Annotated in this window: 53 protein-coding genes (1 of these 53 only partly in view); 40 read left to right on the forward strand and 13 right to left on the reverse strand. The window is 68.1% G+C overall.

Annotated elements, in window-relative coordinates:
* Positions 1-121: 121 nt before the first annotated feature.
* Positions 122-625: a flavin reductase gene (locus EJ105_RS14365; protein ID WP_250166860.1), complete on the forward strand. Its 504-nt coding sequence runs from the start codon at positions 122-124 to the stop codon at positions 623-625.
* A 6-nt stretch (positions 626-631) separates the two neighbouring features.
* On the opposite strand, the gene EJ105_RS14370 is transcribed toward EJ105_RS14365, so the two are convergent.
* Positions 632-853 carry an acyl-CoA carboxylase biotin carboxyl carrier protein subunit gene (locus EJ105_RS14370; RefSeq protein ID WP_250166861.1) on the reverse strand — a complete coding sequence of 74 codons (222 nt, stop codon included), beginning with the start codon at positions 851-853 and terminating at the stop codon, positions 632-634.
* Between the two features lie 173 nt (positions 854-1,026).
* On the opposite strand from EJ105_RS14370, the gene EJ105_RS14375 reads away from it, so the two are divergent.
* From EJ105_RS14375 to EJ105_RS14405, 7 genes are all read left to right on the forward strand, one after another.
* Positions 1,027-2,565, forward strand: coding sequence for an acyl-CoA carboxylase subunit beta (locus EJ105_RS14375; RefSeq protein WP_250166862.1), 1,539 nt, complete (start codon positions 1,027-1,029; stop codon positions 2,563-2,565).
* A gap of 11 nt (positions 2,566-2,576) precedes the next feature.
* A complete protein-coding gene (locus tag EJ105_RS14380; protein WP_250166863.1) occupies positions 2,577-4,184 on the forward strand; it encodes an FAD-dependent oxidoreductase in 1,608 nt (535 codons plus the stop codon).
* Between the two features lie 448 nt (positions 4,185-4,632).
* Entirely contained in the window at positions 4,633-5,937 is a 1,305-nt protein-coding gene (locus EJ105_RS14385; protein WP_250166864.1) for an MFS transporter, read from the forward strand.
* Between the two features lie 50 nt (positions 5,938-5,987).
* Positions 5,988-6,956, forward strand: coding sequence for a VOC family protein (locus EJ105_RS14390; protein ID WP_250166920.1), 969 nt, complete (start codon positions 5,988-5,990; stop codon positions 6,954-6,956).
* Positions 6,957-7,114: 158 nt separating this feature from the next.
* A complete protein-coding gene (gene mhpA, locus EJ105_RS14395; protein ID WP_250166865.1) occupies positions 7,115-8,644 on the forward strand; it encodes a bifunctional 3-(3-hydroxy-phenyl)propionate/3-hydroxycinnamic acid hydroxylase MhpA in 1,530 nt (509 codons plus the stop codon).
* A gap of 43 nt (positions 8,645-8,687) precedes the next feature.
* Complete coding sequence (locus tag EJ105_RS14400) at positions 8,688-9,533, forward strand: fumarylacetoacetate hydrolase family protein (RefSeq protein ID WP_250166866.1); 846 nt, start codon at positions 8,688-8,690, stop codon at positions 9,531-9,533.
* A gap of 128 nt (positions 9,534-9,661) precedes the next feature.
* Positions 9,662-10,486, forward strand: coding sequence for a DNA-binding transcriptional regulator (locus EJ105_RS14405; protein ID WP_250166867.1), 825 nt, complete (start codon positions 9,662-9,664; stop codon positions 10,484-10,486).
* A gap of 255 nt (positions 10,487-10,741) precedes the next feature.
* On the opposite strand, the gene EJ105_RS14410 is transcribed toward EJ105_RS14405, so the two are convergent.
* A complete protein-coding gene (locus EJ105_RS14410; protein ID WP_250166868.1) occupies positions 10,742-11,137 on the reverse strand; it encodes a Rid family hydrolase in 396 nt (131 codons plus the stop codon).
* A 10-nt stretch (positions 11,138-11,147) separates the two neighbouring features.
* Positions 11,148-12,497 (reverse strand): NAD(P)/FAD-dependent oxidoreductase, encoded by a 1,350-nt coding sequence (locus EJ105_RS14415; protein WP_250166869.1) that lies wholly within the window; start codon positions 12,495-12,497, stop codon positions 11,148-11,150.
* Positions 12,498-12,698: 201 nt separating this feature from the next.
* Between EJ105_RS14415 and glnT the strand changes: the two genes are divergently transcribed.
* The 4 genes from glnT to EJ105_RS14435 are packed head-to-tail and all read left to right on the forward strand — an operon-like array spanning position 12,699 to position 17,037.
* Positions 12,699-14,084, forward strand: a complete 1,386-nt coding sequence (gene glnT, locus EJ105_RS14420) for a type III glutamate--ammonia ligase (protein ID WP_250166870.1) — start codon at positions 12,699-12,701, stop codon at positions 14,082-14,084.
* 37 nt (positions 14,085-14,121) lie between these two features.
* Positions 14,122-15,018 carry a class II glutamine amidotransferase gene (locus EJ105_RS14425; RefSeq protein WP_250166871.1) on the forward strand — a complete coding sequence of 299 codons (897 nt, stop codon included), beginning with the start codon at positions 14,122-14,124 and terminating at the stop codon, positions 15,016-15,018.
* 1 nt (position 15,019) lies between these two features.
* Positions 15,020-15,709 (forward strand): GltB/FmdC/FwdC-like GXGXG domain-containing protein, encoded by a 690-nt coding sequence (locus EJ105_RS14430; protein WP_250166872.1) that lies wholly within the window; start codon positions 15,020-15,022, stop codon positions 15,707-15,709.
* Complete coding sequence (locus EJ105_RS14435) at positions 15,709-17,037, forward strand: FMN-binding glutamate synthase family protein (RefSeq protein ID WP_250166873.1); 1,329 nt, start codon at positions 15,709-15,711, stop codon at positions 17,035-17,037. Before EJ105_RS14430 ends, EJ105_RS14435 begins: the two co-directional genes overlap by 1 nt.
* A gap of 53 nt (positions 17,038-17,090) precedes the next feature.
* Here EJ105_RS14435 and EJ105_RS14440 read toward each other — a convergent pair whose 3' ends face one another.
* A complete protein-coding gene (locus tag EJ105_RS14440; RefSeq protein WP_245279349.1) occupies positions 17,091-17,834 on the reverse strand; it encodes a helix-turn-helix domain-containing protein in 744 nt (247 codons plus the stop codon).
* A gap of 211 nt (positions 17,835-18,045) precedes the next feature.
* Between EJ105_RS14440 and EJ105_RS14445 the strand changes: the two genes are divergently transcribed.
* The 16 genes from EJ105_RS14445 to EJ105_RS14520 all read left to right on the forward strand — a co-directional run bounded on the left by EJ105_RS14445 (position 18,046) and on the right by EJ105_RS14520 (position 34,921).
* Complete coding sequence (locus EJ105_RS14445) at positions 18,046-19,794, forward strand: trimethylamine N-oxide permease (RefSeq protein WP_250166874.1); 1,749 nt, start codon at positions 18,046-18,048, stop codon at positions 19,792-19,794.
* Between the two features lie 451 nt (positions 19,795-20,245).
* Complete coding sequence (crcB, locus tag EJ105_RS14450) at positions 20,246-20,650, forward strand: fluoride efflux transporter CrcB (protein WP_250166875.1); 405 nt, start codon at positions 20,246-20,248, stop codon at positions 20,648-20,650.
* A 186-nt stretch (positions 20,651-20,836) separates the two neighbouring features.
* On the forward strand, positions 20,837-22,030 hold the full coding sequence (locus EJ105_RS14455; protein ID WP_250166876.1) for a cupin domain-containing protein: 1,194 nt from the start codon (positions 20,837-20,839) through the stop codon (positions 22,028-22,030).
* Between the two features lie 211 nt (positions 22,031-22,241).
* Entirely contained in the window at positions 22,242-22,892 is a 651-nt protein-coding gene (locus tag EJ105_RS14460; protein WP_250166877.1) for a DUF1275 family protein, read from the forward strand.
* Positions 22,893-23,047: 155 nt separating this feature from the next.
* Positions 23,048-24,274 carry an ABC transporter substrate-binding protein gene (locus EJ105_RS14465; protein WP_250166878.1) on the forward strand — a complete coding sequence of 409 codons (1,227 nt, stop codon included), beginning with the start codon at positions 23,048-23,050 and terminating at the stop codon, positions 24,272-24,274.
* 50 nt (positions 24,275-24,324) lie between these two features.
* Complete coding sequence (locus EJ105_RS14470; protein WP_250166879.1) at positions 24,325-25,308, forward strand: amidohydrolase family protein; 984 nt, start codon at positions 24,325-24,327, stop codon at positions 25,306-25,308.
* A gap of 30 nt (positions 25,309-25,338) precedes the next feature.
* Positions 25,339-26,880: an aldehyde dehydrogenase gene (locus EJ105_RS14475; protein WP_250166880.1), complete on the forward strand. Its 1,542-nt coding sequence runs from the start codon at positions 25,339-25,341 to the stop codon at positions 26,878-26,880.
* A gap of 39 nt (positions 26,881-26,919) precedes the next feature.
* A complete protein-coding gene (locus tag EJ105_RS14480) occupies positions 26,920-27,771 on the forward strand; it encodes a branched-chain amino acid ABC transporter permease (RefSeq protein ID WP_250166881.1) in 852 nt (283 codons plus the stop codon).
* Entirely contained in the window at positions 27,768-28,757 is a 990-nt protein-coding gene (locus EJ105_RS14485) for a branched-chain amino acid ABC transporter permease (RefSeq protein WP_250166882.1), read from the forward strand. Before EJ105_RS14480 ends, EJ105_RS14485 begins: the two co-directional genes overlap by 4 nt.
* Positions 28,754-29,491: an ABC transporter ATP-binding protein gene (locus EJ105_RS14490; RefSeq protein ID WP_250166883.1), complete on the forward strand. Its 738-nt coding sequence runs from the start codon at positions 28,754-28,756 to the stop codon at positions 29,489-29,491. Before EJ105_RS14485 ends, EJ105_RS14490 begins: the two co-directional genes overlap by 4 nt.
* The gene (locus EJ105_RS14495; protein ID WP_250166884.1) at positions 29,481-30,203 is read left to right on the forward strand and encodes an ABC transporter ATP-binding protein; all 723 of its coding nucleotides are present in this window, start codon (positions 29,481-29,483) and stop codon (positions 30,201-30,203) included. The genes EJ105_RS14490 and EJ105_RS14495 overlap by 11 nt, the downstream gene beginning before the upstream one ends.
* Before the next feature lie 176 nt (positions 30,204-30,379).
* Positions 30,380-30,997: a TetR/AcrR family transcriptional regulator gene (locus EJ105_RS14500; RefSeq protein WP_347881320.1), complete on the forward strand. Its 618-nt coding sequence runs from the start codon at positions 30,380-30,382 to the stop codon at positions 30,995-30,997.
* 239 nt (positions 30,998-31,236) lie between these two features.
* The gene (locus EJ105_RS14505) at positions 31,237-32,469 is read left to right on the forward strand and encodes an FAD binding domain-containing protein (protein WP_250166921.1); all 1,233 of its coding nucleotides are present in this window, start codon (positions 31,237-31,239) and stop codon (positions 32,467-32,469) included.
* The gene (locus EJ105_RS14510; RefSeq protein WP_081837628.1) at positions 32,466-32,822 is read left to right on the forward strand and encodes a DUF485 domain-containing protein; all 357 of its coding nucleotides are present in this window, start codon (positions 32,466-32,468) and stop codon (positions 32,820-32,822) included. The genes EJ105_RS14505 and EJ105_RS14510 overlap by 4 nt, the downstream gene beginning before the upstream one ends.
* Complete coding sequence (actP, locus tag EJ105_RS14515; protein ID WP_250166886.1) at positions 32,819-34,477, forward strand: cation/acetate symporter ActP; 1,659 nt, start codon at positions 32,819-32,821, stop codon at positions 34,475-34,477. The genes EJ105_RS14510 and actP overlap by 4 nt, the downstream gene beginning before the upstream one ends.
* Before the next feature lie 27 nt (positions 34,478-34,504).
* The gene (locus EJ105_RS14520; RefSeq protein WP_250166887.1) at positions 34,505-34,921 is read left to right on the forward strand and encodes a cupin domain-containing protein; all 417 of its coding nucleotides are present in this window, start codon (positions 34,505-34,507) and stop codon (positions 34,919-34,921) included.
* A gap of 98 nt (positions 34,922-35,019) precedes the next feature.
* Here the strand turns inward: EJ105_RS14520 and EJ105_RS14525 are convergent, their stop codons facing one another.
* Together EJ105_RS14525 and EJ105_RS14530 are read right to left on the reverse strand one after the other, a co-directional pair.
* Complete coding sequence (locus EJ105_RS14525; protein ID WP_250166888.1) at positions 35,020-35,307, reverse strand: hypothetical protein; 288 nt, start codon at positions 35,305-35,307, stop codon at positions 35,020-35,022.
* A gap of 254 nt (positions 35,308-35,561) precedes the next feature.
* Positions 35,562-36,113 carry a helix-turn-helix domain-containing protein gene (locus EJ105_RS14530; RefSeq protein ID WP_250166889.1) on the reverse strand — a complete coding sequence of 184 codons (552 nt, stop codon included), beginning with the start codon at positions 36,111-36,113 and terminating at the stop codon, positions 35,562-35,564.
* Between the two features lie 434 nt (positions 36,114-36,547).
* Between EJ105_RS14530 and EJ105_RS14535 the strand changes: the two genes are divergently transcribed.
* From EJ105_RS14535 to EJ105_RS14550, 4 genes are all read left to right on the forward strand, one after another.
* Positions 36,548-38,047 (forward strand): sensor histidine kinase, encoded by a 1,500-nt coding sequence (locus EJ105_RS14535; RefSeq protein WP_250166890.1) that lies wholly within the window; start codon positions 36,548-36,550, stop codon positions 38,045-38,047.
* 11 nt (positions 38,048-38,058) lie between these two features.
* Positions 38,059-38,697: a response regulator transcription factor gene (locus EJ105_RS14540; protein ID WP_250166922.1), complete on the forward strand. Its 639-nt coding sequence runs from the start codon at positions 38,059-38,061 to the stop codon at positions 38,695-38,697.
* 84 nt (positions 38,698-38,781) lie between these two features.
* Positions 38,782-39,183: a response regulator transcription factor gene (locus EJ105_RS14545; protein ID WP_210257914.1), complete on the forward strand. Its 402-nt coding sequence runs from the start codon at positions 38,782-38,784 to the stop codon at positions 39,181-39,183.
* A 285-nt stretch (positions 39,184-39,468) separates the two neighbouring features.
* A complete protein-coding gene (locus tag EJ105_RS14550; protein WP_250166891.1) occupies positions 39,469-39,984 on the forward strand; it encodes a Dps family protein in 516 nt (171 codons plus the stop codon).
* Positions 39,985-40,160: 176 nt separating this feature from the next.
* On the opposite strand, the gene EJ105_RS14555 is transcribed toward EJ105_RS14550, so the two are convergent.
* The 7 genes from EJ105_RS14555 to EJ105_RS14585 all read right to left on the reverse strand — a co-directional run bounded on the left by EJ105_RS14555 (position 40,161) and on the right by EJ105_RS14585 (position 46,594).
* The gene (locus tag EJ105_RS14555; protein ID WP_250166892.1) at positions 40,161-40,448 is read right to left on the reverse strand and encodes a hypothetical protein; all 288 of its coding nucleotides are present in this window, start codon (positions 40,446-40,448) and stop codon (positions 40,161-40,163) included.
* Positions 40,449-40,581: 133 nt separating this feature from the next.
* Positions 40,582-42,222 (reverse strand): Na+/H+ antiporter, encoded by a 1,641-nt coding sequence (locus EJ105_RS14560; RefSeq protein ID WP_250166893.1) that lies wholly within the window; start codon positions 42,220-42,222, stop codon positions 40,582-40,584.
* Between the two features lie 154 nt (positions 42,223-42,376).
* Positions 42,377-43,213 (reverse strand): alpha/beta fold hydrolase, encoded by an 837-nt coding sequence (locus tag EJ105_RS14565; RefSeq protein ID WP_250166894.1) that lies wholly within the window; start codon positions 43,211-43,213, stop codon positions 42,377-42,379.
* Positions 43,214-43,401: 188 nt separating this feature from the next.
* A complete protein-coding gene (locus EJ105_RS14570; protein ID WP_250166895.1) occupies positions 43,402-43,881 on the reverse strand; it encodes a lipase family protein in 480 nt (159 codons plus the stop codon).
* Between the two features lie 341 nt (positions 43,882-44,222).
* A complete protein-coding gene (locus EJ105_RS14575; RefSeq protein ID WP_394042249.1) occupies positions 44,223-45,458 on the reverse strand; it encodes an MFS transporter in 1,236 nt (411 codons plus the stop codon).
* 30 nt (positions 45,459-45,488) lie between these two features.
* On the reverse strand, positions 45,489-46,034 hold the full coding sequence (locus tag EJ105_RS14580) for a DsbA family protein (RefSeq protein WP_250166896.1): 546 nt from the start codon (positions 46,032-46,034) through the stop codon (positions 45,489-45,491).
* Positions 46,031-46,594: a peroxiredoxin gene (locus EJ105_RS14585; RefSeq protein ID WP_250166897.1), complete on the reverse strand. Its 564-nt coding sequence runs from the start codon at positions 46,592-46,594 to the stop codon at positions 46,031-46,033. The genes EJ105_RS14580 and EJ105_RS14585 overlap by 4 nt, the downstream gene beginning before the upstream one ends.
* Positions 46,595-46,785: 191 nt before the next feature.
* On the opposite strand from EJ105_RS14585, the gene EJ105_RS14590 reads away from it, so the two are divergent.
* The 8 genes from EJ105_RS14590 to EJ105_RS14625 all read left to right on the forward strand — a co-directional run.
* Positions 46,786-48,135, forward strand: a complete 1,350-nt coding sequence (locus tag EJ105_RS14590) for a cytochrome c (protein WP_250166898.1) — start codon at positions 46,786-46,788, stop codon at positions 48,133-48,135.
* On the forward strand, positions 48,132-48,611 hold the full coding sequence (locus tag EJ105_RS14595) for a (2Fe-2S)-binding protein (RefSeq protein ID WP_250166899.1): 480 nt from the start codon (positions 48,132-48,134) through the stop codon (positions 48,609-48,611). The genes EJ105_RS14590 and EJ105_RS14595 overlap by 4 nt, the downstream gene beginning before the upstream one ends.
* Positions 48,608-50,851, forward strand: coding sequence for a xanthine dehydrogenase family protein molybdopterin-binding subunit (locus EJ105_RS14600; protein ID WP_250166900.1), 2,244 nt, complete (start codon positions 48,608-48,610; stop codon positions 50,849-50,851). Before EJ105_RS14595 ends, EJ105_RS14600 begins: the two co-directional genes overlap by 4 nt.
* Positions 50,852-50,905: 54 nt before the next feature.
* Positions 50,906-51,682, forward strand: a complete 777-nt coding sequence (locus EJ105_RS14605) for an SDR family NAD(P)-dependent oxidoreductase (RefSeq protein ID WP_250166901.1) — start codon at positions 50,906-50,908, stop codon at positions 51,680-51,682.
* A 19-nt stretch (positions 51,683-51,701) separates the two neighbouring features.
* Positions 51,702-52,817: an FAD binding domain-containing protein gene (locus EJ105_RS14610; RefSeq protein ID WP_250166902.1), complete on the forward strand. Its 1,116-nt coding sequence runs from the start codon at positions 51,702-51,704 to the stop codon at positions 52,815-52,817.
* A gap of 115 nt (positions 52,818-52,932) precedes the next feature.
* Positions 52,933-54,969: an FUSC family protein gene (locus EJ105_RS14615; protein WP_250166903.1), complete on the forward strand. Its 2,037-nt coding sequence runs from the start codon at positions 52,933-52,935 to the stop codon at positions 54,967-54,969.
* A 24-nt stretch (positions 54,970-54,993) separates the two neighbouring features.
* Positions 54,994-55,200 (forward strand): DUF1656 domain-containing protein, encoded by a 207-nt coding sequence (locus EJ105_RS14620; protein ID WP_029557446.1) that lies wholly within the window; start codon positions 54,994-54,996, stop codon positions 55,198-55,200.
* Positions 55,197-55,913 carry the 5' portion of an efflux RND transporter periplasmic adaptor subunit gene (locus EJ105_RS14625; protein WP_250166904.1) on the forward strand. The gene runs 183 nt beyond the window's last position, so 717 of the gene's 900 nt are visible here — the first part of the coding sequence; the start codon lies at positions 55,197-55,199; its stop codon lies beyond the right edge, outside the window. The genes EJ105_RS14620 and EJ105_RS14625 overlap by 4 nt, the downstream gene beginning before the upstream one ends.

Genomic DNA, 55,913 nt, shown 5'->3' on the forward strand with positions numbered 1-55,913 from the left:
CACAATGTATCTATTTTTATAGCTACATTGTGTCTTGAACGTTACCCTATATCAAGGCAATTTTGTACGGATTGCGGGATTGTACCCGCCGCATCTCGTCCACAAACAGAGGAAATGCCCCATGCCGCGCTTTGACGCCGTGTCGGAGGATGACTTCAAGCGCGGCATGCGCCGTCTGGCGGCCGCTGTGAACGTGGTCTCGACCCTTGAGCAGGGACGCCCGGCCGGGCTCATCGCCACCTCGGTGTGTTCGGTCAGCGCCGGGCCGCCCAGCATTCTGGTGTGCGTCAACCGCGGCACGCGCACCCACGGCCTCATCATCGAGGCGGGCGTGTTCTGCGTGAATGTGCTCGCTGCGGACCAGATGCCTTTCGCCCGCCAGTTCCTCTCGCGCGACCCGGCCGAACGGTTCTCCAGCTGTCGCTGGTCGACCCTGGCCACAGGCTCGCCCGCGCTCGACGAGGCGATGACCAATTTCGACTGCGAGGTGTCGTCCCAGTTCAGCTCCGGAACCCATGACATCCTGGTGGGCCAAGTGGTGGCGATGCGGCAGCGCGAGAGCACCAATCCCCTGCTCTATTTCGAGGGAGACTACAGGCACATCGCCCATGGCGAGACGGCCTGAGCGCAGTCACTCCTCAATGATCGCCACCGGCTGGCCTTCGTCCACGCCGTCGCCAGCGGCGACCAGGATGCGCGCGATCCGGCCGGCGCTGGGGGCGGTAACCGGAATCTCCATCTTCATCGATTCGACCACCAGAAGGGTGTCGCCGGCTGCCACCAGGCCGCCTTCCGCCACCGCCACCTCGAACACCACGCCGGTGACGCTCGACACCACGTCATGCTGCGCCATGAACATTATCCCCCTGCCTGTGTGGATTGTGCCTGCCCGATGAATATCGACGTGCAATGGTGACAATATGCTGCAAATGCATTTACATGGGAAGAAACAATCTACAACGTCCTCACAAGAGACGACGCGGCCGTGATGGACCGCCGAGCGATACGGGAGCGAAGCCGGGCCCTATGGACGAGGACACGCTGAAGGAACTCGAATCGCGTCGCACATCCGCTCGCGCCATGGGGGGCGCGGCCGCGCTTGCCAAGCTCAAGGCCGCGGGCAAACTCGACGCACGGGAGCGGATCGAGCGGCTGCTCGATCCCGGCTCATTCCGGGAAATCGGGCTTCTCGCCCGCAGCCAGCACGGCGCGCTCAAGGCACGCACGCCGGCCGACGGCCTCGTCGCAGGATGGGGCACCATCGACGGGCGGGAGGTCTATGTGGCCTCCGAGGATGCCTCGGTGATCGCCGGAACGCGCGGCCGCGTGGCTGAAGCGAAGAGCCAGCGTGTGCGCGACCTTGCCTTGCGCCATCGCCGTCCCTTCATCGCGCTGATGGAAGCGGGTGCCGGCCGATTTCAGGAGAATAACGGCGCCATCGCGGCCGGTCTCGGGGCCCGCTTCAAGGAGCATTTCATGCTCTCCGGCCGGGTTCCGCAGGTGGCGGCGGTCATGGGCGCATGCTTCGGCGGCCCCTCCTTCACCGCGCTTCAATCCGACTTTGTCACCATCGTCGCCGGCTCCGGATATATGGGCATGTCCGGGCCGCCCGTTGTGAAGGTGGGTATCGGCAAGGTGGTCTCCGCCGAGGACATCGGCGGGGCCGAGAAGAGCGCCGCAATCACCGGCCAGGCGGATATGCTGACCCGGAGTGATGTGGAGGCGCTTGCGGCGATCCGCGCGTTTCTCTCCTTCCTACCCTCAAATTGCGATGAACTTCCGCCGACCGTGGCGCCGCGCCCGGCCGCCTGCGACACCCCGGAGGGCGCGCTGCGGCTCACGCAGATCGTCTCCGACAACCATCGCCGCGCCTACGACATGGAGGAGCTGATCCGGCTGATCGTCGACGGCGGCGAGCTGTTCCATTACCGGCAGACCTACGGGCCGAGCCTCATCACCGCCTTTGCCCGCATGGATGGCCAGTCGGTGGGCATTCTCGCGAATAACCCCATGAAGATGGCCGGGGCGATCGACGAGAAGGGCATCCAGAAGGCGCGAAAGTTCGTCGATACCTGCAACGCCTTTCATATCCCCCTGGTGTTCCTTGTGGATTGCCCCGGCTTCATGGTGGGTCCGGAGATCGAGAACCAGCGGATGGTCTCGCTCGCCTCGCGCTTCCTGAACAGCGTCATCGGCGCGAGCGTGCCGAAGGCGACCATCGTCCTGCGCAAGGCGGTGGGCCTCGCCTATCTCGCCATGGGTGGGCGCGTGATGGCGCCGGACGCCATCGTCGCCTGGCCGACCGCGCAGTTCGACGTGATGGGCCCCGCAGCCGGGGTCGAACTCACCTACGGCAAGGAGATCGCCAAGGCAGCAGATCCGGCCGCCCGGCGCCGCGAGTTGCTGGCGAGCGCGGAGGCGCAGGCCTCCGCCTATCTCGCCGCCGAGATGGCCCTGATCGACGACGTCATCGCGCCGACCGAGACCCGCGCCGTGATCCTTGACGTGCTCGCCCGCACCCGCCCGGGGCGCGAGCCCTCATTCAAGCACCGCATCGATCCATGAAAGCGCACGCGATGAGGCCGCAAACCCCGAGGCAGCCGCTGCCTGAGTCCTGGGACATTGAAACCGATGTGCTGGTCGTGGGCTTTGGCGCGGCCGGCGCCGTCGCCGCCATCGAGGCGTCTGATTGCGGGGCCCGCACGCTGCTGATCGAGAAGATGGACTTCCCCGGCGGGCTGTCCGTGGTGTCAGCCGGCGGGATCCGCGTGAGCGGCGATCGCGCGGCGGCGCTCTCCTATCTCGAAGCCACCTGCGGCGAGCGGACGCCGCAGATCCTGCTGGAGGCGCTGGCCGACGGCATGGTGGAAGTGGAAGGCTATATGCGCGGCCTCGCCCGTCTCAGCGACGCCAAGGTTCGCGTTACGTCGGCGCTCGGCAACTATCCCCTGCCGGGATACGAGGCGCTCGGCTATTGCGAAGTCGAATCGGTGCCGGCACTGGAGGACGGCACCTGCTTTCCCCAGGCGGGGCCGGTGAAGAACGGCACGCGCCTCTTCAAGGTACTTGCCGACAATGTCGCGGCACGCGCGGTCAAAGTTCTTATGTCGACCCCGGCGCGTCGGCTCCTGACGGACGCCGACGGTGCGGTGATTGGCCTTCTGGCCGAGCACGACGGCCGTCCGCTGGCAATCCGGGCGCATGGCGGTGTGGTCCTCGCCTGCGGTGGGTTCGAGGCCGATGCGGAGATGCAGCGTCAGTACTTCCAGAAGGGGGCCGTGCTGACGGGATCCTTCCGCGGCAACACCGGTGACGGCATCCGCATGGCCCAGGCTGTGGGCGCCGACCTCTGGCACATGTGGCACTATCACGGCCCTTACGGCCTCGTGCATCCCGACCCGGACTACCCGTTCGGCCTCTATCTCAAGGCGGTGCCCATGTGGACGCCGGCCCCCAGCGGGACGCAGACACTGGGCGCCGCGACCCTCGGCACCGATCCCGCGCCGGGAAGAGCCTCCGAGAAGGTCCTGCCACGCCTCGCCTGGATCCTCGTCGATCAGGCCGGCCGGCGTTTCATGGACGAGTATCCGCCCTATCCCGGCGATACCGGCGTGCGCCCGTTCGATGCCTTCGACCCGAAGCGCCAGGGGTTCCCGCGCGATCCGGCGTTCCTCGTGTTCGACGATGCCGGCCGGCGCATGTATCCGCTGGGGCGCTCGGTTCACAACGACCCGCAGCCGAACCTCGGTTGGAGCGCAGACAATGCGCGCGAGATCGAGGCTGGCATCTTCCACCGCGCCGATACCCTTGAAGAGCTTGCGGCGCTGATGGACGTGCCCGGGCCTGAGCTGCGTGCCACGGTCGAGGCCTGGAACGCCGCCGTCGCGGCGAGCCGCGACGCGGCCTTCGGCCGGCTGCCGGAGACCATGGCGCCGATCAGCGAGCCCCCCTTCTATTTCGGGCGGGTTCGCCCTGTCGTCATCAACACACAGGGTGGTCCGCGCCACGATGTGCACCAGCGCGTGCTGGACCCCTTCGGCATGCCGATCCCCGGCCTCTATGCGGCAGGCGAGCTCGGCAGCCTGTTCGGCCACATCTATATGAGCGGCGGCAACCTCGCCGAATGCGTCATCGGCGGTCGCACCGCCGGCCGGCAGGCGGCCGAGGCGAGATTTCCCGCCTGACCTCGTCCAGCGGAAATCAAGCAAGGCCCCGCCGCGTTCGATCGACGGTGTTACCCCATCTCGCATGCGGTCCGCCGGCGCGGCGACTCTTGTGCCGCAGCAAGAAAAATACGCTACGGACGGCACCGCGATGCAGCATGTCCACCACGTGGACAGCCGCGACAATTCGCTGTCGGAAGGCCCTCGCTCATCCTACCCCTCAGGCAAGAATAATATCCGGGAGGATGACATGACTGACGGCGCCCCTGCCCCACCGCGTGCCGAGCAATCCTTTGCGCTTTCCATCTCGGAACGGCCCAGGACAATCAGCCTTCATCAGTAAATCAAGACGCTGGCATCTTGGCGTCGCAGGGACTTTGTTCGCTTGCGCGCGAGTCGCGGGCGGCCCCGGCACGCCTGTATCTGCTTTCAAGAACACAGCCAAAAAACAGAGAGGCCCCGAGGATCCATGACACACGCCACTTATCCCCTTTCAGGACAAGCCGCGCCGAGTCTCAACAAGGGACAGTGGCGGATCATCTTTCTCGCGAGCCTCGGCGGGTCGCTCGAATTCTACGATTTCATCATCTACGGCATCTTCGTCCAGTATATTTCCGCCCAGTTCTTCCCGACAGATGATCCCTACGTCTCGCTGATCCTCTCCTTCTCGGTCCTGGCCCTCGGCTTCCTGGCCCGGCCGTTCGGTGGGGCAGTGCTGGGCATTCTGGGCGACCGCTATGGCCGCCGGCCGGTCTTCATCGGCTCGCTGGGCCTCACCACGCTCGCCACCATCGCCATCGGCCTGCTGCCGAACTACCAGTCCTGGGGCATTGCGGCGCCGCTGCTGCTGGTGGCCTTCCGCCTCGTGCAGGGCATCTGCCTCGGCGGCGAACTGCCGGGCGCGGTGACCTATGCGGTGGAGGCGGCCCCCGCCCGCGCGGGCCTTGCCTGCGGCTTCATCATCTTCTGCGTCAATGTGGGCGTGCTCATCGCGACCCTGGTCAATCTCGGCATCCAGTACGCGCTGCCGCCGCAGGATGTGGCGGACTACGGCTGGCGCATCGCCTTCCTCCTCGGCGGTGTCATCGGTCTCATCAGCTTCGCGCTGCGCCGCAAGCTCGAAGAGTCGCCGGAGTTCGTGAACCTCCACGGCAAGGCCACACGGCATCCCCTGCGCGAACTGATGCGCCATCACGGCCGCTCGGTGCTGGTGGCGGCTGGCGTCGCCGCCATCATCGCCGGGTTCAACGGCATGCTCTACGGCTTCGTGCCCGCATTCCTGGTGAAGACGCTGCATTATCCCGCCCCCGACGTGGCGCTGGCCATGACGGTGGCGCTGGTGGTCAGCTCCATCGGCCTCATCCTCGCCGGCTGGGCCGGGGACTTCGTGCCCGGACGCCTCATCCTGCGGGCCGGATCGCTGGGCATGGTGGTCGTGGTGGTCCCGCTGTTCGCGCTGATGGCGAACCACGGCGCCAGCATCGTCCTGGTGCTGAGCCTGCTGTCGCTGGTGTTCTCGCTGGCGAGCGGCATCTGGCCCAGCATCCTCGCCGGCTTGTTCCCGACGCAGGTGCGCTTCACCGGCATCGCCTTGTCCTACAATGTGAGCGTCACGCTGCTGTCCGGCTTCGCGCCGCTGGCCGCCACCGCGCTTATCGCACAGACCGGGATGAATGCGGCCCCCGCGCTCTACATCGCGGCGTCCGCGGCGCTGACCTTCTGGTGCAGCTTTCTCATTCCCGCCCGTTCGGCCTCGGCGCTGCCGCCGGCCTGAGGCCGGCCCCCGCCGCCACCACGACCCACCCCACCCGGAGGACCACCGTCATGGGCGTCATCGCGCTCGGTTATCTCGGCATCCGCTCGGACAGGATGGACGACTGGAACACCTTCGCCTCGGGCCTCCTTGCCATGCAGGCGATGGATGCGACGCGCGCCCAGACGACCTTCCGCATGGACGACCAGCGCCAGCGCCTGTTCGTGGTGAACGAGCCGGGCGCGGTGATCGCCGCCATCGGCTGGGAGGTGGAGGAGAAGGCGGACCTCGACCTTTTCGCAGCGCGCCTCGAGGCCGCCGGCGTCGCGGTGGCGCGGGGCACGCGGTCGCTCGCCGACCGGCGCTTCGTCGAGGACCTCATCACCTTCGCCGATCCCGACGGCAACAGTGTCGAGCTGTTCTTCAACCCCATGCGGGCGAGCGACCCGTTCGTGCCCGGCCGCCCCATCTCGGGTTTTCGCACCGGCCCGTTCGGTATGGGCCACGCCGTGCTGCACGCGGTGCGGATCGACGCGCTCCTGCCCTTCTATCGAGACCTGCTGGACTTCCACATCAGCGACTACGGGCTCACCCCCTATCCGCTCTATTTCTTCCACGTGAACGGGCGCCACCACAGCCTCGCCATGGTGGGCTCGGGGCAGACCGGCTTTCACCACTTCATGATCGAGTTCAACAATCTCGACGACGTGGGCCAGGGCTACGACCTCGCCGAACTGGACGAGGGGCGCCTCGCCTACACGCTGGGGCGCCACACCAACGATTTCATGACCTCCTTCTACGCCCACTCGCCCTCCGGCTTCTTCGTGGAGAACGGCTGGGGCGGGCGGGTGATCGATCCGGCCACATGGGAGCCGCACGAGACCTTCGCCGGGCCGAGCTTCTGGGGGCACGAGCGCCTCTATCTGCCCGAGGAGCCGCGCGCCCGCCTGCGCAACATGCGCCTCGCGGCAGCCGCGAAAGGCCTCAGGTCGCCGGACGTGGTGGATTGCCCCTGGCTCTACAGCCGGCTGGCGGGCTGACCGCCGCCCTCCCGTTCCAAGCCCCCGCGGGACCGCGCTGCCGCCCGCCCGCAGACCCTCTTCATCGCGCCGATGTCCGCCAGGCGGACGCCGGGACCGGCATCATTGCCGGCTGAGACCCGCTCTGGGATCAGTCCGGCCCAAACACGGGGAAAACCATGCCCGAGGCAAACGGCAGCACGCCGGATCCTTTCGACGTCGTCATCATCGGCCTCGGCCCCGTTGGCGCGACCCTCGCCAACCTGCTGGGCCTTCAGGGCGTCTCCACCCTCGTGCTGGAACGCGAGACAGAGGCCTATCACCTGCCGCGCGCGGTACACTTCGATGACGAGGTGATGCGCGTGTTCCAGACCATCGGCCTCGCGGACGAGATCGTCCCGTCTCTGCGGGTCAATCCGGGCATGCGCTTCGTCGACGTGAACGGCGCGCTGCTGATGGACTGGCCACGCCCACCGGAGGTGAGCGAATTCGGCTGGCACGCCAGCTACCGCTTCCACCAGCCGGACTTGGAGCGGACCCTGCGTGATGGCCTCAGGCGCTTCGCCAGCGTACGGGTGCGCACGCGCTGCGACGCCTTCGCCTTCGTTGAGGACGACGAGGGGGTGACGGTCCGTTATGAAGACCTCTCCACCGGCCGCCTGCAGCAGGCCCGCGCCCGCTATGTGGTGGGCTGCGACGGTGCCCGCTCGCTGGTGCGCCGCTTCATCGGCTCCTCCATGGACGACCTCGGCTTCCACGAACGCTGGCTGGTGGTGGACGCGGTTCTCCGGCGGCCGAAGCCCGAGCTGGGCGATCACACCATCCAGTATTGCGACCCCGCGCGCCCCGCCACCTATGTGCGCGGCCCCGGCGACCGCCGCCGCTGGGAGATCACCGTCCTGCCCGAGGAGGACGGCCGCGCCGTGGTGCATCCCGAGACCGTCTGGTCGCTGCTGGCGCCGTGGCTCCGGCCCGATGAGGCAGAGCTGGAGCGCGCGGCGGTCTACACCTTCCATTCGGCGGTGGCGCAGCGCTGGCGCGCCGGCCGGCTGCTGCTGGCGGGCGACGCCGCGCACCAGACCCCGCCCTTCATGGGCCAGGGCATGTGCTCCGGCATCCGCGACGTGGCGAACCTCGCCTGGAAGCTCGAGGCGGTGGTGAAGGGGCGGGCCGAGGACGGCCTGCTCGACACCTACCAGAGCGAGCGGGCGCCCGACGCCCATGCCTATATCGAGACGGCGGTGCGACTCGGCGGCCTCATCAACACCTGCGGCACCGAGGCGACCCTGAACGCCGCCTTCCGCGACGCCGACGGCGTGGTGCGCCTGCGCAGCCGCGTGCCCCAGCTGGGACCGGGCGTCGCCATCGGCCGCGTGGACATCGCCGGCAGCCGCTTCGCCCAGCCCCGCCTCGCCGACGGGCGCCGGCTGGACGACGCCGTGGGCTTCGGCTTCGCCCTGCTGTGCCGCGATGCGCTTTGGCGCAGCGCCTCCGAGCGGGTGCGCCAGCGCTTCGAGGCGGCCGGCATCGCCGTCGTCACCGTGGCCGACTGCCCCGACCTCGGCCCGCTGCTGGACGCGGCCGGCGCGGCGGCGGTGCTCGTCCGCCCGGATCGCTACGTGGCCGGAAGCGCGGTCGACGAGACGGACCTTGCCGCCATGGCCGATGCGCTGGCCCCTGCCGCCCCCGCACAGGCCTCCGCCGCCTGATCTCGCTCACACCCCGAAACGTTCAAGGAAAAGGTTTGCCCCCATGAAGTTCGCGTCCTTCACCCACGCCGGCAAGGCCGGCTACGGCCTCGTGACCGATGGCGGTATCGTCGATCTCGCCCGCCGCTTCCCCGAGGCGCCGACGCTGCGCGCCTTCATCGCCGGCGGTCTCGACCGCGCAGCCGCTTATGCCGGCGCGCCGGCGGATTTCGCCCTCGCCGACGTGACGCTGGCGCCGGTCATTCCCGACCCGGACAAGATCGTCTGCGTCGGCCTCAACTATCACGACCATGTGGTGGAGACGGGCCGCACGGTGACCCCCAATCCCATGCTGTTCGCGCGCTATGCGGGCAGCCAGGTGGGAGACGGCGAAGCGCTGGTGAAGCCGCTGGAATCCGACGAGTTCGACTATGAGGGCGAGCTTGCCGTCATCATCGGCAAAGGCGGGCGACGCATCTCGGAGGCCGACGCGCTGTCCCATGTGGCGGGCTATGCCTGCTACAACGATGCCAGCGTGCGCGACTGGCAGCGCCACACCTCGCAGTTCATGCCCGGCAAGACCTTTGCCGCCACCGGCGGCTTCGGCCCGTGGATGGTGAGCGCCGACGAGATCGGCGATCCGACCCGCCTCACCCTAGCCACCCGTCTCAACGGCACTGAGGTGCAGCGCACCACCGTGGACCTGATGATCACGCCCATCCCCACCTTGATCGCCTACGCCTCCACCATCCTGCCCCTGCTGCCCGGCGACGTGATCGTCTCCGGCACGCCCGGCGGGGTCGGTGCGCGGCGCACCCCCAAGCTGTTCATGAAGGACGGCGACGTGGTGGAGGTGGAAGTGAGCGGCATCGGCGTGCTGCGCAACCCCGTCGTCGCCGAGAAGGCCTGAGACCACACCCGGCCGGCCCGGTGCCCACCGGGCCGGCACAGGCTGGGCAGCGCCCGTCCATCGCGTGTAGTCTGGCGGGAAGACCGGTTCGTCCGGCCAAGGGGGAGCGCCGAGGATGGGGCCGGACCATGGGACAACGACCGGCTGATGATGGCGCGGGGACGCAGGACCGCACCGACAGCGTGCGCGCGCTGCGCCGCGGACTCGCCGTGCTGCGCCACATCAATGCGGTGGGCAGCACCAGTGCCGCCGCCATCGCCCGTGCCCTCGACATCCCGCGCCCCACCGTCTACCGCCTGCTGCAGACGCTGGAGGAGGAGGGCTATGTGGCCTTCTCGGCCTCCTCGTCGCAGGTGCGTGTCACGCGCCTCTCCGCCAGCCTCGGCGACGGCTATGCATCGCATTCCCGCGTGTGCCAGGCGGCCGGGCCGGTGTTCGGCGAGCACGGGCCGCGCCTCGTCTGGCCTCTCGACCTGACGGTGTACGAGAACGCCGCCATGGTGATCCACGAGACCACCCACACGCGCAGCCCGCTTTCCATCGACAGGGGCATGATCGGCTATCGCCTGCCCATGCTGCGCACCTCCGCGGGCCGCGCCTATCTCGCCTTCTGCCGGGACGAGGAGCGGGCGATGATCCTCGACCATCTGCGTCGCATCCCCGACCCGGAGGATCGCCCCTTCCTTGAGGAGGCATGGCTGAAGCGCATGATCGAGGAGACGCGCCGCCGCGCCATCGGAGTGCGCGATGGGGGCGAGTTCCGGCCGAAGACCTCCAGCATCGCCGCACCCGTTATGGTGGATGATCGGGTGGAGGCGGTGGTCTCGATGATCTGGATTCGCGCCGCTCTGTCACTGGACGAGGCGATTTCTGCGCATTCGGACGCATTGCTGGGCATAGCGCGCGCCATCGCGCGAACGATCTCCGCGCAGCCGGATGGGGCAGCTCCCTAGATAGCCCCCAGAACGGAAGGAGCCCGGTCGCGCGACGCCATCGCGTGGCCGGGTGTTCTCCTCGGAGGGAGATCTGCCAGACCCGCGTTCTGACCACGGTTGTGAACCGGCGTGGAACAAGGCCCCTGTTTGAGGGGGGTATCGGCGTCCAAACGAGGCCCCTCTGACGGAGGGGTCCACAGATCGGCCACCGAACGCGGTCCCCTCTCGGGGAACAACCTTGCGAAGTGCCCCGCTTCAGGGGCCGCGCAAACCTTATGCCACCACCTTGGCATAGGTCTCGATTTCCACCTTCTGCCAGGGCCTCAGCATCGAGGTGACCTGCACCAGGGTGCTGGCGGGACGGATGGCGTCGAAGCGCTCCAGATGGCCGCGGGCGACCCCGTCCGCGTCTGCCATGTCGCGCACATAGACCACCGTGCGCACCACGTCCGACATGCGGCCGCCCGCCTCGGCAATCGCCTTCTCGACAATGGCGAGGATGGCCCGGGTCTGGGTCTCCGCGTCGCTGTCCTCATGCCCCACGGGTGCGCAGGTGCCGGACACATGGATGTCGTCCCCCACCCGCACCGCGCGGGAGTAGCCGAACACGCTTTCATAGGCACCGCCCGATGAAATATTGCGGCGGGCGCTGGTCACACTTTGGCTCATCTTTGCTCCACTAGAAGTTATAGGTATCGCGCAGCCGGTACCAGGTCTCGAAGACCGGCACGGCCCGCTTCGCCACGGGATGGACGGGAAAGGCGGGGAAGGCGAGGTCGTCGAAGGCGGTCTGTCCCTCCGGCGCCTCCAGAAGCTGCAGGGCCACCTTGTGGCCGAAATAGGTGGCGCGGGAAACGCCGGTGCCGCAATAGCCGAGGGCATAATGCACCCCTGCCCGCGTGCGGCCGAGATGGGGCACCTCGTCATAGGTATAGCCGATGAGACCGTCCCACCCATGGGTCACGGGCACCTCGGACAGCGTCGGGAAAGTCTGGAGCAGATCGCGTGCGAGATGGGCATAGGCGGCCGGCGCGCGGGCGGAGGCCAGCCGGCCGACCCGTCCGCCCCAGACGATCCGCCGCGCGCCCGGCGCCGCGCGGAAATAGGAAAAGACGCGGTTCGTGTTGCCATAGACGCGGCCCCTCGGCATCAGCGCGTCGAACAGAGCGGACGGAATATCTCCCGTGGCGATGAGCCCTGAGCCCACCGGCACGATACGCCGCCTCAGCTCCGGCAGCATGCCGTCCGTATAGCCGTTGGTGGCCACGATCACCGCCCGGCAGCGCACCTGTCCGCGCACAGTGGCGAGGCTGAAACCGCCGGGCTCCGCGCGGATGCCCGTCACCCCCGCCCCGCCGATGACGGACCCGCCGGCGGCGGTGATCCGCGCCATCAGGCCCGCATGATACCGGCCGGGATGCAGGCTCGCGTCGCCCGGCAGAACCGAGCCGCCATGGAACAGGTCCGAGCCGATTTCCTGGTGCTGCTCGGCGCGCGGCACCATGTAGCTTTCCACGCCCGCGAACGCGCGAAGGTCCTCCATATCGCGGGCCATCGCCTCGTAATGGGCGGGGCGAATGGCGCCCCGGAAGCGGCCGCAGCGGACGAAGTCGCAGGCGATCGCCTCGCGCTCCACCAGCTCCGCGATGTAGTCGAGCATGGCCACGCCCTCACGCAGCATCGCCCGCGCCTTCTCCTCGCCGCGCAGGGCGATAAGATGCCTGACGCGGAACTTCTGATTGCCGCTGCCGATCTGCCCGCCATTGCGCGTGGACGCGCCAAAACCCGGCACCTCCCGCTCCAGCACCAGCGGCACACGGCCATTGCGCACCAGCGTCAGAGCGGCGGACAGGCCCGTGAAGCCGGAGCCGATGATGACCACGTCGGCCACCTCTGGCAGCGTCACCGCGTCGAGGTTCGGCCGCGGTGCGGCCTCCCACCAATAGGGCGCGAAGGAGAGGCTCGCTCCCTCCGGCACATGGCCGCGTGACAGCTCCAGAAGCGTGGGATGCCGCCCCGTCCCGCTCATGCCAATGGCTCCCCTTCCTTGGACCGCACCCGAAGCGCTCCGGCCGATACTTCATACAAATATGTTGCATCATATGCAAGTTCATTGTAGCCAGATTGAGCGCGGCATCGGCCGGTGCCAGCGCGCCACGGCCCGCAGGCGGGCCGCAAAAGCATATATCCCGCATAAACTTACGACCTTCCAAGCAGGGAATGACGGCTCATGACCGAGCAATGGAGCTTTATGCCCGATGCCCTCGCCACGCCGGCGGGGCTGGACCTGGAGGCCGCACGCGCCTTCCTCAAGGCGCACAAGGTGCGCTACGTGCTGGCCCAGTTCGTGGACATCTACGGAACCGCCAAGAGCAAGGCGGTGCCGGTGGATCACCTGGACGAACTGGTGGCCGAGGGCGTCGGCTTTGCCGGGGGCGGCGTCAACGGCCTGCGCCTCGCTCCGCACGAGGCCGAGTACATCGTGCGCGGCGACCTCGACACGCTGAAGCTCCTGCCCTGGGCGCCCGGCTATGCGCGCATGATGGGCACTGGCATCGTGGGCGGGCGCGAGCATCCCATCGACACCCGCAACATGCTGAAAGCGCAGGTGGCGCGGCTCGCGGAGCGGGGCTGGACCCTCAATACCGGCATCGAGCCGGAATTCTCGCTGCTGGAGCGCACCGCCGACGGTTCCGTGCGGCCGTTCGACGGTACGGATACCTTGCGCAAGCCCGCCTATGACTATCGCGGCCTGTCCCGCGTGCGGGTGTTCCTGGAGCGGGTGACGGAAAGTCTCAAGGCGCTGGGCATCGACGTCTACCAGATCGACCATGAGGACGCGAACGGCCAGTACGAGATCAATTTCCGCTACGCCGACGCGCTGACCTCGGCCGACACCGTGACCCTTTTCAAGATGGCAGCGGCGGAAGTGGCGCACGAACTGGGCGCGATCTGTTCCTTCATGCCGAAGCCGAAAAGCTCGTTCACCGGCAATGGCATGCACATCCACTGCTCGCTGGCGGACGCCTCCGGCCGGAACGTCTTCCACGATGCCAACGATGCCAACGGGCTGGGGCTGTCCCCCCTCGCCTACGCCTTCACCGCCGGCATTCTGCGCCACGCCAAGGCGCTGACGGCGCTTCTGGCCCCCTCGGTGAATTCCTACAAGCGCCTGGTGGTGGGGCGCACCGCCTCCGGCACGACCTGGGCGCCGGTCTTCATCGCCTATGGCGACAACAACCGCACCGCCATGGTGCGCGTGCCCTATGGGCGGATCGAGATCCGGGTGGGGGATTCCGGCATGAACCCCTATCTGGCACAGGCGGCCCTCATTGCCGCCGGGCTCGACGGGGTGGACCGCGCGCTCGATCCCGGCGCGCCGCACAACGTGAATTTCTACGCCCTCACCCCGGCCGAAGTGCGCGCCCGCGGCATCGAGACCTTGCCGCGCACCCTGTGCGAGGCCGTGGAGGAGCTGGAGGCGAGCGACCTCTTCCGCACAGCACTCGGCGCCGACTTCATCGACGAGTTCGTGACGCTGAAGCGCGAGGAATGGGGCGAATACCACCGCCACGTCTCCGACTGGGAGACCCAGCAATACCTCACCTTCTTCTGATCTTTCTTTCGACATCTCCAGCAACAGGAACCTTTCCATGTGTGGAATAGCTGGTCTGTTCATCAAGGACCCGACGCTCGAACCTGACCTTGGGCGCCTCCTGGCGCGCATGACCTCCACCCTGCGCGGGCGCGGCCCGGATTCCGCGGGCTTCGCCATCTATGCCGACGCCACGCCCGGCCTCGTGAAGCTCACTTTCGCCGCCCCCGAGGGCACGGACGCGGAGGCCCTCGCCACCCGCCTCCTGGCGGCGCTGGGCGTGGGCGGCATCGCCGCCGTGCGCCATACCCACGCCGTGGTGACGCTGCCCGCCGAGGACGTCGCCCGCGCGGAGGCCTGGCTTTCGGAGAATGCGCCGGAGGCCAGCGTCATGAGCACCGGCAACCGGCTGGAAATCTACAAGGACGTGGGCGATCCCGACGATGTGGCGGCCGCCTTCGCCATCTCCCGGATGGCTGGCAGCCATGGCATTTCCCACACCCGAATGGCCACCGAATCGGCGGTGACCACCAACGGCGCCCATCCCTTCTCCACCGGCGCAGACCAATGTCTGGTCCACAACGGCTCGCTCTCCAACCACGCCTCGCTGCGCCGGGCGCTGCGCCAGGATGGCATCCGCATCCGCACCGAAAACGACAGCGAGGTGGCCGCCGGCTATCTCACTCGCAAGATGCGCGACGGGGAGAGCCTGGACGAGGCGCTGACCTCCAGCCTGAAGGATCTGGATGGCTTCTTCACCTTCGTGGTGGGCACGGAGAACGGCTTCTCGGTGCTGCGCGATCCCATCGCCTGCAAGCCGGCGGTGATGGCCGAGACCGACCGCTACGTCGCCTTCGCCTCCGAGTTCAAGAGCCTCACGGTCCTGCCGGACATCGCGAGCGCCAAGGTGTGGGAGCCCAAGCCCGCGACCGTCTATTTCTGGGAGCATTCCTGACATGCCCGTCGTCGATCTCGCGAAATCCTCCCTGCGGGAGCTGAACGCGGCCCTGCAACAGCTCGGCCCCACCACAAACGAAACCGATTGGACCGTGCTGAACCCCTCCGGCGAGCACGCCATCGCAGCGGGGGTGGATGCCCCCGTCACCGTCACCATTGCCGGCCCCGTGGGTTATTTCTGCGGCGGCATGAACAAGCTGGCCACCCTGGTGGTGGAAGGCAGCGCCGGCCAGGGCGTCGGCGAGAACATGATGAGCGGCCTCATCCATGTGAAGGGCGATGCCAGCCAGTCGGCGGGCGCCACCGGTCGCGGCGGCCTGCTCATCGTGGAGGGCAACGCCTCCGCCCGCTGCGGCATCTCCATGAAGGGCATCGACATCGTGGTGAAGGGCGGCATCGGCCACCTCTCCGCCTTCATGGGCCAGAGCGGTCGCCTCGTGGTGTTCGGCGAGGCCGGCGAAGCGCTGGGCGACAGCCTCTATGAGGCCCGCCTTTATGTGCGCGGGCCTGTGGCAGGGCTCGGAGCGGACTGCATCGAAAAGGAGATGCGCGACGAGCACCGGCAGGAATTGTTCGATCTCATCAAAGCCGCCGGCGAAGCCGGAAAGGTGGATGTGGGCGAGTTCCGCCGCTACGGCTCGGCCCGAAAGCTCTACAACTTCAACATCGACAATGTGGATGCCTACTGATGAGCGAGCGAGACTGGCTTCCGACCACGCCGCGCAAGTCCGCGACTTTCGACGACTATGCGCTCTCCGAGATCCGCCGCGCGGCGGCCACCGGCATCTATGACATTCGCGGCGGCGGCAGCAAACGCCGCCTGCCCAACTTCGACGATCTCCTGCTGCTCGGCGCATCCATGACGCGCTATCCACTGGAGGGCTATCGGGAGAAATGCGGCACCGAGGTCACGCTCGGCACGCGCTTCGCCAAGAATCCCCTGAAGCTTGCCATCCCCATCACCATTGCCGGCATGAGCTTCGGCTCGCTGTCGGCGCAGGCGAAGGAAGCGCTGGGGCGCGGGGCGAGCCTGGCGGGCACGTCCACCACGACAGGCGATGGCGGCATGACGCCGGAGGAGCGCGGCCAGTCCAGGCACCTGGTCTACCAGTACCTGCCGTCGCGCTATGGCATGAACCCCGACGATTTGCGGCGGGCGGACGCGATCGAGATCGTGATCGGCCAGGGCGCCAAGCCCGGCGGCGGCGGGATGCTGCTGGGCCAGAAGATCTCCGACCGGGTGGCGCAGATGCGCAACCTGCCCAAGGGCATCGACCAGCGCTCCGCCTGCCGTCATCCCGACTGGACCGGGGCCGACGATCTGGAGATCAAGATCCACGAATTGCGGGAGATCACCAATTGGGAGAAGCCCATCTACCTCAAGGTGGGCGCCAGCCGGCCCTATTACGATACGGCACTGGCGGTGAAGTCCGGTGCTGACGTGGTGGTGCTGGATGGCATGCAGGGCGGCACCGCGGCCACCCAGGAAGTGTTCATCGAGCATGTGGGCATCCCCCTGCTCTCGGCCATCCGCCCCGCCGTTCAGGCGCTCCAGGACCTCGGGATGCACCGCAAGGTGCAGCTCATCGTCTCCGGCGGCATTCGCAATGGCGCGGACGTGGCGAAAGCCCTGGCGCTCGGGGCGGATGCGGTGGCCATCGGCACGGCGGCGTTGACGGCGCTGGGCGACAATGATCCCCAGTGGGAAGCCGAGTACGAGCGGCTCGGCACCACCGCGGGGGCCTATGACGACTGGCACGAGGGCAAGGATCCCGCCGGCATCACAACCCAGACTCCGGAGCTGGCGGCGCGCCTTGATCCGGTGAAGGCGGGGCGCCGCCTTGCCAACTACCTGAAGGTGATGACGCTGGAGGCGCAGACGCTGGCGCGCGCCTGCGGCAAGAACCACCTGCACAATCTGGAGCCGGAGGACCTCGTCGCCCTCACCATCGAGGCCGCCGCAATGGCCCGCGTGCCGCTCGCCGGCACCGAGTGGATTCCCGGGCAGCGGTTCTGAACACCCCGGATCGCGCGGCACCCGCCGGGCCGCCGCGCGATCCGCCTTGAGGCTCATTCATTGTAGATGATGATGGACAGAAACTTCGCCCGCTCATCCAGCAGCCGCTCGGGGCCATGAACCACATTGCCGGAGAAGGTGAAGGCGTCGCCCGGCTCCAGGATATAGGTGCGCTCGCCGAAGCGGTACTCCATCCGCCCCTGCAACATGTAGATGAATTCCGTTCCGGGATGGGAGAAGCGCGGCCAGGACAGGCTCTTCTTGTCCATCTCGATGAAGAAGGGTTCAAAGATCTTGCGCGGCCCCCGGTCATAGGAGAGCAGCCTGTAGGTGTGGCCGTGCTTGGTGCCCACCCGGACCACTTCCATCTGGTCCGCTCGCTTGATGAGCTGGGCCATGCCGTTCTGCTGGTCGGTCTCCTGAAACAGCTCGGCCATGCCGATGCCCAGCGCCTCGCACACCCGTTCCAGGGAATCGAGGCTGGCGGCGGCCGCGCCGTTCTCGATGCGGCTGAGCATGGCGCTGGATATGCCGGCACCCGCGCTCACTTCCGCCAGCGTCAGATTGGCGGATGCGCGGCGGTTGCGCAGCACGTTGCCGATGCGCTTTTCCAGCGGCACGCGGGCGGCGGACTGTTCGGAAGGGCCGAGGGCAGCCTCGGCGGATCTGGCGCGGCCGGGGGATTTCGCCTTCGTCGCGGACTTCGTCGCCTCACCGGCCGTTGGCAACGCTGGGACCTTTTCCGTCGATCCGGCCTGCGCGGATGCGCGCGCCGGCGCCTTCGCCTTCATGGCCATCACCAAACTCCCAAGGCCGTTACGTCAAGGGGAAAGCATAGCCGCGTGACGGTCCATTTGTAAGACCTTCCGCTAAGGAAAGAACTTGCGAATGCTGAATTTGCCTGTTGTCAGGCTGCAAAAATTATGCATCAAATGCATGAAATATAATTGCATATAATGCAATCACTGACGGCTCCAACGTAGCCGAACCTTCCAACGGGGATTAGTCATGACACTTGTGTCCAATGCCGAGCGGAGCGGCCATGCCTCCGTCGAGGATGCGACTGGCCTGCATCGGGCCATCGACTGGAAAGGGGCGTTCTGGATCGCCAGCGGCGTTCCGGCCCTGGTGCTTATCTCCATTGGCGGCATGGGCGCCACGGCGGGCAAGCTCGCCTTCCTGGTCTGGGCGCTCTCCGTGCTGATGGGCTTCGTCCAGGCCTATAGCTATGCGGAGATTGCCGGCCTGTTCGCCAACAAGTCGGGCGGCGCGGCCGTCTACGGGGCGGCGGCGTGGCTGCGCTATTCCAAGCTCACGGCCCCCCTGTCGGTGTGGTGCAACTGGTATGCTTGGTCGCCGGTGCTCTCGCTGGGCTGCGCGGTGGCGGCCGGCTATATCCTGAACGCGCTCGCGCCCCTTCCCGTCTTCACGCCCGAATCGCCCGAGGTGATCGCCTGGCTGAAGATGGCGGCGCATGCGGCGGCCATTGACGGCAAGAGCGCAGAGGAGGCCGCCAAGGTGGCCATCGCCGCCCTCACCGAGGCCGGCACCCCGGCGCTGCGCGCGTTCAAGCTGGTCAGCTTCTCCTTCTTCGGCCTCGCCAATATCGAGATCGGCGCCACCTTCTTCATCGGTGCGGCACTCATGCTGGTGGCCTTCGCCATCCAGCATCGCGGCATTCTGGGCACCGCTCGGGTGCAGATGTGGATCGGCCTCCTCGTGGTGGTGCCCATGCTGATCGTGGGCGTCGTGCCCTTCCTCAACGGCTCGGTCCACGCCGCGAACTTTTCGCCTTTGCTGCCGCCCGCCGGCAGCTGGAGCAATGGTGGCTGGACACAATTCTTCGGCGCCCTCTTCATCGCCGGCTGGTCCACCTACGCCTTCGAAACCGCGGTCTGCTACACGCGGGAGTTCAAGAACCCCGGCAGCGACACCAAGAAATCCATCATCTCCGCCGGCCTGCTGTGCGTGGTGCTCTACGCGTTGGTGGCCGCCACGTTCCAGGGCTATCTCGGGCTCGACGGCATGACCGCCCCCGACATCGTGGACGGCACCGGCGTCGCCGCCGCCATGGGCAACATGGTCGGCTCCGGCTCGCCCATCATCACCCACCTGCTGGAGATGATGATGATCCTGGCGCTGATCCTCGCCATCATGATGGCCATGGCCGGCTCCTCCCGCACCCTTTACCAGGGCGGCGTCGACGGCTGGCTGCCCAAGTTCCTCGCCCACACCAACGCGCATGGCGCCCCGACCCGCGCCATGTGGACCGACCTCGTCTTCAACCTGGGCCTGCTCACCTTCGCGGCGTCGGATGCGACCGCGTATTACCTCATCCTGTCCATATCCAACGTGGGCTACATGCTGTTCATCTTCCTGAACCTGCAGGCCACCTGGATTCATCGCATCGACAGCCCGGACATTCCTCGCCCTTACCGGGCGCCCAACTGGCTGGTGGCCTTCAATGCGCTGCTCGGCTTTTTCAACCTGCTGCTCATGGGGGCGGGCGCCAAGGTGTGGGGCAATCCCAACGCGCTCTGGTACGGGCTCGCCTTCGCCCTGGTGATCATTCCGGTCTTCCTCTACCGGCACTATGTGCAGGACAAGGGGCGCTTCCCCGACCACATGCTGGTAGATCTCGACCTGAAGGGACAGGACCTCGGCGCCCGGCGGGCGGGCCTCCTGCCCTATCTCACCTTGGCGGCCGGCGCGGCGGTGGTGCTGTTCGGGCACTTCTACTTCCAGCTTCCCGGCTGAAGGCCCAAAGGCCCACAGGCTCCCGCGCCTACCGCGCGGGAGCCTTCCGACCTCGTAGCACGCAAGAGACCCGTGGGAGCAGAGACCTGTGGGAGCCAAGGGCGCCAAGCCGCGCATCTCATCCCCGGTCGAATGTTGGATAAGACGGCATTCGTATGCAGGTTGGAACCGCTTACGAAGCTGACGGGCGGGTCCGAACACCGCCCAGGATTTGACGGCCATCTCCCACGCCCAGTCCCCGATCCTCGCTCACGTGCTCAGCGTCGCCAGCCAGGCCCTCTCCCACGCGACCTCATAGTCCGCCCCAGGACGCATACACTTGGGTTGTCCCACCAGTCGATGGTTCAGGCGCCGGACACGGATGTAGAATGTCCGCCTTCGCCCACCCGTGGAATGCTTTCCACACGATCGCGCCGGAAGCGCGCAGATCGGCTTCCCGGCGAGGTGGACGATGCTTCTTTATACTTACGTTGGACTTGGCGGTGCGATCGGGTCCATCCTGCGCTTCGGATTGAACCGCTCGTTCACCCTCCTGTTCGGCAGCGCCCTGCCGTGGGGGACCATTCTCATCAACATCGCCGGCTCATTCATCATCGGCGCACTCGCGGCGACCTTCCAGGGCGCCGGGTCGTCCGCACCGAACGAAGTCCGCCAGTTCCTGCTGGCCGGCCTGTGCGGCGGCTTCACCACGTTCTCGTCCTTCAGCCTCCAGACGCTCGACCTGCTCCAGGCAGGCGAGCCCGGGCGCGCGGCGCTCAATGTGGGCCTGTCAGTGACGCTCGGCCTGACCGCGGTGGCACTGGGCTTCATGCTTCCGGGCGCCGTCGCCACGGTCTCGCGAAGCGTCGGTGCGTGAAGATCCCGGTGGCGGGCTCTCATACCAGCATATCACCTCGCCATACCAAGTCCGCACCGCAACGTCCCCACGTCTTATGGCGAACTCAGCGCATCACACGGCAATTTACAGCGATACTCGACGGCACGCTTCGAGGTGCGAAGCAACGCCGCGCGTTTTTCTCAGGCAAATCATAAAGGAGCAGTCATGACCACGTCCGACAACCTGCCCACTGGGTTCTATAGTGCCCTCGCCCAGGAAACCGCCACTGCCGAGCGCGATGTCTCGGCGAGCAATCCCGGGCCGAAGAACCGCGCCCTGATGGCGATCAACCCCAATTCGGATACGCCCCCGCCCACCGATCACGGCGTGGTAGAGCCCTTCTGGTACTCTTTCGATCTCACCCATCGCCGCATCCAGGACGGCGGCTGGACCCATCAGGTCACCTCCCGCGAGCTTCCGGTCTCCAAGGACATCGCGGGCGTCAACATGCGGCTGACCCGTGGCAGCTTCCGCGAGCTTCACTGGCACCTCGCGGACGAGTGGGCGATCATGCTCTCCGGCCGGGCGCGCGTGACGGTGTTCACGCCGGACGGCGCCATGTTCGTGGACGACGTGGGCGAAGGCGACCTCTGGCTCTTCCCTGCCGGCGCGCCGCATTCGATCCAGGCGCTGGGCGAGGACGGCTGCGAATTCCTGCTCGTCTTCAACCAGGGTGATTTCTCCGAAGAAAGCACCCTGCTTCTGTCCGACTGGCTCAAGCATACCCCGCCGGAGATACTGGAGAAGAACTTCGGCCTTGATGCTGACGCGATCGCCCGCCTGCCCAAGGGCGAGCCCCTCTATATCTTCTCCGCCGAGGAACCGACCAACACGCTCGCGCAGGACATTGCCGAAGTGGCGCGCCACGCGGAGACGCCGAAGGTGTCCTACACCTTCAAGGCGAGCACCATGACGCCCACGCGGGAGAGCGCTTCGGGCACCGTGAAGGTGATCGATTCCCGCAACTTCCCGGCCTCGCAGAAGATCGCATCCGCCATCGTCACCGTGAAGCCGGGCTGCATGCGCGAGCTGCACTGGCACCCCAACGGCAGCGAATGGCAATACTGGATCAAGGGGCGCGGCCGCATGACCGTATTCCCCGGCCAGGAGGCCGCCCGCACGATGGATTTCAGCTCCAACGACGTGGGCTTTGTCCAGAACATGGCCGGCCATTACATCGAGAATACGGGTGACGAGGATCTCGTGTTCCTGGAACTGTTCGTGGCCCCCGAGTTCCGCGACATCTCGCTGAACCGATGGCTGCGCGCCCTGCCGGAGCAGGTGGTGATGGACCACACCCACCTCACGGCCGAGGACATCCGCAAGATTCCCACCGGCCACCACCCCCTCCTTCCGTGACCCGAAAGGATGACCGGCGGTCTTCGGACCGCCGGCCGCCCCGTGCCTTGGGACCGCCGTGCACAGACGGCCGGCAGTAACGGCTCGATCCCGCCAGATCTTCGGCCACCCGTCCGAATAAATCCGCGAGGACGCAGTGACGTTTCCTGCTCATCCGCCATCCCCGTCAGTCAGGCCGTTTCCGGCGACTCCTGCGCTGCCGACGTCCGCAATGGCCGCTGCCGTGCCGCTCGATCTCGCCCATCCGGCGGCTTTCGGGGCGGCCCTCACGGCTATCGCCGGATTTCTCGACGTTGTCGCCTATGTGACATTCAGCCATCTCTACGTTTCCTTCATGAGCGGGAACAGCATTCACCTTGGAATGTCTCTCGCGACATTGCGCGTTTCTGATATCGCGGCCATCAGCGGGGTCGTCGCGGCATTCGTCTTTGGCGCGGCGGCCGGGACACTGCTTCAGGATCACGCAGGCCCGCGCCTCCTGCCGCTCGCACTGGGCATCGAAGCCGGCCTTCTCCTCATCGCCGCCGCAGCGTCCAGCGTCACGCATTCCACGCTCTGCCTTCTGCCGGTCGCGATGGCCATGGGCCTGCAGAACGTGCTGCACCAGATGTCGGGCAAGACTTCAGTCGGCAAGGGCTTCGTCAGCGGCGCGCTGGTGCGCCTCGGCCAATCCATCGCCCGGCTGCGTTCGCGAGAGCCGGATCCGTCCGGCACGGCGACCCTTTTTGTGGGCTGGATGGCCTTCGTCGCCGGCGCAGCCGGCGGGGCTCTCCTGATCGCGCCGCTCGGTCTCGTCGCCTGTCTGCTGCTCGCGGCGTCTGTTCTGCTGACGCTTCTGATCGCCGATTTCCTCATTCGTTGAAGTGGCTTGCACGTTCAGCCGAGCTACCGGCGGAAGATGCTCCACGCCGCGCCCCGGCGCCGCCGCGTCACATCTCGCCGCAAACCGCCTTGACGCAGATCACCTCCCATGCAAATAGTGATCGAACGATAAATAAAGTCGTCCGGGAGGATTATATGATCTCAAGGAGAGGATTCCTGGGAGCGACGGCGGCTGCCGTCTCCTATGGCGCGCTGCCCGCGATGGCCCAGCAACAGCCCATTCGCGTCGGCATGCTCACGATCAAATCCGGCGCCCTGGCCGCCGGCGGCCGGCAGATGGAGGACGGCTTCCGCCTGTTCCTGCGGGAGCGTGGAGACCGCGTCGCCGGGCGGCCGGTGGAATTCATCGTGGCCGATACGGGCGGCCAGCCGGCGCTTGCCAAGACGCGAGCGCAGGAGCTGGTGCAGCGCTCGGGCGTGCAGGTGGTGGTGGGGCCGGTCGCGGCCTTCGAAGCGCTGGCGATCAACGATTACTTGCAGGAGGCGGAGATTCCCTTCCTGTGCTGCTCGGCTGCTGCGGAAGATCTCACCCAGCGCCGCCTGAACCCCTGGTTCGTGCGCACCTCCTCCACCTCCGCTCAGCCGTGCCATCCGCTTGGCGACTATGTGGCCCGGGAGCTGAAGTACAAGAAGATCGTCGCCATCGCCGATGATTTCGCCTTCGGCCAGGAGCAGACCTCAGGTTTCCAGAGGACGTTCGAGGCGGCCGGCGGCACCCTCGTGAAGAAATTGTGGGCGCCGCTGAATGTGGCGGACTACGGCTCCTACATTTCGCAGATCGGTGAGCCCGATGCCGTTTTCGCCGCCTTCGCCGGGGCGAACGGCCTGCGCTTCCTGCGGCAGTATTCGGAATATGGCCTGAAGGGAAAAATCCCGCTCATCGGCTCCATGACCACGGTGGATGAGGGCGTGCTGCACAGCATGGGTGATGAGGCCATCGGCATCATCTCCGCCGGCTGGTATTCCGCCGCTCTGCCCGGCGAAGCCAACGCGCGCTTCGTCGACGCGCTGCGCAAGCAGACGGGCGTCGATCCCGGCTTCTATTCCGAAGGCGCATACTCGGCCGGCCTCGCGCTGGAGGCCGCGCTGAAGGCGGTGGACGGGAAGATCGAGGACAAGCAGGCGTTTATGAATGCCCTGCGCAAGGTGGATATCAAGGACGATCCGCGCGGGCCGTGGCGGCTCGACGCTTACGGTAATCCCATCGAGAATATCTACATCCGCAAGACGGAACGTCGCGACGGACGGCTGATGAATACGGTGATCAAGACCTACGAGAACGTCTCGCAGTTCTGGACCTACAAGCCGGAAGCCTTCCTCGCCGCGCCGGTCTACTCGCGCAGCGAGCCCACCCGGCTCTGAGCGCGCGCCGCCCCGCGCCCCCCTGCCCACACCCTTGCGAGCACGGTTCCATGATCGTCGACGCCCATAACCACGTCATGCCGGAGGCCATCATCCGGCACCTCGAAAGCCGCGAGGATCTGTTCGGCGTCCGGGTCGACCGGGCGGAGGGCGCAGCGCGCCTCGCCCACCGCGAAGGCTTCGCCTATCCCCTGTTCGAGGAGTTTCTCACCCCCGAACGCAAGATCGAGGCGCTGAACCGTCGCGGCCTTGATGCCGCGATCATCTCGCCCTCGCCCACCCTGTTCTTCTACCGCGCTCCACCGCAGGCGGAGGCGGAGTTCGTGCGGCGCCTCAACGACGAGATCGCCGCCTTCGCCGCGGCGGCGCCGCAGCGGCTTAGGCCCATGGGCACCCTGCCCATGCAGTCGCCAGACGCCGCAGTCGCCGAGATCGAGCGCATCGTCTCCGACCTCGGCATGCGATCGGTAATGATCGGCTGCCACATCGACGGCGCCGCGCTCTCCGAGCCGAAGTTCAGGCCCGTGCTGCGGCGCGCGGCGGAGCTCGGCGTGCTCATCCTCACCCATCCCTATTACTTCGGAGCCAAGGCGGGTTTCGAGAAATACTATCTCACGAACCTTGCCGGAAATCCGCTCGACACCGCCATCATGGCGGCGCACCTGATTTTCGGCGGAGTGATGGAGGAGCTTCCCGACCTGAAGGTCGCGCTCTCCCACGGCGGCGGCTTCCTGCCCTACCAGATCGGCCGCCTCGTCCACGGCTGGAAGGTGCGGCGCGAGGCGCAGACCATCGCGACCTCGCCCAAGGAGCTGTTCCGGCGCTTCTATTTCGACACCATCACCCATGATGCCGGGGCGCTCGCCTATCTCATCGATCTCGTCGGGCCGGAGCATGTGCTGCTCGGCACCGATATTCCCTTCGACATGGCGGACGAGACCGCGCTGGACACACTCGATGCCGTGCCCGGCCTCTCCGGCGATGCGCGCGCCCGCATCGCCGGCCTCAACGCCTGGGCACTGACCGGCGGCTGACCGCCGCATCCCGACCCAACGGAGACACTCATGGCACTCACCCTGGAACCGGCTTCGGCCGGAACGCCCCGTCACGACCTCGTCAAGGGCCTGTTCATCGACGGCCGCAGCGTCGATCCCGGCCCGCGCGCGCTCATGAACATCACTGCCCCGCGCGACGGCACCACCATCGCGCAGGTCATCGAGGCGAGCGCGGAGGATGTGGACCGCGCGGTCGCCAGCGCCGATGCCGCGTTCCGCTCCAAGGAGTGGCGCGGAATGTCCGTGCGCACCCGGGCTCGGCTGGTGAACAAGCTCGCCGACGTGATGGAGGCCCATCTCGACGAGCTGTTCGAGCTGGAGACGCTGAACAACGGCCGGCCCGTGCGCGAGACGCGCGCCCAGCTTGCCCGCGTGCCGGACCTGTTCCGCTACAATGCCGGCCTCGCCATGGCGCGGCGCGACGATGTGATCCCGGTGGAGGGCGATTATCTCACCTATGCCCGCCGCCTGCCGGTGGGGGTGGTGGCCAATGTCACGCCCTTCAACCATCCTCTGCTCATTGCCTGCCGCAACCTCGCCCCCACCTTCGCGTCGGGCTGCACCACTGTGGTGAAGCCGTCCGAATACACGCCTCTGACGACGCTACGCCTCGCCGAGATCTTCTCGGAAGCCGGCCTGCCGCCGGGCGTGTTCAACGTGGTGACCGGCCCCGGCGCCGTCACCGGGCGGGCGCTGTCGGAGCATTCCGGCATCCGCAAGCTGGTGCTCACCGGCGGCACGGAAGCCGGACGCCGGGCGGGCGCGGCCGCCGCCAGCAATTTCGCGCGCCAGACGCTGGAGCTGGGCGGCAAGACGCCGGTGGTGGTGTTCGACGATTTCGACCTCGACCAGGCGGTGAACTATGCCGCCTTCGGCGCCTTCGTCGGCGCCGGGCAGACCTGCGTCTGCGCCGCACGGCACATCGTGCAGCGCTCCATCTACGATGCGTTTGTCGAGAAGCTCGCGGCCAAGGCGAAGGCCATCGCCGTCGGCGACCCCTTTGACGCCGCAACCCAGATGGGGCCGGTGATCTCCGAGCGGCAGCGCGCACGTGTGCTGGAATTCGCCCGCATCGGCATCGAGGAGGGCGCGCGGCTGGTGGCGGGCGGGCGCGTGCCGCCGGCCCTAGCCAACAGCCACGGCTTCTATGTGGAGCCCACCGTTTTCGCCGACGTGGACCCGCGCATGCGCATCTTCCAGGAAGAGGTGTTCGGCCCGTTCACGGTGGTGACACCGTTCGACACCGAGGACGATGCCGTGCGCATCGCCAACGACAGCCCCTACGGCCTCGCCGCCGCCGTCCGCACCCGCGACATCGCCCGCGCCCATCGCGTGGCCGACCGCATCGAGGCCGGCATCGTCTGGATCAACGACCACCACCGCGTGGACGCCGCCTCGCCCTGGGGCGGCTTCAAGCTCTCGGGCATCGGCCGCGAGTTCGGGAAGGAGGCGTTCGACGCCTATTTCGACGTGAAGGCGGTGATGGTCAACGTGGGCGACCAGCCATTCGACTGGTTCGACATGAGCGCCCCCACCCAACGGCTGAACTGAAACCGCCCGCCCCCGCGGCGGCCCCTGGAGATGGCCTCCATGTTCTGGATCAACGGTTTCCTGAACAGCTTCGCGTTCGGCGCGATCCTGTTCCTGCTGGCGGTCGGGTTTTCCCTGATCTTCGGCCTCATGCGGGTCGCGAACCTCGCCCACGGCGCCCTGTTCATGCTGGGAGGCTATATCGCCACCTCCGCGGTGGGGCTGGGCTTCGCGGGGGCGGTGCTGGTGGCCGGGGCGGCATGCGCCGTGTTCGGCGGCATCCTCGAGCGCACGCTCATTCGTCGCCTCGCGGGGCGCGAGCTGGCGCAGGTGCTGGGCACGCTCGGCCTCGCCTTCATCATCGCCGACCAGTGTCTCCTCGTATGGTCCGGCGACCCCATCGCCCAGCCGGCCCCGGAGGCGCTGCGCGGCGCCGTCGGGTTCGGCGGCATCGTCTTCCCCGCCTATCGACTGGCGCTGGTGGCGCTGGCTCTGGTGGCATTCGTCGGCATCTGGGCACTGGTGGAGCGCACCACGCTGGGCGCCCGCATCCGCGCGGCGGTGGACGACCGGGAGATGGCGCGGGCCATGGGCATTCCCGTCTCGCGCCTGTTCACCACCGTCTTCTGCCTCGGCGCCGGGCTCGCCGGCATCGGCGGGGCGCTCGCGGCGCCCATCATGTCGGTCTATCCGGGCCTCGATTCCGAAATGCTGCCGCTGGCGCTGCTCGTGGTCATCCTCGGCGGCATTGGCTCCCTCACGGGGGCGCTGGCGGGCAGCCTCGTCATCGGCCTCGTCTACACTTTCGGGCAGATGCTTTTGCCCGATCTCGCCTACGTCATTCTGTTCCTGCCCATGGTGGTGGTGCTCGCCGTGCGGCCCCAGGGCTTCTTCGGGAGACAAGCGGCATGAAAAGCCCCGGCATGAAGACCCTCGGCATCCTCCTCCTCTGCGCGGCGGCGGTTCCCCTCGTGCTGCCCGGCCCCTTCTATCTCTCCATCGCAACGCAGGTTCTCGTCTACGGCCTGTTCGCGGTGAGCGTGAACCTCATCGCCGGCTATTGCGGCATGGTCTCGCTAGGCCACGCGGCCTTCCTCGGCATCGCCGGCTATGCCTTCGCGCTGCTGACGACCAGCACCGGCTGGCCGCTCTGGGCGGCGATCCCGGCGGCGGTGGCGCTGTCGGTGGCGGCGGGCGCACTGTTCGGCCTCGTGGCGCTGCGCACCTCAGGCCTGAGCTTTCTCATGATCACGCTCGCGCTGGGCCAGATCGTGTGGGGCATCGCCTTCCGCTATGTGGATCTCACCAATGGCGAGAACGGCATCTCCATGCCCCGCTTCCAGGGGCTGCTGGCCAGCGGCACGGGGCTTTACTACCTGTGCCTCGCAGTGACGGCGGGCTGCCTCGCGCTCGTCACCATCCTCGCCGGCTCGCCGCTCGGCGCCTCCATGCAAGGTGTGCGCGACCAGCCCCGGCGCATGAGCACGCTGGGCTATGACGTGTGGCGCATCCGCTATGCGGCCTATGTGCTCTCGGCGGGCATCGCCGGCATCGCGGGCGTGCTCTACATGCTGCTGTTCCGCTTCATCAGCCCGCACACGCTTTCTTTGACGGTCTCGTCGGAAGCGGTTCTGATGGTGATCGCTGGCGGGCTCGGCACCACCTTCGGCCCCGTCGTCGGCGCGGCGCTGGTGGTGCTGCTGAAGAATGTCGCCAGCGCCTATACGGATCGCTGGCCGACGCTGCTCGGCCTCATCTTCCTCTTCATCATCGTGGTGGTGCCCGAAGGCCTCCTGCCCGGCGCGCGGCGGCTGATGCGGACCTTCGGCAGCCGCCTGGCCACGCGGCGTGGCCCGACGCCCATTCCCGCCAGCCCCATCAAGGAGGCACGCCCGTGACAGCACTCCGGATCGACGATCTGCACAAGAGCTTCGGCGGCCTGCACGTCATCCAGGGCGTGAACTTCACCGTGGAGCCGGGCGAGCGGCGCCTCCTGCTCGGGCCCAACGGCGCGGGGAAGACCACGCTGTTCAACCTGATCGCCGGCGATCTCAGGCCCACGGCCGGACAGATCCGCCTCGCCGACGAGGATGTGTCCGATCTGCCCACCTTCCGGCGCGCGGCGCGCGGCATCGGCCGCACGTTCCAGATCCTCACCCTGTTCGCCCGCGAGAGCGTGATCGGCAACGTCATCATGGCCCTGCTGGGTGGACGCCCGCAGCGCTGGAAGCCCTATGGCGCGGTGGCGAAGGACCCCGTCTTAAGGCGCGAGGCGCTGGAGGTGCTGGCGCGGGTGCGGCTCGATACGCTGGCCGACCGGCCGGTGTCGGAGACTTCCTACGGCGAAAAGCGCCGGCTGGAGATCGCCATGGCACTGGCGCAGGCGCCGCGCATCCTGTTGCTGGACGAGCCGCTCGCCGGCCTGTCGAAGGAGGAGCGCGGGACGGTGAGCGCCCTTCTCGCCGAGCTGCCGCGCAACCTCACCATCCTGATGATCGAGCACGACATGGATGTCGCGCTCGCCTTCGCCGAGAAGATCGCCCTCCTGCACTATGGCCGCCTGATCGTGGACGGCACGCGCGAGGAGGTGATCGCCGACCCGAGGACCAGGGAGGCCTATCTTGCCCAGTGACGCCGCGCTCTCGTTCTCGGCCCTCAACGCCTTCTACGGCGACAGCCACATCCTGCACGACGTGTCGCTGGAGGTGGCGCCGGGGCGCATCCTCGCCTTGCTCGGCCGCAACGGCGCGGGCAAGACCACCTGCATGAACGCCCTCGCCGGGCTGCTCACCAGCCGCACCGGGCGGATCTTGCTCAATGGACGGGACATCTCCGCCTTCTCGCCCGAGGCCATCTGCCGGGCGGGCCTCGCGCTGGTGCCGCAGGGGCGGCGCATCTTCCGCAGCCTCAGCGTGGAGGAGAACCTTGCGGTCGCCCGCTGCCCCCGGCCGCCGGACGGGCGGGTGGCGTGGACGGACGAGGACATCTACGGCCTCTTCCCCCGCCTGAAGGAGCGGCGCCGGCATCCGGCCGGGCTCATGTCCGGCGGCGAGCAGCAGATGCTGGCCATCGGCCGGGCGCTGGTGACCGCGCCGCGCGTGCTGCTGATGGACGAGCCAACGGAAGGCCTCGCGCCGCAGATCGTCGCCGAGGTGGGCGGCATCGTCGGCCGGCTGCGCGCCGCCGGGCTGTCGGTGATCCTGGTGGAGCAGCACATGGCCTTCGCCCTGAAGCTCGCCGACGAGGTGGTGGTCATCAGCACCGGGCGGGTGGTGGACAAGGCCCCGGCTTCGGCCTTCCAGGCCGATCCGGCGCGGCTGGAGGAGCATCTGGGGGTTCACTGAGGGGCGCGAAGAATCGGCCCCTGACCTTCCGGCATCTCGTCGCAGGGTGATGAATCGCACGCGAGCCGTGCTAGGATTGATCGTCCGATAAAGACCGGGTGCCCCCATTGCCGTCCTCAAAAGCCCCCTCCCCCCAGCGTCGTCGCCTTTCCCCCGCGGACCGGGAGCGGGATATCGTGGCGGGGGCCGTGGCCTTCTTCGCCGAATTCGGCTTCGACGGCGCGACGCGGGATCTGGCGCAGCGGCTCGGCATCACCCAGCCGCTGCTCTACCGCTATTTTCCCGGCAAGGATGCACTACTCGATCGGGTCTACCAGGAGGTTTACCAGAGCCGCTGGCAGAGCGAATGGGAAACCGCCATCGCCGACCGCTCCATCCCCATCGAGGAGCGCCTGAAGCGCTTCTACCGGGCGTATGCCGCCGTCATCCAGACCTATGAATGGGTGCGGTTGTTCATGTTCGCCGGGCTCAAGGGCCTCGACTTCAACAGCCGCTATCTCGCCTTCCTGCGCGCCCGGTTGTTCGAGCGCATGGTCATCGAGATCCGCGCCTCCAGCGGCCTCGACGAGACCGCCCCCGTGAGCGAGGAAGAGATCGAGCTCATCTGGTCGCTGCACGCGGGAATCTTCTACATCGGCGTGCGCAAGTTCATCTACGGCATGCCCATTCCCGCCGATCCCGAGGCCGACATCGACGTGAAGGTCAATGCCTTCCTGAACGGCGCCCCGGCAGCCTTTGCCTCAGTCATCGGCCCGGCCAAGCCTGCGCGCAAGAAAGCCGCGGCGCGGAAATAATCAATTGATAAATTAATTTGACGCCAGCCAAATTCCGCGCCACTATCTATCATCCGATAAATAATCGGACGGCGTCGCCCAGCCCGGCACAGACCGGCCAACGGCGATCCGACGCGACCACACGCAGGCTCGCGCGGGCCGGCCCTCGCACAGCCGAGCGGCCTGCCGCCTTTCAGGAGCCGAGGGAGGACATCATGCCAACGAACATCCCCGCCGCAGGTCCGGCGGCGCGCCCTGCCATGCGCGCCGCGAAGCCCAAGCGCGCCGTCATCATCGGCGGCTCCATCTGCGGCCTCTTCGCCGCGCTCCTGCTGCGCAAGGCCGGCTGGGATGTGGCCGTCTTCGAGCGCATCGGCAGCGAGCTCGCCGGACGCGGCGCCGGCATCGTCACCCATCCCGAGCTGTTCGACGTCATCGGCAAGACCGGCCTCGACGTCACCGAGGCGCGGGTGGGTGTGGGTGTCAGCGGGCGGCGGGTGTTCGGACCGGACGGGCGCATCACCGGCCAGCTCGACCTGCCGCAGGTGCTCACCTCCTGGGGCCACCTCTACCGCCTGCTGCGCTCCGCTCTGCCGGACGACAGCTACCACCACGGCCGCAACCTCGTGCGCGTCGAGGACGGCCCCGAGCGCGTGCGCGCGCACTTCGCCGACGGTACCGTGGAGGAGGCGGACCTGCTGGTGGGCACGGACGGCCTGTTCTCCACCGTGCGCGCCGCTTTCCTGCCGGAGGCCAAGCCCACTTATGCGGGCTATGTGGCCTGGCGCGGACTGGTGGATGAGAGCACGCTCTCGCCGGAAACCCGCGCCGCGCTGTGCGGCCACTTCTCCTTCAGCCTGCCCCCCGGCGAGCAGATGCTCGGCTATCCGGTGGCGGGCGCGGATGAGCAGCTGGACGAAGGCCACCGCCGCTACAATTTCGTCTGGTACCGGCCCGCCGCCAGCGACGGCCAGCTGGCCGAGTTGCTGACCGACGTGGATGGCACCCGGCATCCCCTCTCCATTCCCCCGCACCTCATCCGGCCCGAGGTGGTCGCGGGAATGCGCGCCGATGCTCACCGGCTGCTCGCGCCGCAGTTCGCCGAGGTGGTGGAGCGCACGCAGCAGCCTTTCCTGCAGGCGATCCAGGATCTGGAAAGCCCGCGCCTGCGACTGTCGCCCCATGTGGTGATCCTGGGCGATGCCGCTTTCGTCGCACGCCCCCACGTGGGCATGGGCGTGACCAAGGCGGCCGCGGATGCCGCCGCTCTCGCCGCTGCCCTCGCCGACAGTACGGACGTGGAAGCGGCGCTGGCCGCCTTCGAGGCCAAGCGCCTCGCCTTCGGCCGCGCCGTGGTGCAGCGGGCACGGCATCTCGGGGCCTATATGCAAGCGCAGATTCTCGACGAGGAGCAGCGCGCCCGCGCCGAGCGGCACCGGCACCCCGACGCCGTGATGAGCGAAACCGCCGTCGCCACGGGGCTTGCCGCATGAAGCCCGACGGCGCCTTCCCCCCTCGCCCGCACGCGCGGCCCCGCGATGCGGCCGCCCGCATCGAGGCCATCCGGCAGAACTCCAACTTCCGCCGCCTCGCCTCTATCCGCGCCCGGCTTGGCCTCTCCATGGCCGCGCTGATGGCAACGCTTTATTTCGCCTACATCCTCACCGTGGCGCTGAAGCCCAGCGCTCTCGGCACGCCGGTGCTGCCGGATGCGGTCTCCACCTGGGGCATCGTCGCAGGCGTCGGCCTGCTCGGCCTCGGCTTCGTGCTGACCGCGATCTACGTCGCCGTCGCCAACCGCACCTTCGACCGCCTCACCCGGAATCTCAGGGAGGAGGTGCAATGAGACTGTCTACGCTCAACCGTGCGGCCCTCGCCGCCATCTTGACTGGCTGCGCCGCCAGCCCGGCCTGGGCCGCCGGCGCCATCGAAGGCGGTACCCGCCAGCCCATCAATTCCGTGGCGATCAGCCTCTTCCTGCTGTTCGTGGCGGTCAGCTTGGGCGTCACCTGGTGGGCGGCCCGCAAGGGCACCGGCGGCGCGCAGGATTATTACGCCGCCGGCGGCGGCCTCAGCGGCTTCAAGAACGGCCTCGCCATCGCCGGCGACTACACCTCCGCCGCGACCTTCCTCGGGGTGACGGCGCTGGTCTACACCTCCGGCTATGACGGGATGATCTACGCCATCGGGTTCCTCGTGGGCTTCCCGATGATCCTGTTCCTCATCGCCGAGCCGCTGCGCAATCTCGGGCGCTACACCTTCGCGGACGTGGCGGCCTATCGGCTCTCGGAAGTGCCGGTGCGGGTGGTGGCGGCCACCAACACGCTGGTGATTGTGCTGCTCTACCTCATCGCCCAGATGGTGGGGGCGGGCAAGCTCATCGAGCTGCTGTTCGGCCTGCCCTATTGGGTGGCGGTGGGCCTCGTGGGCCTGCTGATGATGGCCTATGTCACCTTCGGCGGCATGCTCGCCACCACCTGGGTGCAGATCATCAAGGCCGTGCTGCTGCTTACCGGCTCGGTGGTGATGTCCCTGCTCATCCTCGGCCATTTCGGCTTCAGCCTGGAGGCACTGTTCGCCCGCGCCGCGGCGCTGCACCCCAAGGGCGCGGCCATCATGGCGCCGGGCGGGTTGGTGAAGGATCCCATCTCGGCCATTTCGCTGGGCGTGGCCCTCGTGTTCGGCACCGCCGGGCTACCGCACATCCTGATGCGCTTCTTCACCGTGGCGGATGCCCGGCAGGCGCGCACCTCCGTGCTGGTGGCGACCGGCTTCATCAGCGTCTTCTACACGCTGCTGTTCGTGCTCGGCTTTGGCGCCATCGCCTTCGTGATGTCGGATCCGAGCTTCAAGGACGCGACCGGCGCTGTGGTGGGCGGCACCAACATGGTGGCCCTGCACCTCGCCAACGCGCTCGGTGGCTCGGTGCTGCTCGGCTTCATCTCGGCCGTGGCCTTCGCCACCATCCTTGCGGTGGTGTCAGGCCTCACCATCGCCGGGGCGTCGGCGGCCAGCCACGATCTTTATGCCCGCGTCATCCGGCGCGGCAAGGCCTCGGAACAGGAGGAGGTGCGGGTCTCCAAGGCGGCTGCGGTGGTCATCAGCCTGCTCGCCATGGCCCTCGGGCTCCTGTTCGAGAACCAGAACATCGCCTTCATGGTGGGCCTCGTCTTCGCCATCGCGGCGAGCGCGAACTTCCCCGTCATCGTGCTGTCGGTGTCCTGGCCCGGCCTCACCACGCGCGGCGCCGTCACCGGCTCGGTGACCGGCCTCGTGGTCGCCCTCGTGCTTGTGGCGCTGAGCCCCAGCGTGTGGACGACCACGCTGAAGCTCGGCCCCGCACCCTTCCCCTATGACAATCCCGCGCTGTTTTCCGTGCCGCTCGCCTTCCTGGTCTCGATCGTCATCTCGCTGGCGGATCGCAGCACGGCGGCCGAGCGCGTGCGCGCGGCCTTCACCGCCCAGCACGTGCGGGCGCAGACCGGCTTCGCGGTGGACTGAAACGCCAGACAGACAGGGAGAAACCCAATGAACATCAGCACCAACGCCACCTACGCTAATATCGAGGCGCCCCTTGCATGGCCCGAGGCCCTGCGGGCGGATCTGCATGCCAGCCGGGGCAACGGCCGCGTCGGCAGCCGCCTCGTCTCGCAGAGCGATCGCGTGCGGGTGTGGCATCTCGCCCTCAAGCCCGGCGAGCGCATCGGCTTCCACACCCATGTGCTCGACTATTTCTGGACAGCGGTGACCGGCGGTCGCGCCCGGTCCCATTATGCGGACGGGCGGGTGGCCGAAGTGACGTATGAGGCTGGCGACACCAAGCACCACCATTTCGGTCCGGGCGAGTTCATGATGCATGACCTCACCAATATCGGGGACACCGAACTGGTGTTCACCACCGTCGAGTTCCTGGACAGCGACAACCCGCCGCTCAAGGTCGACTGAATCGCGGGCTGGTCGCTGACCGCAGCGGGAAAGACCCGGACAAATAGAAAAGGGGCCGCCAAAGCGGCCCCTTTTTTTCGCGTGGCGAACGGCGCGCGTCAGTTGTCGTCGGCGTCGTGGGCGGGGCCGGACTGGGCGTTGCCGATCTCGAAGGGGCGCTCGGAGACGTAGTAGGGGCCGGGGGTGCCGAAGGCGCTGGGACGCTCGAGGCGACGCTCCTCGCGGGCCACGGCCGCCGGGGAGGTCGGGAACAGGCTCCCCTGCGCGGAGACCGCATACTGCTCCACGTTCTCCTTCTGGATGGTCGGGTCGGCGAAGGCCGAACCCACGGACGAGACGAGCACCACGGCGACACCAGCGGCGAGGACAGTAGACTTGATGGACATGGCAAGCACTCCGTTGTTGATGAAATGAATTTAGAAGATGCTGCCGAGCACAAATATTATCTCGTGATTTAATCTTCTCATATGCTTCGATAGATCCGTATACGTGGGTATGACCTCCCATCTCCGAAACGAGAGCCGCACCGGACTGCGCCCGTCGCCGGAGCGCCAACGGCGTGAGGCCGGCGCGTTGCCGCACCGGCCTCTGGCCATTCGGATCGAAAGGAGACGAGCGCGCGTCGCGCCTGCGCGCAGTGCTAGGCCTGATGTGCCGAGCCGAGGGCACGCGCAGGCGCCGCAACGCCGTGTGGCGTGCGGGCCATCTGTTCCGACCTCCAGCGATGCGGGGTCGTGGCGGCGAAACGCCGGAAGACGGTGGTGAAGTGGGCCTGGGTCTGGAAGCCGACGCTGAAGGCGACCTGCGCCAGCGGCTCATCGCTTTCCATCATGAGCTTCTGGGCGCGCTCCACGCGCAGCCGCAGCAGGTATTCGTGCGGCTTGGCGCCCGTCGAGATGCGGAATTGCGCGGCGAAATGCATCCGGCTGAGCCCCGCAACGCGGGCCATCTCGGCGAGCGTTAGGGCCTCCCAATAGTGCTCCTCCATGAAGGACAGCACCCGCTTGAGGCGCCACGCCACCAGTCCGGACCGGGCGCGCGCCGGCTTCGGAGCCTGCGTCGGCGTGGCGTGCTCATCGGGAGCGGTGTGCGGGGCGAGCAGCCCGAGACGCCGGACCTCGGCATTGAGGTCCGCATGGGCCTGCGCCGGAAGTACGGCGTCTGCGGCGGATGGCGCGGCATGGAACGACATGCTGGAGACCCCGAATGCTGAAGGGCGGTTCAGCGCAGTTCCTCCGTGCAGCCCGGACCGGCACCGGCGCACGAGCTGCTGCACCGAGCCGTTCCGGCGGAAAGACTTGCGCTTCGCCGATTGGAGACCCAGCATCCGCGACCGGCGTCTTTTGCTCCATTCTACTTGGGGTTCGGCGCTCATATGATCGGGTGCGCGCGGGCATACCTTGGTATAGGCGGCTAGACTTTGCGTTTAGCGGGCTTGAGCCGACCGCCCGTTTTTGCTGCACTACTGCCTCGCGAGCCGGCAAACGCGCCGTTCAAACTGGCAAGATCGAGGTATATGTCGGTGATACCGAAGCACGACGCCGGGCAGCCGGCAGCCGCACAACAGACGTCCGACCGCTGCGCTCCGGCACATCGCCAGGCGCAAACCACACTCTCGAGGGCATGATGTCGGGTCTGGCCGGTCCCTTGTCCAGCAACAGTGCGGATGCCCCCGCCCGGGGGTGGACCGGCTGGGTCCTTGTCGCACTGCTGTGTCTCTCGATCTTCCTGGTGGATACGCTCTCGCCGCTCGACATGGCCATTGCCGTGCTCTACGTGGTCGTTGTGCTCTTGAGCGCGGGCCTGTTCGGGCGCACGGGGCTGCTGGTCGTCGCCGGGGCCTGCGTGATGCTGACGATGTTGAGCTTCGTCATCATGCACGCCACGGACTACAACATCTCCTCCACCATGCGGTGCTTCGTCAGCGTCGCCGCCATCACCGTCACCACCGTTCTCTCGCTGCGCAACCAGCAGGCCACGGGCGCGCTGAGGGAACAGGCCGCCCTGCTCGATCTCTCCCACGATGCCATCTTCGTGCGGAACCTCGCCGACACGATCGTCTACTGGAACCACGGCGCCGAGCAGCTTTACGGCTGGACCCGGGCCGAGGCCCTGGGGCAGCAGGCCGGCGCGCTGCTGAAGACCGTCTTTCCCTCCTCCCGCGCGGACATCATGGGCATCCTGCTCAAGACCGGGCAATGGGAGGGCGAGATCGTCCAGACCACCCGCGACGGGCGCAAGCTGGTCTGCACGAGCCGCTGGTCGCTCCAGCGCGATGTGCGCGCGCGGCCCATGGGCACCATGGAGACCAACCACGACATCACCGAGCGGCAGAAGGCCGAGCAGGAGCTGAATCAGGTCCGCAGCGACCTTGCCCATGTCACCCGCGTCAGCACCATGGGCGAACTCACCGCCTCCATCGCCCACGAGGTCAACCAGCCGCTCGCGGCGGTGGTAACCAATGGCGAGGCCTGCCTGCGGTGGCTGCGCCGTCCGGTGGCCGACCTCGGCGAGGCGGCAGCCTCCGTCACCCGCATGATCGCCAACGCCCGCCGCGCGAGCGAGGTGGTGGAGCGGCTGCGCGCCTTCGCCCGGCGCGGAGAACCGCTGCGCGACGCGCTCGACAGCGCCGAGCTGGTGGAGGATTGCGTGCTGCTGCTGGAGCGGGAGCTGTCGAACCACCGCGTCAGGCTCGAACTCGCCCTCACTCCCGATTTGCCGCGCATCGAAGGCGACCGCATCCAACTGCAACAGGTGCTCATCAATCTGGTCCTCAACGCCATCCAGGCCATGGACGAGGTGCCCGAGGGCCAGCGTGTCCTGAACATCCGCAACGCGATCGAAACACCGCCGTGGTCGATGGACGGCGCTGCGGAGCTGACCATTTTCGTGCGCGATACTGGACCGGGGATCTCGCCGGACGTGTTCGCCTCCCTGTTCTCGCCCTTCGTTTCCACGAAGCAGGATGGGATGGGCCTCGGCCTCTCCGTCTCCCGCTCGATCGCGCAGGCCCATGGCGGCCGGATCGACGCCACGCCTCACCCCGAGGGGGGAATGTGCTTCACCCTCACCATGCCCCTTGCGAGCACGCCCCCCTCTTCCAACACCAGGGACAACCGCCCGTGACCAGTCGACCGCTGACCCGCCCGGCGCAGCCCCCGAGCGCCCCCATCGTGATCGTCGTGGACGATGACGCCAGCCTGCGCGACGCGCTGTCCAGCCTGTTCCGCTCCATCGGCCTCGAGGTGGCGCTCTTCGCCTCCGCCGCCGAGCTTCTGGCCGCCAAGCTGCCGGATGCGCCGCGCTGCCTGGTGCTGGATATCCGCCTGCCGGGCGTGAGCGGGCTCGACTTCCAGGCGCAGCTGGCACGCTCGGACATAGAGCTGCCCATCATCTTCATGACCGGGCATGGCGACATTCCCATGAGCGTGCGCGCCATGAAGGCAGGCGCGGTCGACTTCCTCACCAAGCCGTTCCGCGATCAGGACATGCTGGATGCGGTCTCCGCCGCCATCGAGATCGACCGGGGCCGCCGCGCCGAGCGCGCCTCCTCCTCGAAGCTGCGCGCGCTTTACGACACATTGACCGAGCGCGAGCGGCAAATCATGGCGCTGGTGACCTCCGGCCTCATGAACAAGCAGGTCGCCGCCGAGGTGGGACTGAGTGAAATTACCGTGAAAATTCATCGCGGTAACGTCATGCGCAAGATGGAGGCCCACTCCCTCGCGGATCTGGTCCGGATGGCGGAGGCCCTGGGGCTCAGTGCGAAAAGCTAGAGTTGCAAACGTCTGTATGATTACGGGTTGGGCAGGCGGCAGGCTATATAGGGTCAGACCGGCGCGTCATCGCGTGCCGAATGATTGCACGTCGAGGTGCCCCGAGTGTCACGCGCGCCAACCATAACGATTATCGATGACGACGAATCCGTTCGCGTCGCTACGGAAAGTCTCGTCCGCTCCCTTGGGTTCGGCGCGCGATCCTTCGCGTCCGCCGAGGACTTCCTCGGCTCCACGGAGCGCAGCAGGACCGCGTGCGTCATCACCGACGTCCAGATGCCGGGCATGAGCGGCGTCGAGCTTCAGAGCCGGCTGCGCGCCGAAGGCGACCCGGTGCCGCTGATCTTCATCACCGCCTTTCCCGAGGATCGCATCCGCCGGCAGGTGGACGCGGCCGGCGCCTTCGGCTTCCTGGCCAAGCCGTTCGACGGGAACGAAATGATCGATTGCATCGATCGCGCGCTGCAGGCCTCCCCGCGCCGCTGAAGCGCCGACGCGCTCGCGGCCCTTCGCGCCCTGCCCCCTCTGCCCCTGGAATTGCGCTGCGGCGACCCTCACGGGTTCGCGCGCACGCGCGTGTGCGCCTTCGAGCCTGCGCACCGGCACCGACGCTGCCCCGATACCCTCGTATGATCCAGGCAAACGAGCGCCCAATTCTTTCGTCCGGGCCCCGGTCCTATCGTGACCACCGTGACATTCACAGAGCGGTCGCCGCGGCATCTCAGCCACCTCCCGACCGCCCCCTACAGCTTTTCCATAAGGACGACACCCATGGACAAGACCATTGCGAAACTGCGCCAGCAGGCGCCCCTGCGGACCCCCACCGACCTCGGCGAAGACGCCACCCGCGACATCGCCGGCGCCCTCACCGTTCTTCTCGCCGACATGTTCGCGCTTTATCTGAAGACCAAGAACTTCCACTGGCACATGTCCGGTCCGCACTTTCGCGACTACCATCTTCTGCTGGACGACCATGGCGACCAGATCTTCGCCACCACCGACGCCATCGCCGAACGGGCCCGCAAGGTGGGTGGCACGACGCTGCGGTCGGTGGGCCACATCGCGCGCCTCCAGCGGCTCCCCGACAATGACGCGGACTTCGTGACCGCCGAGGACATGCTGGCCGAGCTGGGCGAGGACAACAAACGCCTCATCACCTTCCTGCGGGAAGCCCATGTCGTCTGCGAGAATTACAACGACGTCGCCACCACCAGCCTCATCGAGGTCTGGATCGACGAGGCCGAACGTCGCGTGTGGTTCCTCTTCGAAGCCACCCGCTCGCACTGACCTCTCCCTCCCCTTCCTCCCCGCCTGAACCCGCCGGCCAAGCCGGCGGGCTTTTTTGTGCGCGCCGCCCCGGATAGAGCGAAGAGCCGGTCTTCCAGCGCATCCGCCCGCACAAAGCGAGAAGGCCGGCGCCCTCAGGGGACGCCGGCCTTTCGTTGCAGCGCACGTCGGGTGGTTCACGCCCCCGGGGAAGTGGCATCCTGGGCCGGGCCCCAGTGGGAGTCGGGCTGGGCCGGCTGGCCGATGAACGGGCGGGCGGAATTCATGGCCCGCAGCTTGGCGGCGGAGGGCTGCTGGAAGATGTCGAACGGCTGGACCACGGTACCCAACTGGGCATCGAAGAAGGTGGTCTCGCCGCGCGCCTCGGTGGGGAAGCTGGTGTCGGCGCGGGCGGTGCCCGCAACACCGGCCACCACGAAGGCGAGAGCACCGAACGCCATGATGAACTTAGAATTCGCAGTCATGAGAACCTCCTGTGTTTTCGATGATTTAGTTTTACATTCCGCGGCCTTCGCCGGTATCGAACTCAAATTCATTCCATGAATATCGATGTTTCGCCAGACTATACGTCGGTTTACTTTTCGTCATTCCGCCCCCTCAACCATCGGCCATGCCGGGCGCGACGGGCAGGGCGACCTCCTCGGCATCGGTCTCCCGCAGCAGCTTGTGCGCCAGATCGATGGGGATGCGCCGGCGCTGGACGAGGCCGACGATGGATCGGCGCTCAGCCTGGATGGCGAGGAGATGCATCCGCCGCTCTTCCGGCCACGCGGCCGTTCCGCCATCGACGCCCTCGGCCTGAAGCTGGGCGAGGCGATGCCGGTAATGGTCGGCGACGATGGCGGCGACGGTCGGCGTGTCGGCCCCGGCCGTCTGCGTCTCGGCCGTCTCTGCGAGCGCGTCCAGGGCGGCCTGCAGCGCCTCGGCACGGGCCTCGCGCTCCTGCGCCACATCGGCGACATCGGACGGCACATCAATGCCCCGCAGGAGGATGGGCAGTGCCACGTTGGCGAGCGCCAGAGACACGAGAATGACCGCGGCGGCGATGAACACGGCAAGATCCCTTGCGGGAAAAGGCATGCCGCCCGTCAGGACCAGCGGCAGGCTGAGCGCGGCGGCGAGCGTGACCGCGCCGCGCACCCCGCCGAACGCCATCACCGCCACCAGGCGCCATCGGGGAATAGGGCGCGGCGCGCCGCTTTGCTCCCGGCTGGCGGGCCAGCAGCAGAGGGCGGCGAGCACCCACGCGAAGCGCAAGGCTGCGAGGGCGAGAACGGTTGCCGCCACATAGAGCCCGAGCCACCCCACGGCGTGATGTCCGCCCTCGGCGATGCTGCGCGCCGCGCCGCTGAGGATGCCCGGCATCTGCTCGCCCAGCAGCAGGAACATGACGCCGTTGAGGGTGAACTGCAGCGTCTCCCACACCGCGTTGCGCCGAAGGCGCGTGAGGGGCAGCGCGCGGCCGGACACCTCGATGCGGCTCATCATCATGCCGGCGGCCACGGCCGCGAGCACGGCGGAGCTGCCGGCGGCTTCGGCCAGCAGATAGGCGCCGTAAGGAATGAGCAGGCTGATGAGGATCTGGCCGGAGGTGTCCTCGCCCACCCGGCGCACCATGAAGGCCTTGGCCGTGGCCACCATCCAGCTGAAGGCGATGCCGATGACGATGCCGCCCCCGGCCGCCCAGACAAAGGCGGCGAGGGAATCGAGCACCGGCACCGTCCCCGTTACCACCGCAGCGATGGCGAGGCGCAGGCAGATCAGCGCGGCGGCATCGTTGAAAAGGGCTTCGCCCTCCAGCAGGCGCAGCACGCCGCGCGGAATGGGAATGTGCCGCGCCACCGCGCCGGCCGCCACCACATCGGTGGGGGACAGGACGGCGGCGAGCGCGAAGCACACGGCCAGCGGCATCGCCGGGATGAGCCAATGGAGCATCAGGCCCACGCAGCCGACCGTGGCCACCACCAGCCCCAGCGCCATGGACAGGATGAGCGGAGCGTTCGCCGAAAGGTCCGTCTTGGACACGCGCCACCCGTCGAAGAACAGGAGCGGCGGCAGGAAGATGAGGAAGAACTGATCCGGCTTCAGCGGCGCGCCGAGGCTGGTGACGGAGCCGATGGCGGCGCCCACCGCAACCTGAATGAGGGGCAGCGCCAAGCGGTCGCCCAACACGCGGCCCATCCAGTTGGTGAGGACCACGCCGGCAAGCAGCACGAGGATGTAGCGAATGTCGGTCATGCGCACCACCGCCCTGTCTCGGCGCCGTGCGCACGCGGCGCGTGCGTGGGCGCGCTCACGTTCCAGATCTTCGTCGGACGTCTCGTCCGCCCGCGGGAGCGGACGGCAGCGCCGGTGCGGGACCCCCGCAACCGGCGCTGCGCGCGTCAGCCCGTCAGGCCTTCACGAAGGCGAGCAGATCGGGATTGATGACGTCGGCGTGGACGGTCAGCATGCCGTGGGGATAGCCGGCATAGACCTTCAGCGTGCCGTTCTTCAGCAGCTTCACGCTCAGCCGGGCCGCATCATCGATGGGCACCACCTGGTCGGCATCCCCGTGCATGACGAGGGTCGGCACGGTGATGAGCTTGAGATCCTCGGTCTGGTCGGTCTCGGAGAAGGCCTTGATGCCGTCATAGTGCGCCTTCGCGCCGCCGGTCATGCCCTGGCGCCACCAATTCTGGATCACGCCCGGCACCGGCGTCGCGCCGGGCAGGTTGAAGCCGTAGAAGGGGCCGGACGCCACGTCCATGAAGAACTGGGAGCGGTTGGCCGCGAGCGCGGAGCGGAAGCCGTCGAACACCTCGATGGGGGTGCCGCCGGGATTGGTCGCGGTCTTCACCATCAGCGGCGGCACGGCGCTCACCAGCACCGCCTTGGCCACGCGCCCCTGCGGCTGGCCGTGCCGCGCCACATAGCGCGCGACCTCGCCGCCGCCGGTGGAATGGCCGATATGCACGGCGTTGCGCAGGTCGAGATGCTCCATCACTGCGGCGGCGTCAGCGGCGTAATGGTCCATGTCGTGGCCGTCACTCACCTGCGCCGAGCGGCCATGCCCGCGCCGGTCGTGGGCGACGACCCGGAAGCCGTGCTGCAGGAAGAACAGGATCTGCGTATCCCAGTCGTCGGAGGAAAGCGGCCAGCCGTGATGGAAGACGATGGGCTGCGCCTCCTTCGGACCCCAGTCCTTGTAGAAGATGTCGACGCCGTCTTTGGTGGTGACGTAAGGCATGGTCCTGTTCCTCTCGCTGTGTTCCAGGATGAATCTGTCCGTGACGGCAGGCAGGGCACAGCCTGAGATCCAGCACCGACACAAGATCACTCTAGAATAGGGAAAGGGAAAATGAGCTTATACGCGGGTATATTGAATCGCATATCAATATAGGGGGCAGTTTCTCAGCATCCTCCATCCCGGCCAGCTCAGCGGCCGGCCCGCGAACAGCCGTTCGGTACGGGCGCGCCCGAAAGCCGTGCGAGAAGCCAGGACACGGCCATGGGCGACACGGCCTTGACCACCCCGCCATGGGACGCCCACGGCACTTCCACATAGGTGACGGATGTCCCGGCCCGGCACAGGCGGCTCACATAGTCCCGCGTGGTGGCCGGCTCCACGAGGGAATCGAGGCTCCCCTGCGCGAAGAACACGGGCACACCCTTCGGGTCCGGATTTGAATTGCGCGCGATCAGCTGATCCCAGCCGGGCCGCCGGTCGGCGGCGCCGCGCAGGAAGCCCGTCTGGGCATAGCCCAGCGCGGACAGGCCGAGCACCACACCGCCGGCCGAGTCGAGGCTGCAATCGGCGGCGATCCCGTCCACGGTCCCGATCGCCTGCGGACGAACGATGCCGTCGAGCGGCAATCCATAGGCCTGGCCCCAGGACCACGCGGCGAAGGAGGCCACGACCTGCTCCGGCAGGGTGCCGATATCGTCGCGCAGCAGGCGACGCAGCTCCGTCGGCGCGGCCGCAGTGCGACGAGACCGGAAATCGCCACCGGGCGTCCGGCGTGATTGCGCGAGCGATAGATGATGCGATAGGCGGCGCCCGCGCCCGGCGGCGGCGGCACGGGCTCCGCCTTCAGGAGCGTGCCGGGCGGCCCCTGCCTCGCGCCATCCGGGATGGCGTAGAAGCTATCGGCGCAGAGGGCGCGCGCCGGCCACAGGGCGACGGCCAGAAGAAGGGCAAAACAGCATCCCGTGCGCATGGCGGCGCCTCCTTGACCCTTCTTCCGGCCAACGGCCGATCAGTGTGAGGGATCGGCCCGGCGGCTGCGGGCCGCGAGCAGCTGGAGGCCGACGGCGAAGGCGGCGAACGCCGTCCCCAGCACCGTGACGAGGAACCAGCCGCCGGCCCCCCAGGCGAGCGTCGCCGTGGCCGAGCCGATGGAGCCGCCGAGGAACATGGCGCTCATGAGCACCGTGTTGATCCGCGCCCGCGCCTCCGGCCGCAGGGCAAAGACGATGTGCTGGTTGGAGACGAGGGCACTCTGCATGCCGAAATCCAGCAGCATCACGCCGACGATCAGCCCGACAAGCGATCCCCACGCGCCGAACACGACCCATGCAGCGAGCGTGACGATGGAGCCCACCATCACCGCCAGCCTCGGGCCGCGCTTGTCCGCGAACCGGCCGGCCAGCGGCGCGGCAAGGATGCCGACGGCGCCCACCAGGCCGAACAATCCCGCCACCTCGGCGCCGAGGCCGAAGCGCGGCTCGGCGAGCCGGAAGGCGAGGATGGTCCAGAACACGGTGAAGGCCGCAAACAGCGCTGCCTGCGTGATCGCCGCGAGCCGCAGCGCGGGAAAATCCAGCCACTGCTGCCACACGGAATGGAGCAGCCGGTGATAGCTCAGACGCGAGTCCGGCTTGCTGCTGGTCAGCGTCACCGCCATCAGCACCGCGCCGCCCAGCGCCATGGGCGCCGCGAGCCACAGCATCTCGCGCCAGCCGCCGTGCGAGGCGACGAAGCCGGCAACGGTGCGACTGAGGAGGATGCCCGTCAGCAGCCCGGCCATCACCGTGCCCACCGTCGCGCCCCGTTTCTCGGGCGCCGCGAAATGGGCGGCGAGGGGCACGATCTGCTGGGCGACTGTGGAGGCGAGCCCCACCGCCAGCGAGGCCGCCACGAGCAGCAGCGCCGTGGGCGCCACGGCGGCCAGCACCAGCGCCGCCGCCAGCAGCACGAACTGCACGACGATCAGGCGCCGGCGTTCCACCAGGTCGCCGAGCGGGACGAGCAGCACGAGGCCGATGGCGTAGCCGAGCTGGGTGGCGGTGGGAATGGCCCCCGTGAGCGCGCCCGGCAGATCCTGCTCGATCAGCGCCAGCATGGGCTGGTTGTAATAGATGTTCGCCACCGCGAGGCCGGCCGCGGTGGCCATGGCGAGCGTGGCGCCGAACCCCAGCGTGCCGGGCTCGGGCGTGGCGCCGGCGAGCGCGGGCGCGCCGGGACGCAGGGTTGAAGTCTGCTTGAAGATCATGGTTGCCTCCTCAGGCGGGTGCATCCGGGCTCAGGCCGGGACGTCGATCTCTGCGGTGGCGGCAGCGCGATCGAGCACCTCGATCAGGCTCTGCCTGTCCCTCGGCCCGTCGTAGCGGACACCGTTGATGAAGAGGCACGGCGTGCCGTTCACGCCAGCGCGCGCGCCGCCGACGAAGTCCTGCTGGATGATGGCGTCGTACCGACCCTGGAAGGCCGCCTGCAGCACGCGGCGCTCGATGCCGAGCTGCGCGGCATAGGACGTGAGGCTCGCCACATCGAGCGCGTCCTGGTGCTCGTAGAGCATGTCATGGGCGGCCCAGAACACCCCGGATGCGGCGGCCGCCTCGGTGAACTGCGCGGCGCGCAGCGCATGGGCGTGCATCTCCGTCAGCGGGAAATTGCGGAACACGAAGCGCAGCCGGGCGCCCATCGCCTCCTGCACGGCCTTGAGCACCGGATAGGCCTCGCCGCAATAGGGGCATTCGTAATCGCCGTACTCGATGAGGGTCACCGGTGCATCGGCCGGCCCGGCCACCTTGTCGGTGGCACTCACGGGAGGAAGACGCCGCGTCATGCCTGCGCTCCATGGATGTTCGAGGCGAGGGTGTCCGAGGCCGGGGCGTTCGAGACGGGGGGCTTGGGGGTGGGAACGAGCGCGTCGAGCGCATCGAGAATGCCGTCCGCGCCGGGGTTCAGGCCGAGCGGCGAGAGATAGCTCCAGCGGATGACGCCCTCGGCATCGATCACGAACAGCGCCCGCTCGGCGACGCCATCCTGCGCGCGGTAGGCGCCGTAGCGCCGGGCGACCTCGCCCTTGGGCTCGAAATCCGCGAGCAGCGGGAAATGCAGCTTGCGCGCCTCAGCGAAGGCCGCGTGGCACCACACGCCGTCCGTGGAGATTCCCACGAGCTGGGCGCCGGAGCGGTGAAACTCCGGCAGCATCTCGTTGTAGAGGCCCATCTGGTCGCCGCACACCGGGCTCCAGTCGGCCGGATAGAAGGCGAGAATGACGGGAGCGCCCCTCAGGTCGGAGAGGGACAGCCTCTGGTCGGGCGTGGCCGGCAGGGTGAAGTCAGGCGCGGCCTGGCCCGGCTGCAGCAAGGCATGTGTGGAAGCGTCGTGCGGATCAGTCATGTGCGTGCCTCGTCCCTTTCTGCGTCGCAGGTGTCCAATGTCGACTGCGAGAGTGTCGGGAGGACGGGCCGGGGGAAATCGGCCATAGGCGTGGCCCGCTCATACTTGGGTTTGGCGGGTGCCCCTTTAGTGCGTTTCGGAAAGATGAGGGCGCCGGGCAGCCGCATGGTGCACCCCCAGAAAGGGTGCGGATGATGATGAAGCGCGTACTGCTCCTGTCCCTCGTTGCCGCCGGCTGCGGCGCGCTCGCCGCGCTGGCCTACGCCTGGCATGGCGAGATGGCCCCGGTTTCGCCCCCGCCTGCCGCCGCGTTCGAGCGTGCGCAGATCGAGCGGGGCGCGTCGCTCGCCCTCATCGGGGATTGCCGCACCTGCCACACCGCGCCGGGCGGACCGACCTTCGCCGGCGGCCTCGCCATGCCGACGCCGTTCGGCACGATCTATTCCACCAACATCACCCCCGATCCCGAAACCGGCATCGGGCGCTGGCCGCTCGCGGCCTTCGTGCGGGCCATGCGCGAGGGCGTGGACCGCGAAGGCCGGCACCTCTATCCGGCCTTTCCCTACGACCATTTCAGCCTGACCACAGACGCAGACCTCGCGGCGCTCTACGCCTTCCTGATGACCCGCGCGCCGGTGGTTGCCACGGCACCGGCGAACCAGCTGCCCTTCCCCATCAACATCCGCCTCGTGCTCGCCGGCTGGAAGCTCCTGTTCTTCCATCCCGAGCCCTTCGCGAACAATCCCGCGCGCGATGCCGCATGGAACCGGGGCCGCTATCTGGTGGAGGGCCTCGCCCATTGCGGCGCGTGCCACACGCCGCGCAACCTGATGGGTGCTGAAATCCGCTCCCGCGCCTTTGCCGGTGGCGAGGCCGAGGGCTGGACCGCTTACCCCCTGGGCGCGCAGTCGCCCGTCCGCGTGCCGTGGACGAAGGCGGCCCTCGCCCAGTATCTGCGCGAGGGCTGGCAGGCGGATCACGGCGTCGCGCTCGGCCCCATGGGGCCGGTGACGGAGAACCTCGCCGAGGCCCCCGCGCAGGACATCGAGGCGATGGCGGACTATCTCGCTTCGCTCGGCACGCCCGCCAGCAAGACTGCGATGCCGAAGGCGCCAGCGCCCGATGCCTCCGGCCAGCGGCCGCAATCGACGGGCTGGCAGGCGGCCGCCATAGCCCTTCCCGCGGATACCGGCGCGGGCCGTCGCGTCTTCGCCGCCGCCTGTGCTGTCTGCCACCAGGCCGGCCGGCCGCTGCCGCTCGGCGGCGTGGACCTCGCCCTCTCCACGGCGCTTGCTGCCGAGACGCCCCAGAACCTGCTCAACCTCATCCTGCGCGGGGTTCCGGCCGCGGATGGCCTGGCGGCGCCCGTCATGCCGCCCTTCGCCGCCATGGACGACACCGCGCTGACGGCTCTTCTCGACTACCTGCGCCGCGACATCGCCGCGCGGCCCGCCTGGCCGGATCTCGCCCCAGCCATCACCGCGGCCCGCCGCGCGGCCTCTCCCCAGACCAACGTGAACCCCGCGAAAGGCGCCCCATGACCACGTTCACCGTCAACGGCACGCGCCGTACCATCGCCGCGGCGCCGGACACGCCCCTGCTCTACGTGCTGCGCGGCGAACTCGAACTGAACGGCGCGAAATTCGGCTGCGGCCTCGGCCAGTGTGGCGCCTGCACGGTGCTGGTGGACGGGGAGCCCGTCTTCTCCTGCGTCACGCCGGTGATGCTGCTGGAGGGGCGCGCGGTGCGCACGCTCGAGGGGCTCGGCAGCGCCGAGGCGCCGGGGCCGGTGCAGGCCGCCTTCATCGCCGAGCAGGCGGCCCAGTGCGGCTATTGCATCGCCGGCATGATCATGCGCGCGCAGGCCCTGCTGGAGCGCGATGGCGACCCGGACGACGCCGCCATCCTCGCCGCCCTCGAACCCAGCCTGTGCCGATGCGGAACCCATGTGCGCATCGTCCGCGCCGTGAAGCGCGCCGCCCGCGCGATGGCTGGCAAAATGGAGGCCGTGCGATGACACAGGCCCTCTCCCGACGCGCCGTGCTGCGGGGCACCGGCGCCCTCATTCTCGCCTTCAGCTTGTCCGGCCGGGCTTTCGCCCAGACCGAGACCGGCGCCAGCGCGACACCCCTGCGAGGCCTGCCCGGTAGCCTCGACGCCACGCCCCGGCTGGACGCCTGGATCCGCATCGCGCCGGACGGCACCGCCACCATCTTCACCGGCAAGGCGGAGCTGGGACAGGGCATCCGCACCGCTCTGCTGCAGGTGGCGGCGGAAGAGCTGAAGCTGCCCCTCTCGCGGCTCGACCTCATCACCGCCGACACCGGCCGCACACCCAACGAGGGCTATACGGCCGCCAGCCACTCGGTGCAGGATTCCGGCACCGCCATCCGCAATGCGGCGGCGCAGGTGCGCGAGATCCTCATCGGCGAGGCCGCGCGCCGGGCTGGCGTTGCCCGCGCGGATCTGATCGCCCGCGATGGCGTCATCGCGGGCCCCGCCGGCCTTCGGCTCTCTTATGGCGAGCTGGTCTCCGACACCTTGCTGCACGTGGACGCCGCACCCACCTCGATCCTCACCGATCCGCGCGATTTCACGGTGATGGATCGCCCCGTGCCGCGCGTCGACATCCCGGCGAAAGTCACAGGCGGGGCGGCCTATGTGCAGGACATGCGCCTGCCCGGCATGGTCCACGGCCGCATCGTGCGCCCGCCGAGCTACGGCGCCCGGCTGGTCGCGCTCGACGCCGGGCCGGTGGAGGCCATGCCTGGCGTGCTCAAAGTGGTGCGCGACGGCGCCTTCCTGGGGGTGATCGCCGAGCAGGAATGGACGGCGATCCAGGCCATGCGCCGGCTCGCCACCCTCGCCCGCTGGGAAGAAACGGCGCAGCTTCCCGACGAGGCGCGCCTGCCCGAGGCGCTGATGGCCCTGCCCACGCGGGACACCACCATTCTCGACGTGGGGCAGCCCGATGCGCCGTCCTTCACACTCGACACCCTGTTCACCCGCCCCTATCTCTCCCATGGCTCCATCGGCCCCTCCTGCGCCATCGCGCATCTGGAGGGCGATGCCATGATGGTGTGGACCCACACCCAGGGCGTCTATCCGCTGCGCGATGCCCTCGCGGGCCTCCTCGCCATGCCCCCGGAGAAGGTGCGCTGCATCCATGCGGAGGGGGCCGGCTGCTATGGCCAGAACGGCGCGGATGATGCCGGCGCCGACGCAGCGATGCTTGCCCGCGCCCTCCCCGGCCGGCCGGTGCGCGTGCAGTGGATGCGCGAGCAGGAGCATGCCTGGGAGCCGTTCGGACCGGGCATGGTAGCCCGCGTGCGCGCGGCGCTGGGACCGGACGGCGCGATCACCGCATGGCAGCACGATGTGTGGAGCCAGTCGCACATGATGCGCCCCGGCCCGCCCGGGACCCTCCTCGCCGCCCGCGACAAGGCCGAGCCGTTCCCCCCGGCGCCGCCGGTGGACCTGCCCATGCCGGAAGGCGGAGGCGACCGAAACGCCGTGCCGCTCTACGTGCTGCCCAATGCGCGGGCGGTGAACCACTTCCTGCCGGAGATGCCGCTGCGCGGCTCCTCCATGCGCTCGCTGGGTGGCTACCTCAACGTCTTCGCCATCGAGAGCACCATGGACGAACTCGCCCGCCGGGCGGGGCAGGACCCGGTGGAATTCCGCATGCGCCATCTTCAGGACGAGCGGGCGAAGGCGGTCATCACCACCGCCGCCGAGCGCTTCGGCTGGAAGGACCGGCCGAAGCCCCCCGCCGGAGGCGGCTACGGCTTCGCCTTCGCGCGCTACAAGAACCTCGAGGCCTATTGCGCCATCGCGCTGGAGGTCGCCATCGATGCGGACACCGGCCGCCTCATCGTCACGCGCGTGATGGCGGCGGTGGACACGGGGCAGGTGGTGAACCCGGACGGGGTGCGCAACCAGATCGAGGGCGGCATCGTGCAGGCGACGAGCTGGACGCTGTTCGAGGGCGTGCGCTTCGATCGTCGGCGCATCACCTCGGTGGACTGGGCGGCCTATCCCATCCTGCGCTTCTCCCGCGTGCCCCGCGCCGTGGAGGTCCACATCGTGCCTCGGCCGGGACTGCCCTTCCTCGGCGCGGGGGAGGCGGCGCAGGGGCCCATGGGGGCGGCGCTGGGCAATGCCATCCGCGACGCCAGCGGCCAGCGCCTCGCCACCCTGCCCCTCGATGCAAGCCGCATCCGCCATGCCATGATGGATCCACCGCCGCTCCGCTGAACGGAGCCCGATCCCGCGCCGGGCGCGGCATCGCCACACCCACAGGAGACAGCCATGAAGATCGATCTCTCGGGCAAGACCGCCCTCGTCACCGGGTCGAGCGAAGGCATCGGCTTCGCCATCGCCAAGGGGCTTTCGCAGGCCGGGGCAACGGTCGTCGTCAACGGGCGCGCGGAGGCGAAGGTGGCCGAGGCCGTCGTGCGCATCGGCGGCACGGCGCGTGGGCAGGCCATCGACCTCGGCACCGCGGAAGGCGCCGCCGCGCTGGTGGCGGCCGAGCCGGCGTTCGATATCGTCGTGAACAATCTCGGCATCTTCCAGCCGTCCGACTTCTTCGAAACCGACGACGCGGTGTGGGACCGGCATTGGGCGATCAACGTCATGTCGGGCGTGCGCCTCGCCCGCGCCTACCTGCCGGGCATGGCGGAGCGCGGCTGGGGGCGCATGCTGTTCCTCGGCTCGGAATCCGCCTTCAACATCCCGGCGGACATGATCCAATACGGCGTCAGCAAGACGGCTGACGTCTCCCTCGCCCGCGGCCTCGCCAAGCGCATGGCGGGCACGGGCGTGACCGTGAATTCCATCCTGCCCGGCCCCACTCTGTCGGAGGGCGTCGCCGCCATGCTGAAGGACGCGGTGGCGGCGGGCAAGACGCTGGAGGAGGCCGGCGCCGACTTCGTGAAGGCCCACCGGCCAAGCTCCATCATCCAGCGGCCGGCGAGCGTTGAGGAGGTCGCCAACATGGCGGTCTACATCGCCTCGCCGCTCGCCTCCGCCACCACCGGCGCCGCCCTGCGGGTCGATGGCGGCGTCATCGATTTCATCGTCTAGCGTTCAGGAGAGACAGGCCATGCCCCCTCGCATTCTCATCGTCGGCGGCTCCATCGGCGGCCTGTTCGCCGCCGTGCTGCTGCACCGCGCCGGCTTCGACGTGCGCGTGACGGAACGATCGGTGCATGGGCTGGAGGGGCGGGGCGCCGGCCTCGTCGCCCAGCGCGAGGTGTTCGACATCCTGAGGGAAGTCGGCGTGGAGCACCTCGCCCACGTGGGAGTGACGGCCCACGAGCGCATCTATCTCGACCGGGCCGGGGCCATCATCCATCGCCAGCGCACGCCCCAGACCCAGCTCTCCTGGGACGTGCTGTTCCGCACCTTCCGCCACCTTCTGCCGGATGATCGCTACCACATCGACCGGCAGGCGGTTTCCGTGACGCAGGCGCCCGGCAGCGCCCGCGTGACCTATTCCGATGGCACCGAGGAGCGGGCGGATCTCGTCATCGGCGCCGACGGCGTCGGCTCGACGCTGCGCAGCGCGGTTGCGGGCCCGGAGTCCCGGCCCACATATGTGGGCTACGCCACCTGGCGCGGCCTCCTCCCCGAGGCGGAGGTGCCGGCGGTGGCCGCCCGGCAGCTCTTCGACCGCTTCGCCTTCTACGAGATGCCGGGCTCGCACATCCTGGGCTATCTCGTGCCCGGCCCGGACGGCTCCACCGTCACCGGCCACCGCCGCTACAATTGGGTCTGGTACCGGCGCTATACGCCGGACGAACTCGACAGCGTTCTCACCGACATCGACGGCGTGCGCCGCCCCTTCTCCCTCGCGTCAGGTCGGGTTCGGCCGGACATCGCAGCCGCGATGAAATCCGATGCCGCGCGCCTGCTGCCCCCGGCCTTCGCCGCCGTGGTGGAGGCCGAGCCGCGCCCCTTTCTCCATGCCATCTTCGACTACGCGCCGCCGCAGATGGTTTCCGGCCGCGTCGCGCTCATGGGCGATGCGGCCTTCGTCGCCCGCCCCCACACCGCGATGGGCGTGGCGAAGGCGGCGGGCGATGCCTTCGCGCTCCGCGATGCGCTCAGCCACACCCCGGATATTGACACCGCCCTCGCCGCCTATGCCGCCGAGCGCGCGCCGGTGGGGGCGGCGATCGTCGCCTACGGTCAGCGCCTCGGCGGTTCGCTCGGCTAACCCGATAGTGTAATCAAACCAAGGTAGGCCCCCCCTACCTTGCGTATAATTGGCCGTTGCCCGGCAAGACCTATGCTCAACAGAGCCTCGATGGGTTCAGCAAGGCACGGCATCAATGAGCTCCACAGTACAAGGCACTCTCGACAGCCCCCCGGAGACAAATTCCGGAGCCCTGCGCGCGCGCCTTCGCTCCTGGGGTCCGCGCGCCCTGTTCGGCGTCCGGCTTGCGGCGTCGGTTTGTCTGGCGCTCTACATCACCTATGCGCTCGAACTCCAGAACTCTTTCTGGGCGGCGACGACAGCGGCCATCGTGTGCCAGCCGAACCTCGGCACATCCCTGCAGAAGGGACGCTGGCGGATCATCGGAACGGTGGCGGGCGCGCTGGCCATGGTGACGGTGCTCGGGCTCTTCGCCCAGAGCCGATACACCCTCGCCTTCTGCCTCGCCGCGTGGTGCGGCCTGTGCGGGGTCGCCGTCGTGGTGCTCCGGAATTTTGCGTCCTACGCCGCGGCCCTGGCCGGCTTTACCGCAGCGGTGATCTTCGCCGACACCATCGCCGATCCGACGTCGGCCTTCTTTTTCTCCATCGTTCGTGTCAGCGAAATCGGCATCGGCATCGGATCGACGCTCTTCGTCATCCTCCTCACCGACTTCGGCGCCGCGCGCAGGACCTTCGCCAGCCTTCTGGAAGATATGGCCCGCCAGTTGGTCCGCGGCTTCCGTTCGACCCTCGCCGCGCCGCAAGACACGCGCGAGACAGGCGTGAGCCCCAGGGAAGTCCTGCGGAAGCTGAGCCTGCTTCAGGCCGCAGCCGATGCGGCCATGGCGGATTCCCCATATCTGCGCTCACGCAGCGGTCATCTGCGCGAGGCCGGCGCACGCCTCATGGACGCGGCGCTCGGCTGGCAGAGGATTGCCTTGGAGCAGGAGGTTTCCGGCCAACCGGACCACGACGTTCTTGCATGCCTGGACACCCTGCTGTCCCGCCTCGACCCGGCCGATCTCGGGCGAGACCCGGAGCGGCTCCGCAGCGCCTGCGCGGAGGCTTTGCAAACTCTTGAGACGCTTCCAAAAGATGAGGCCAGCGCCTCAGTTCTGGCGGATGCGGCCCGCGACCTCGTCCTTTGCCTCCAAGCGACAGCAGGAAGCATCGCCTTGCTCATGGGTGCGAGGGCCGAACGCCGGACCGCACCGTGGGCCGTCGTCATCGGCGATCCGCTTCCGCCCCTGCTCAGCGGCTTCCGTGTCTTCTCGGCGGTCGCCGCGGCGGCGGCCTTCACCATCGCCACCGAATGGCCGAACGGTCCCCTCGCCATTGCCTTCGTCGCGATCGCCGTCCTGATCTTCGCTCCGGCGGGCGATCAGGCCCGCGTGCTCGTCACGGACTACACCATCGGCTCCATCCTCGTGGTGGGTGTCGCCTGCAGGCTCTATTTCGGCATCATGCCGTCCATCTCCACCTTCCCGCAGCTCGCCGTGATGCTGGCGCTTTTCCTGGTGCCGGTCGGCTGGATGCAGGCGGGCAGCTGGCACACGCCGCTGTTCCTGGCGATGTCCGTCAATCTCCTGCCTCTGATCGGGGTCGGGAACCCGACTTCCTATGATGCGTCCACTTTTTTCAACATCGCGCTGACGATCATCCTGGGCAACATCATCGGAACGCTGTTCTTCATCATCATTCCGGGTCTGTCGCCCGAGGTGCGGACGCGACGCCTTCTCGCCCTCTCGGTCCGCGACCTGCGACGGCTCGCGGGCCGGCCACAGACCCGGGACGCCATGCGCTGGACGGCGGTGATGACACGCCGTGTCGAGGATCTGCCGCCCCAAGCCACGGACGAACAGGCGAGCTCCCTCTTGACGCTCTTCGTCCTCGGGCGGGCCCTGATCCTCCTGCGCGAAACGCCGGCGGACGAAGTCGAGCGCCGGCTCATCTCGGACGCCAGTGTCGCGCTTGCGGAGGGGCGGGCGGCGCAGGCGCGCATCGCCTTCGGCGACATGGAGCGCGCGCTGGCGGAGCGGGCGGCCTCCCAACCCTCCGAGGCGCCGGCGGTCATATCATCGCGTGTGCAGATCAAGATCATCACGGATGCGCTCGGCGCCTGTTCAAACCTCCTCGAAGGGACGAACGGTCAGCGCACCAACCTCAGCTAGATCCGGAAAGACGAGATCCATCCCATGTTCTCGGAACTCAATCTCCTCGGCGTGCTGTTCTCGCCCTTTGCAGCCATGATGCTGGCGGCGTGGTTGATGACCATCCCGCTCATCATGTTCGGCAACCGCACCGGCCTATCGCGAACGGTGTGGCACCCGGCCCTGTTCAATCTCGCGATCTACGTGATCGTGCTGTCCCTCACCGTCCTGAGCATAGGAGCAGGTTCATGACCGCCATCGACATCCCTGCCGAAAAGGGAGCCTCCGTTTCGCGTCGCGTGACAGGCGTGCTCCTGACACTCGCCGTGGTCGGCATCGCCGGCATCCTCGGATGGCGGATGTGGGAGACCTACATGACCACGCCCTGGACCCGCGACGGCACCGTGCGAGCCTATGTGGTCACCGTGGCGCCACAGATCTCGGGACGCATCATCGAGCTGCCGGTGAAGGCCGACCAGTTCGTCCACAAGGGCGACCTCCTGATGGTGATCGAGCCCTCCGACTACCAGAACGCGCTCGCCAACGCCGAGGCCGCCGTGGCCCGCGCGAAGGCCGACCTCGAGAACAAGAAGGCGGAGGCGGAACGGCGGACGAAACTGAGCGCCATCGCCGCCTCGGAGGAGGAAAAACAGAGCTTCGCGGCCTCGGCGGACATGGCTGTGGCCGCCTATCAGCAGGCCCTCGCCGATCGCGACCAGGCGAAGCTCAACCTCAGCCGCACGCGCATCGTCTCTCCGGTGAACGGCTATGTCACGAACCTGCTCACCCAGGTGGGCGACTATGGCACCAGCGGCCAGCGCGCGCTCTCCGTGGTGGACAGCGACAGTTTCTGGGTGGACGGCTATTTCGAGGAGACCGTCCTTGCCGGCATCCACGTGGGCGACAAGGCGAAGGTCGCGCTGATGGCCTATTCCACGCCCCTCGCCGGCCACGTCACCGGCATC

The sequence above is a fragment of the Xanthobacter aminoxidans genome, assembly GCF_023571765.1.
In the GTDB taxonomy this organism is placed as follows: domain Bacteria; phylum Pseudomonadota; class Alphaproteobacteria; order Rhizobiales; family Xanthobacteraceae; genus Xanthobacter; species Xanthobacter aminoxidans.

What these genes read in the sequence shown, in the direction of transcription:
- EJ105_RS14555 (WP_250166892.1), bottom strand. Translation starts at nt 40,448, where the DNA reads ATGACTGCGAATTCTAAGTTCATCATGGCGTTCGGTGCTCTCGCCTTC.
- EJ105_RS14400 (WP_250166866.1), top strand. Translation starts at nt 8,688, where the DNA reads ATGAAGTTCGCGTCCTTCACCCACGCCGGCAAGGCCGGCTACGGCCTC.
- EJ105_RS14415 (WP_250166869.1), bottom strand. Translation starts at nt 12,497, where the DNA reads ATGAGCGGGACGGGGCGGCATCCCACGCTTCTGGAGCTGTCACGCGGC.
- actP (WP_250166886.1), top strand. Translation starts at nt 32,819, where the DNA reads ATGAGACTGTCTACGCTCAACCGTGCGGCCCTCGCCGCCATCTTGACT.
- EJ105_RS14410 (WP_250166868.1), bottom strand. Translation starts at nt 11,137, where the DNA reads ATGAGCCAAAGTGTGACCAGCGCCCGCCGCAATATTTCATCGGGCGGT.
- EJ105_RS14425 (WP_250166871.1), top strand. Translation starts at nt 14,122, where the DNA reads ATGTGTGGAATAGCTGGTCTGTTCATCAAGGACCCGACGCTCGAACCT.
- EJ105_RS14520 (WP_250166887.1), top strand. Translation starts at nt 34,505, where the DNA reads ATGAACATCAGCACCAACGCCACCTACGCTAATATCGAGGCGCCCCTT.
- EJ105_RS14610 (WP_250166902.1), top strand. Translation starts at nt 51,702, where the DNA reads ATGCCCCCTCGCATTCTCATCGTCGGCGGCTCCATCGGCGGCCTGTTC.
- EJ105_RS14445 (WP_250166874.1), top strand. Translation starts at nt 18,046, where the DNA reads ATGACACTTGTGTCCAATGCCGAGCGGAGCGGCCATGCCTCCGTCGAG.
- crcB (WP_250166875.1), top strand. Translation starts at nt 20,246, where the DNA reads ATGCTTCTTTATACTTACGTTGGACTTGGCGGTGCGATCGGGTCCATC.
- EJ105_RS14615 (WP_250166903.1), top strand. Translation starts at nt 52,933, where the DNA reads ATGAGCTCCACAGTACAAGGCACTCTCGACAGCCCCCCGGAGACAAAT.
- EJ105_RS14590 (WP_250166898.1), top strand. Translation starts at nt 46,786, where the DNA reads ATGATGATGAAGCGCGTACTGCTCCTGTCCCTCGTTGCCGCCGGCTGC.
- EJ105_RS14585 (WP_250166897.1), bottom strand. Translation starts at nt 46,594, where the DNA reads ATGACTGATCCGCACGACGCTTCCACACATGCCTTGCTGCAGCCGGGC.
- EJ105_RS14600 (WP_250166900.1), top strand. Translation starts at nt 48,608, where the DNA reads ATGACACAGGCCCTCTCCCGACGCGCCGTGCTGCGGGGCACCGGCGCC.
- EJ105_RS14375 (WP_250166862.1), top strand. Translation starts at nt 1,027, where the DNA reads ATGGACGAGGACACGCTGAAGGAACTCGAATCGCGTCGCACATCCGCT.
- EJ105_RS14605 (WP_250166901.1), top strand. Translation starts at nt 50,906, where the DNA reads ATGAAGATCGATCTCTCGGGCAAGACCGCCCTCGTCACCGGGTCGAGC.
- EJ105_RS14430 (WP_250166872.1), top strand. Translation starts at nt 15,020, where the DNA reads ATGCCCGTCGTCGATCTCGCGAAATCCTCCCTGCGGGAGCTGAACGCG.
- EJ105_RS14365 (WP_250166860.1), top strand. Translation starts at nt 122, where the DNA reads ATGCCGCGCTTTGACGCCGTGTCGGAGGATGACTTCAAGCGCGGCATG.
- EJ105_RS14470 (WP_250166879.1), top strand. Translation starts at nt 24,325, where the DNA reads ATGATCGTCGACGCCCATAACCACGTCATGCCGGAGGCCATCATCCGG.
- EJ105_RS14525 (WP_250166888.1), bottom strand. Translation starts at nt 35,307, where the DNA reads ATGTCCATCAAGTCTACTGTCCTCGCCGCTGGTGTCGCCGTGGTGCTC.
- EJ105_RS14440 (WP_245279349.1), bottom strand. Translation starts at nt 17,834, where the DNA reads ATGGCCATGAAGGCGAAGGCGCCGGCGCGCGCATCCGCGCAGGCCGGA.
- mhpA (WP_250166865.1), top strand. Translation starts at nt 7,115, where the DNA reads ATGCCCGAGGCAAACGGCAGCACGCCGGATCCTTTCGACGTCGTCATC.
- EJ105_RS14550 (WP_250166891.1), top strand. Translation starts at nt 39,469, where the DNA reads ATGGACAAGACCATTGCGAAACTGCGCCAGCAGGCGCCCCTGCGGACC.
- EJ105_RS14560 (WP_250166893.1), bottom strand. Translation starts at nt 42,222, where the DNA reads ATGACCGACATTCGCTACATCCTCGTGCTGCTTGCCGGCGTGGTCCTC.
- EJ105_RS14595 (WP_250166899.1), top strand. Translation starts at nt 48,132, where the DNA reads ATGACCACGTTCACCGTCAACGGCACGCGCCGTACCATCGCCGCGGCG.
- EJ105_RS14380 (WP_250166863.1), top strand. Translation starts at nt 2,577, where the DNA reads ATGAGGCCGCAAACCCCGAGGCAGCCGCTGCCTGAGTCCTGGGACATT.
- EJ105_RS14530 (WP_250166889.1), bottom strand. Translation starts at nt 36,113, where the DNA reads ATGTCGTTCCATGCCGCGCCATCCGCCGCAGACGCCGTACTTCCGGCG.
- EJ105_RS14460 (WP_250166877.1), top strand. Translation starts at nt 22,242, where the DNA reads ATGGCCGCTGCCGTGCCGCTCGATCTCGCCCATCCGGCGGCTTTCGGG.
- EJ105_RS14465 (WP_250166878.1), top strand. Translation starts at nt 23,048, where the DNA reads ATGATCTCAAGGAGAGGATTCCTGGGAGCGACGGCGGCTGCCGTCTCC.
- EJ105_RS14535 (WP_250166890.1), top strand. Translation starts at nt 36,548, where the DNA reads ATGTCGGGTCTGGCCGGTCCCTTGTCCAGCAACAGTGCGGATGCCCCC.
- EJ105_RS14475 (WP_250166880.1), top strand. Translation starts at nt 25,339, where the DNA reads ATGGCACTCACCCTGGAACCGGCTTCGGCCGGAACGCCCCGTCACGAC.
- EJ105_RS14455 (WP_250166876.1), top strand. Translation starts at nt 20,837, where the DNA reads ATGACCACGTCCGACAACCTGCCCACTGGGTTCTATAGTGCCCTCGCC.
- EJ105_RS14565 (WP_250166894.1), bottom strand. Translation starts at nt 43,213, where the DNA reads ATGCCTTACGTCACCACCAAAGACGGCGTCGACATCTTCTACAAGGAC.
- EJ105_RS14620 (WP_029557446.1), top strand. Translation starts at nt 54,994, where the DNA reads ATGTTCTCGGAACTCAATCTCCTCGGCGTGCTGTTCTCGCCCTTTGCA.
- glnT (WP_250166870.1), top strand. Translation starts at nt 12,699, where the DNA reads ATGACCGAGCAATGGAGCTTTATGCCCGATGCCCTCGCCACGCCGGCG.
- EJ105_RS14575 (WP_394042249.1), bottom strand. Translation starts at nt 45,458, where the DNA reads ATGATCTTCAAGCAGACTTCAACCCTGCGTCCCGGCGCGCCCGCGCTC.
- EJ105_RS14435 (WP_250166873.1), top strand. Translation starts at nt 15,709, where the DNA reads ATGAGCGAGCGAGACTGGCTTCCGACCACGCCGCGCAAGTCCGCGACT.
- EJ105_RS14580 (WP_250166896.1), bottom strand. Translation starts at nt 46,034, where the DNA reads ATGACGCGGCGTCTTCCTCCCGTGAGTGCCACCGACAAGGTGGCCGGG.
- EJ105_RS14485 (WP_250166882.1), top strand. Translation starts at nt 27,768, where the DNA reads ATGAAAAGCCCCGGCATGAAGACCCTCGGCATCCTCCTCCTCTGCGCG.
- EJ105_RS14480 (WP_250166881.1), top strand. Translation starts at nt 26,920, where the DNA reads ATGTTCTGGATCAACGGTTTCCTGAACAGCTTCGCGTTCGGCGCGATC.
- EJ105_RS14370 (WP_250166861.1), bottom strand. Translation starts at nt 853, where the DNA reads ATGGCGCAGCATGACGTGGTGTCGAGCGTCACCGGCGTGGTGTTCGAG.
- EJ105_RS14405 (WP_250166867.1), top strand. Translation starts at nt 9,662, where the DNA reads ATGGGACAACGACCGGCTGATGATGGCGCGGGGACGCAGGACCGCACC.
- EJ105_RS14505 (WP_250166921.1), top strand. Translation starts at nt 31,237, where the DNA reads ATGCGCGCCGCGAAGCCCAAGCGCGCCGTCATCATCGGCGGCTCCATC.
- EJ105_RS14390 (WP_250166920.1), top strand. Translation starts at nt 5,988, where the DNA reads ATGGGCGTCATCGCGCTCGGTTATCTCGGCATCCGCTCGGACAGGATG.
- EJ105_RS14510 (WP_081837628.1), top strand. Translation starts at nt 32,466, where the DNA reads ATGAAGCCCGACGGCGCCTTCCCCCCTCGCCCGCACGCGCGGCCCCGC.
- EJ105_RS14385 (WP_250166864.1), top strand. Translation starts at nt 4,633, where the DNA reads ATGACACACGCCACTTATCCCCTTTCAGGACAAGCCGCGCCGAGTCTC.